Origin of the sequence: Staphylococcus simulans, from assembly GCF_047037175.1 — a bacterium.
GTDB lineage: Bacteria > Bacillota > Bacilli > Staphylococcales > Staphylococcaceae > Staphylococcus > Staphylococcus simulans_C.
In genome coordinates this window covers 1,957,478-2,015,148 of sequence record NZ_CP178241.1, presented here as the reverse complement: position 1 = coordinate 2,015,148, position 57,671 = coordinate 1,957,478, and the positions used below count along the sequence as shown (strand labels likewise).

Annotated in this window: 56 protein-coding genes and 1 pseudogene (2 of these 57 running past the window's edge); 35 read left to right on the top strand and 22 right to left on the bottom strand. The window is 37.1% G+C overall.

Going from position 1 to position 57,671, the window contains the following annotated elements; genetic code table 11:
* Nucleotides 1–205: the 3' portion of a DUF2231 domain-containing protein gene (locus tag ACFCT9_RS09755; RefSeq protein WP_412518951.1), read on the top strand. 212 nt of this gene lie to the left of the window's left edge; the window shows 205 of its 417 coding nt (coding positions 213–417); the start codon falls outside the window, past its left edge; the stop codon is at nucleotides 203–205.
* 13 nt (nucleotides 206–218) lie between these two features.
* Nucleotides 219–1,166 (top strand): cation diffusion facilitator family transporter, encoded by a 948-nt coding sequence (locus ACFCT9_RS09750; RefSeq protein ID WP_412518950.1) that lies wholly within the window; start codon nucleotides 219–221, stop codon nucleotides 1,164–1,166.
* 62 nt (nucleotides 1,167–1,228) lie between these two features.
* Here the strand turns inward: ACFCT9_RS09750 and ACFCT9_RS09745 are convergent, their stop codons facing one another.
* From ACFCT9_RS09745 to ACFCT9_RS09730, 4 genes are all read right to left on the bottom strand, one after another.
* Nucleotides 1,229–1,753 carry a VOC family protein gene (locus tag ACFCT9_RS09745; RefSeq protein ID WP_412518949.1) on the bottom strand — a complete coding sequence of 175 codons (525 nt, stop codon included), beginning with the start codon at nucleotides 1,751–1,753 and terminating at the stop codon, nucleotides 1,229–1,231.
* A gap of 179 nt (nucleotides 1,754–1,932) precedes the next feature.
* A complete protein-coding gene (locus tag ACFCT9_RS09740; RefSeq protein ID WP_412518947.1) occupies nucleotides 1,933–2,556 on the bottom strand; it encodes a LysE family translocator in 624 nt (207 codons plus the stop codon).
* Between the two features lie 158 nt (nucleotides 2,557–2,714).
* Nucleotides 2,715–3,074, bottom strand: a complete 360-nt coding sequence (locus ACFCT9_RS09735; RefSeq protein ID WP_412518945.1) for a cupin domain-containing protein — start codon at nucleotides 3,072–3,074, stop codon at nucleotides 2,715–2,717.
* Nucleotides 3,075–3,085: 11 nt separating this feature from the next.
* Complete coding sequence (locus ACFCT9_RS09730; RefSeq protein ID WP_412518943.1) at nucleotides 3,086–4,042, bottom strand: NAD(P)-dependent oxidoreductase; 957 nt, start codon at nucleotides 4,040–4,042, stop codon at nucleotides 3,086–3,088.
* A gap of 263 nt (nucleotides 4,043–4,305) precedes the next feature.
* Here ACFCT9_RS09730 and ACFCT9_RS09725 point away from each other — a divergent pair, with 263 nt between their 5' ends.
* A complete protein-coding gene (locus ACFCT9_RS09725) occupies nucleotides 4,306–4,887 on the top strand; it encodes a histidine phosphatase family protein (protein ID WP_412518942.1) in 582 nt (193 codons plus the stop codon).
* A gap of 95 nt (nucleotides 4,888–4,982) precedes the next feature.
* Here the strand turns inward: ACFCT9_RS09725 and ACFCT9_RS09720 are convergent, their stop codons facing one another.
* Nucleotides 4,983–5,222 carry a DUF896 domain-containing protein gene (locus ACFCT9_RS09720; protein ID WP_412518940.1) on the bottom strand — a complete coding sequence of 80 codons (240 nt, stop codon included), beginning with the start codon at nucleotides 5,220–5,222 and terminating at the stop codon, nucleotides 4,983–4,985.
* A 4-nt stretch (nucleotides 5,223–5,226) separates the two neighbouring features.
* A complete protein-coding gene (locus tag ACFCT9_RS09715) occupies nucleotides 5,227–6,180 on the bottom strand; it encodes an LLM class oxidoreductase (RefSeq protein ID WP_412518938.1) in 954 nt (317 codons plus the stop codon).
* Nucleotides 6,181–6,523: 343 nt separating this feature from the next.
* Between ACFCT9_RS09715 and ACFCT9_RS09710 the strand changes: the two genes are divergently transcribed.
* Nucleotides 6,524–7,204, top strand: a complete 681-nt coding sequence (locus ACFCT9_RS09710; RefSeq protein ID WP_412518936.1) for a type 1 glutamine amidotransferase domain-containing protein — start codon at nucleotides 6,524–6,526, stop codon at nucleotides 7,202–7,204.
* 120 nt (nucleotides 7,205–7,324) lie between these two features.
* Here the strand turns inward: ACFCT9_RS09710 and ACFCT9_RS09705 are convergent, their stop codons facing one another.
* A complete protein-coding gene (locus ACFCT9_RS09705; protein WP_412518934.1) occupies nucleotides 7,325–8,062 on the bottom strand; it encodes an NAD-dependent protein deacylase in 738 nt (245 codons plus the stop codon).
* Nucleotides 8,063–8,287: 225 nt separating this feature from the next.
* Between ACFCT9_RS09705 and ACFCT9_RS09700 the strand changes: the two genes are divergently transcribed.
* Nucleotides 8,288–10,243: a hypothetical protein gene (locus tag ACFCT9_RS09700; RefSeq protein WP_412518932.1), complete on the top strand. Its 1,956-nt coding sequence runs from the start codon at nucleotides 8,288–8,290 to the stop codon at nucleotides 10,241–10,243.
* Between the two features lie 69 nt (nucleotides 10,244–10,312).
* Here the strand turns inward: ACFCT9_RS09700 and ACFCT9_RS09695 are convergent, their stop codons facing one another.
* Nucleotides 10,313–12,460 (bottom strand): amidase domain-containing protein, encoded by a 2,148-nt coding sequence (locus ACFCT9_RS09695; protein WP_412518930.1) that lies wholly within the window; start codon nucleotides 12,458–12,460, stop codon nucleotides 10,313–10,315.
* Nucleotides 12,461–12,679: 219 nt separating this feature from the next.
* On the opposite strand from ACFCT9_RS09695, the gene ACFCT9_RS09690 reads away from it, so the two are divergent.
* Both ACFCT9_RS09690 and ACFCT9_RS09685 read left to right on the top strand, forming a co-directional pair.
* Entirely contained in the window at nucleotides 12,680–15,496 is a 2,817-nt protein-coding gene (locus tag ACFCT9_RS09690; protein ID WP_412518928.1) for a YhgE/Pip domain-containing protein, read from the top strand.
* Between the two features lie 180 nt (nucleotides 15,497–15,676).
* Entirely contained in the window at nucleotides 15,677–16,198 is a 522-nt protein-coding gene (locus ACFCT9_RS09685; protein WP_412518926.1) for a DUF805 domain-containing protein, read from the top strand.
* Nucleotides 16,199–16,340: 142 nt separating this feature from the next.
* Here the strand turns inward: ACFCT9_RS09685 and adhP are convergent, their stop codons facing one another.
* From adhP to ACFCT9_RS09670, 3 genes are all read right to left on the bottom strand, one after another.
* On the bottom strand, nucleotides 16,341–17,351 hold the full coding sequence (gene adhP, locus ACFCT9_RS09680; RefSeq protein WP_412518924.1) for an alcohol dehydrogenase AdhP: 1,011 nt from the start codon (nucleotides 17,349–17,351) through the stop codon (nucleotides 16,341–16,343).
* Between the two features lie 243 nt (nucleotides 17,352–17,594).
* A complete protein-coding gene (locus ACFCT9_RS09675) occupies nucleotides 17,595–18,329 on the bottom strand; it encodes a glucose 1-dehydrogenase (RefSeq protein WP_412518923.1) in 735 nt (244 codons plus the stop codon).
* A 95-nt stretch (nucleotides 18,330–18,424) separates the two neighbouring features.
* Complete coding sequence (locus ACFCT9_RS09670) at nucleotides 18,425–18,928, bottom strand: YagU family protein (RefSeq protein WP_412518922.1); 504 nt, start codon at nucleotides 18,926–18,928, stop codon at nucleotides 18,425–18,427.
* 178 nt (nucleotides 18,929–19,106) lie between these two features.
* Here ACFCT9_RS09670 and ACFCT9_RS09665 point away from each other — a divergent pair, with 178 nt between their 5' ends.
* The 4 genes from ACFCT9_RS09665 to ACFCT9_RS09650 all read left to right on the top strand — a co-directional run bounded on the left by ACFCT9_RS09665 (nucleotide 19,107) and on the right by ACFCT9_RS09650 (nucleotide 26,001).
* Complete coding sequence (locus ACFCT9_RS09665) at nucleotides 19,107–20,972, top strand: BglG family transcription antiterminator (RefSeq protein ID WP_412518921.1); 1,866 nt, start codon at nucleotides 19,107–19,109, stop codon at nucleotides 20,970–20,972.
* A 78-nt stretch (nucleotides 20,973–21,050) separates the two neighbouring features.
* Nucleotides 21,051–23,015: a fructose-specific PTS transporter subunit EIIC gene (locus ACFCT9_RS09660; protein ID WP_412518920.1), complete on the top strand. Its 1,965-nt coding sequence runs from the start codon at nucleotides 21,051–21,053 to the stop codon at nucleotides 23,013–23,015.
* 13 nt (nucleotides 23,016–23,028) lie between these two features.
* On the top strand, nucleotides 23,029–23,964 hold the full coding sequence (gene manA / locus ACFCT9_RS09655; RefSeq protein WP_412518918.1) for a mannose-6-phosphate isomerase, class I: 936 nt from the start codon (nucleotides 23,029–23,031) through the stop codon (nucleotides 23,962–23,964).
* Between the two features lie 765 nt (nucleotides 23,965–24,729).
* The gene (locus ACFCT9_RS09650) at nucleotides 24,730–26,001 is read left to right on the top strand and encodes an amidohydrolase family protein (RefSeq protein ID WP_412518916.1); all 1,272 of its coding nucleotides are present in this window, start codon (nucleotides 24,730–24,732) and stop codon (nucleotides 25,999–26,001) included.
* A gap of 96 nt (nucleotides 26,002–26,097) precedes the next feature.
* On the opposite strand, the gene pbp4 is transcribed toward ACFCT9_RS09650, so the two are convergent.
* Both pbp4 and ACFCT9_RS09640 read right to left on the bottom strand, forming a co-directional pair.
* Nucleotides 26,098–27,339, bottom strand: coding sequence for a penicillin-binding protein PBP4 (gene pbp4 / locus ACFCT9_RS09645; protein WP_412518914.1), 1,242 nt, complete (start codon nucleotides 27,337–27,339; stop codon nucleotides 26,098–26,100).
* A 160-nt stretch (nucleotides 27,340–27,499) separates the two neighbouring features.
* Nucleotides 27,500–27,961 (bottom strand): (4Fe-4S)-binding protein, encoded by a 462-nt coding sequence (locus ACFCT9_RS09640; RefSeq protein ID WP_412518913.1) that lies wholly within the window; start codon nucleotides 27,959–27,961, stop codon nucleotides 27,500–27,502.
* Between the two features lie 186 nt (nucleotides 27,962–28,147).
* On the opposite strand from ACFCT9_RS09640, the gene ACFCT9_RS09635 reads away from it, so the two are divergent.
* From ACFCT9_RS09635 to ACFCT9_RS09625, 3 genes are all read left to right on the top strand, one after another.
* Complete coding sequence (locus ACFCT9_RS09635) at nucleotides 28,148–28,426, top strand: GNAT family N-acetyltransferase (protein WP_412518911.1); 279 nt, start codon at nucleotides 28,148–28,150, stop codon at nucleotides 28,424–28,426.
* A gap of 208 nt (nucleotides 28,427–28,634) precedes the next feature.
* The gene (locus ACFCT9_RS09630; RefSeq protein ID WP_412518909.1) at nucleotides 28,635–29,384 is read left to right on the top strand and encodes a sugar phosphate isomerase/epimerase family protein; all 750 of its coding nucleotides are present in this window, start codon (nucleotides 28,635–28,637) and stop codon (nucleotides 29,382–29,384) included.
* A gap of 229 nt (nucleotides 29,385–29,613) precedes the next feature.
* Nucleotides 29,614–30,744 carry an acetylornithine transaminase gene (locus ACFCT9_RS09625; protein WP_412518907.1) on the top strand — a complete coding sequence of 377 codons (1,131 nt, stop codon included), beginning with the start codon at nucleotides 29,614–29,616 and terminating at the stop codon, nucleotides 30,742–30,744.
* 53 nt (nucleotides 30,745–30,797) lie between these two features.
* On the opposite strand, the gene ACFCT9_RS09620 is transcribed toward ACFCT9_RS09625, so the two are convergent.
* On the bottom strand, nucleotides 30,798–31,406 hold the full coding sequence (locus ACFCT9_RS09620) for a class I SAM-dependent methyltransferase (RefSeq protein WP_412518905.1): 609 nt from the start codon (nucleotides 31,404–31,406) through the stop codon (nucleotides 30,798–30,800).
* Nucleotides 31,407–31,643: 237 nt separating this feature from the next.
* Here ACFCT9_RS09620 and rbsR point away from each other — a divergent pair, with 237 nt between their 5' ends.
* The 7 genes from rbsR (at nucleotide 31,644) to ACFCT9_RS09585 (ending at nucleotide 38,392) form a co-directional block, all read left to right on the top strand.
* A complete protein-coding gene (gene rbsR / locus ACFCT9_RS09615; protein WP_412518903.1) occupies nucleotides 31,644–32,645 on the top strand; it encodes a ribose utilization transcriptional repressor RbsR in 1,002 nt (333 codons plus the stop codon).
* 166 nt (nucleotides 32,646–32,811) lie between these two features.
* On the top strand, nucleotides 32,812–33,693 hold the full coding sequence (gene rbsU / locus ACFCT9_RS09610; protein WP_412518902.1) for a ribose/proton symporter RbsU: 882 nt from the start codon (nucleotides 32,812–32,814) through the stop codon (nucleotides 33,691–33,693).
* Between the two features lie 17 nt (nucleotides 33,694–33,710).
* The gene (gene rbsD, locus ACFCT9_RS09605; protein WP_412518900.1) at nucleotides 33,711–34,115 is read left to right on the top strand and encodes a D-ribose pyranase; all 405 of its coding nucleotides are present in this window, start codon (nucleotides 33,711–33,713) and stop codon (nucleotides 34,113–34,115) included.
* A gap of 16 nt (nucleotides 34,116–34,131) precedes the next feature.
* Nucleotides 34,132–35,040: a ribokinase gene (gene rbsK, locus ACFCT9_RS09600; protein WP_412518899.1), complete on the top strand. Its 909-nt coding sequence runs from the start codon at nucleotides 34,132–34,134 to the stop codon at nucleotides 35,038–35,040.
* Between the two features lie 238 nt (nucleotides 35,041–35,278).
* Nucleotides 35,279–36,112 (top strand): CPBP family intramembrane glutamic endopeptidase, encoded by an 834-nt coding sequence (locus ACFCT9_RS09595; RefSeq protein ID WP_412518898.1) that lies wholly within the window; start codon nucleotides 35,279–35,281, stop codon nucleotides 36,110–36,112.
* Nucleotides 36,113–36,303: 191 nt separating this feature from the next.
* Nucleotides 36,304–37,029 carry a gamma-glutamyl-gamma-aminobutyrate hydrolase family protein gene (locus tag ACFCT9_RS09590; protein ID WP_412518896.1) on the top strand — a complete coding sequence of 242 codons (726 nt, stop codon included), beginning with the start codon at nucleotides 36,304–36,306 and terminating at the stop codon, nucleotides 37,027–37,029.
* A 4-nt stretch (nucleotides 37,030–37,033) separates the two neighbouring features.
* Nucleotides 37,034–38,392, top strand: a complete 1,359-nt coding sequence (locus ACFCT9_RS09585) for an APC family permease (RefSeq protein ID WP_412518895.1) — start codon at nucleotides 37,034–37,036, stop codon at nucleotides 38,390–38,392.
* Between the two features lie 82 nt (nucleotides 38,393–38,474).
* Here the strand turns inward: ACFCT9_RS09585 and nagB are convergent, their stop codons facing one another.
* Together nagB and ACFCT9_RS09575 are read right to left on the bottom strand one after the other, a co-directional pair.
* Complete coding sequence (gene nagB, locus ACFCT9_RS09580) at nucleotides 38,475–39,212, bottom strand: glucosamine-6-phosphate deaminase (protein ID WP_412518894.1); 738 nt, start codon at nucleotides 39,210–39,212, stop codon at nucleotides 38,475–38,477.
* A 23-nt stretch (nucleotides 39,213–39,235) separates the two neighbouring features.
* Nucleotides 39,236–39,904, bottom strand: a complete 669-nt coding sequence (locus tag ACFCT9_RS09575; protein WP_412518892.1) for an N-acetylmannosamine-6-phosphate 2-epimerase — start codon at nucleotides 39,902–39,904, stop codon at nucleotides 39,236–39,238.
* 173 nt (nucleotides 39,905–40,077) lie between these two features.
* Here ACFCT9_RS09575 and ACFCT9_RS09570 point away from each other — a divergent pair, with 173 nt between their 5' ends.
* The gene (locus ACFCT9_RS09570) at nucleotides 40,078–40,887 is read left to right on the top strand and encodes a MurR/RpiR family transcriptional regulator (RefSeq protein ID WP_412518890.1); all 810 of its coding nucleotides are present in this window, start codon (nucleotides 40,078–40,080) and stop codon (nucleotides 40,885–40,887) included.
* A 96-nt stretch (nucleotides 40,888–40,983) separates the two neighbouring features.
* Here ACFCT9_RS09570 and ACFCT9_RS09565 read toward each other — a convergent pair.
* Nucleotides 40,984–41,851 (bottom strand): annotated as a pseudogene (locus tag ACFCT9_RS09565) (ROK family protein).
* A gap of 248 nt (nucleotides 41,852–42,099) precedes the next feature.
* Between ACFCT9_RS09565 and ACFCT9_RS09560 the strand changes: the two are divergent.
* The gene (locus ACFCT9_RS09560) at nucleotides 42,100–42,981 is read left to right on the top strand and encodes an N-acetylneuraminate lyase (RefSeq protein ID WP_412518888.1); all 882 of its coding nucleotides are present in this window, start codon (nucleotides 42,100–42,102) and stop codon (nucleotides 42,979–42,981) included.
* Nucleotides 42,982–43,012: 31 nt separating this feature from the next.
* Nucleotides 43,013–44,539 carry a sodium:solute symporter gene (locus ACFCT9_RS09555; RefSeq protein WP_412518886.1) on the top strand — a complete coding sequence of 509 codons (1,527 nt, stop codon included), beginning with the start codon at nucleotides 43,013–43,015 and terminating at the stop codon, nucleotides 44,537–44,539.
* Nucleotides 44,540–44,627: 88 nt separating this feature from the next.
* Here ACFCT9_RS09555 and merA read toward each other — a convergent pair whose 3' ends face one another.
* Both merA and hypR read right to left on the bottom strand, forming a co-directional pair.
* The gene (merA, locus tag ACFCT9_RS09550) at nucleotides 44,628–45,953 is read right to left on the bottom strand and encodes a hypothiocyanous acid reductase MerA (RefSeq protein WP_412518885.1); all 1,326 of its coding nucleotides are present in this window, start codon (nucleotides 45,951–45,953) and stop codon (nucleotides 44,628–44,630) included.
* Nucleotides 45,954–45,972: 19 nt separating this feature from the next.
* Nucleotides 45,973–46,392, bottom strand: a complete 420-nt coding sequence (gene hypR, locus ACFCT9_RS09545; RefSeq protein ID WP_412518884.1) for a redox-sensitive transcriptional regulator HypR — start codon at nucleotides 46,390–46,392, stop codon at nucleotides 45,973–45,975.
* A 214-nt stretch (nucleotides 46,393–46,606) separates the two neighbouring features.
* On the opposite strand from hypR, the gene ACFCT9_RS09540 reads away from it, so the two are divergent.
* Nucleotides 46,607–47,467, top strand: a complete 861-nt coding sequence (locus ACFCT9_RS09540) for a helix-turn-helix transcriptional regulator (RefSeq protein WP_412518882.1) — start codon at nucleotides 46,607–46,609, stop codon at nucleotides 47,465–47,467.
* Between the two features lie 183 nt (nucleotides 47,468–47,650).
* Nucleotides 47,651–47,962, top strand: a complete 312-nt coding sequence (locus ACFCT9_RS09535; RefSeq protein WP_412518880.1) for a TM2 domain-containing protein — start codon at nucleotides 47,651–47,653, stop codon at nucleotides 47,960–47,962.
* A 143-nt stretch (nucleotides 47,963–48,105) separates the two neighbouring features.
* Here ACFCT9_RS09535 and ACFCT9_RS09530 read toward each other — a convergent pair whose 3' ends face one another.
* On the bottom strand, nucleotides 48,106–48,339 hold the full coding sequence (locus ACFCT9_RS09530; RefSeq protein ID WP_412518878.1) for a hypothetical protein: 234 nt from the start codon (nucleotides 48,337–48,339) through the stop codon (nucleotides 48,106–48,108).
* 333 nt (nucleotides 48,340–48,672) lie between these two features.
* Between ACFCT9_RS09530 and ACFCT9_RS09525 the strand changes: the two genes are divergently transcribed.
* From ACFCT9_RS09525 to ACFCT9_RS09485, 9 genes are all read left to right on the top strand, one after another.
* Nucleotides 48,673–49,479, top strand: a complete 807-nt coding sequence (locus ACFCT9_RS09525) for a metallophosphoesterase (protein ID WP_412518877.1) — start codon at nucleotides 48,673–48,675, stop codon at nucleotides 49,477–49,479.
* A gap of 16 nt (nucleotides 49,480–49,495) precedes the next feature.
* Nucleotides 49,496–49,837 carry a hypothetical protein gene (locus ACFCT9_RS09520; protein WP_412518875.1) on the top strand — a complete coding sequence of 114 codons (342 nt, stop codon included), beginning with the start codon at nucleotides 49,496–49,498 and terminating at the stop codon, nucleotides 49,835–49,837.
* Nucleotides 49,838–50,201: 364 nt separating this feature from the next.
* Nucleotides 50,202–51,278 carry a M23 family metallopeptidase gene (locus ACFCT9_RS09515; protein ID WP_412518873.1) on the top strand — a complete coding sequence of 359 codons (1,077 nt, stop codon included), beginning with the start codon at nucleotides 50,202–50,204 and terminating at the stop codon, nucleotides 51,276–51,278.
* 209 nt (nucleotides 51,279–51,487) lie between these two features.
* The gene (locus tag ACFCT9_RS09510; protein ID WP_412518872.1) at nucleotides 51,488–52,795 is read left to right on the top strand and encodes a CitMHS family transporter; all 1,308 of its coding nucleotides are present in this window, start codon (nucleotides 51,488–51,490) and stop codon (nucleotides 52,793–52,795) included.
* A 196-nt stretch (nucleotides 52,796–52,991) separates the two neighbouring features.
* On the top strand, nucleotides 52,992–54,122 hold the full coding sequence (locus tag ACFCT9_RS09505) for a zinc-dependent alcohol dehydrogenase family protein (RefSeq protein WP_412518870.1): 1,131 nt from the start codon (nucleotides 52,992–52,994) through the stop codon (nucleotides 54,120–54,122).
* 162 nt (nucleotides 54,123–54,284) lie between these two features.
* Complete coding sequence (locus ACFCT9_RS09500) at nucleotides 54,285–54,944, top strand: zinc ribbon domain-containing protein (protein ID WP_412518868.1); 660 nt, start codon at nucleotides 54,285–54,287, stop codon at nucleotides 54,942–54,944.
* Nucleotides 54,945–55,308: 364 nt separating this feature from the next.
* Nucleotides 55,309–56,208, top strand: a complete 900-nt coding sequence (locus ACFCT9_RS09495; RefSeq protein WP_412518866.1) for a TPM domain-containing protein — start codon at nucleotides 55,309–55,311, stop codon at nucleotides 56,206–56,208.
* Entirely contained in the window at nucleotides 56,198–56,575 is a 378-nt protein-coding gene (locus tag ACFCT9_RS09490; RefSeq protein WP_412518864.1) for a hypothetical protein, read from the top strand. The genes ACFCT9_RS09495 and ACFCT9_RS09490 overlap by 11 nt, the downstream gene beginning before the upstream one ends.
* A 57-nt stretch (nucleotides 56,576–56,632) precedes the next feature.
* Nucleotides 56,633–56,971, top strand: a complete 339-nt coding sequence (locus ACFCT9_RS09485; protein WP_412518863.1) for a hypothetical protein — start codon at nucleotides 56,633–56,635, stop codon at nucleotides 56,969–56,971.
* Between the two features lie 110 nt (nucleotides 56,972–57,081).
* On the opposite strand, the gene ACFCT9_RS09480 is transcribed toward ACFCT9_RS09485, so the two are convergent.
* Both ACFCT9_RS09480 and ACFCT9_RS09475 read right to left on the bottom strand, forming a co-directional pair.
* Complete coding sequence (locus ACFCT9_RS09480) at nucleotides 57,082–57,561, bottom strand: thioesterase family protein (RefSeq protein ID WP_412518861.1); 480 nt, start codon at nucleotides 57,559–57,561, stop codon at nucleotides 57,082–57,084.
* Nucleotides 57,562–57,565: 4 nt separating this feature from the next.
* Nucleotides 57,566–57,671, bottom strand: the final stretch of a protein-coding gene (locus ACFCT9_RS09475) for a 3-hydroxyacyl-CoA dehydrogenase NAD-binding domain-containing protein (protein WP_412518859.1). The gene runs 863 nt beyond the window's last position; 106 of the gene's 969 nt are visible here — the last part of the coding sequence; its start codon lies beyond the right edge, outside the window — the gene reads right to left on this strand; it ends in the stop codon at nucleotides 57,566–57,568.

Here is a 57,671-nt window from a genome sequence, read left to right as displayed (position 1 = left end):
AGAAAGTTTAGTTCACTTACATGAGAATTTCGCAATGTCTGCCCTTATTACTTATGGTTTAGCGACAGTTACACATCTCGCTGGTATGTGGTTTACAAAATATAGAAAATTAAGCGTTATTTTTACAGTAGTGTTGACAGTGATTGGTTTTGTTTTACTCATTGTCGCAGGTCACTTAGGCGCAAGTATCACATACGGTAAATAAGGGAGGATAAATCATGAGACAAACATATTTCCACCATGTCGAACACAGTAAAATTCAATCACAATCTAAAGCCACTTTATGGGCAACGTTAATTATCACTTTATTCTTCACAATCGTAGAGTTTGTTGGTGGGATTATGTCTAACTCACTCGCATTACTCTCTGACTCATTTCATATGTTAAGTGATGTCTTAGCCTTAGGTTTATCAATGCTTGCGATTTATTTCGCAAGCCGTAAACCAACGGCACGCTTCACATATGGTTACTTACGTTTTGAAATCTTAGCCGCATTTTTAAATGGTTTAGCACTTGCGGTGATTTCTATCGGTATCTTCTACGAAGCGATTATGCGTATCGTCTATCCGCAACAAGTTGAAAGCGGTTTGATGTTGGTCATTGCGAGTATCGGTTTAATCGTCAATATTGTCTTAACTATCATTTTGATGCGTTCATTAAAAAATGAACAAAACATTAATGTACAAAGTGCACTATGGCACTTCATCGGCGACTTATTAAATTCAGTCGGTGTTATCTTAGCTGTATTATTAATTCACTTCACAGGCATTCAATTATTCGACCCGATTTTAAGTATGATTATCTCTATCGTTATCTTTAGAGGCGGCTATAAAATCATGAAAAACGCTTGGATGGTATTGATGGAAGCTGTACCTGATGAGTTAGATACAGATAAAATTATCGATTCAATTAAAGCTGTTCCGGGTGTGTTAGATGTACACGAATTCCACTTATGGGCCATCACAACAGACCAATATTCATTAAGTGCGCACATTGTCTTAGACAGCCAAAGCAGTACAGATGCATATCAAAGTATTAATGAGATCGAAACATTACTCAAAGAACGTTATGGTTTATCTCATACAACACTTCAAATTGAACATTTAGCAATCAACCACTTAGATGAACCGTATTTCAATCAAGTGAAAACAGAAGCACATCATTAAAATAAAGCCTATTCCGAACAGACAGGAATAGGCTTTGTTTATGCGATATAAAGCATTGCTGATTAATGCGGTTTAGGAATAAAGACATCAGCTTCACTATTTTCTGGGTAATAATAACCGTTTGGGATGGTTTGAAGCTCTATCAAGCTGCCCCAAGGTGCTTTGAAATAGATAGTTTGGCTTCCGACGGAATCTTCATAGCGTGTATTTTCATGAGGTTCAGAAACCGGTTTGCCTCCAGCTTCCACCATGCGTTCAAGCGCTGTATCGAAGTCGTCAATGTAAAAAGAAAGGTGCGTAAGACCAATATCTTGGAGTGCAGCAGGTGCTTGTTGATGTGCATTGACAAACTCGAACAATTCAATATTCGGACCATTACCGAAAACCATCATACGCTTTTTAATAATTTTCGCCCCTGATTCAAGACCTAAGAAATGTTCAACCTTATTACCGCCACGTGGTTGATCCAATTCTGTCTGGCTATCGTAAGCCACCTTACCGTCTAAAGCGTTTTTGAAAAACTGTGTTGCTGCGTCAATGTCTGGTACAGTTAACCCAATATGATTGATGCCCCTTGTGATTGTCATAATCCTCACTTCTTTCTTTTCTCTTTTTATCATCTTACCTGTAATTTCTAGTTTGTATTCATCATTTTTATGAGATAAGAGTCACTCACGAAAGATGAGTTTGCTTTATGGTTGATAGATATCATCTATGTTAACACAATCACATAAAATTCCTAGTCATGTACAGTGATAGAAGTTTCTTATCGCTCGAATTTCAAAATACTAATAGCTAGTCCGATTAATACTAATCCTACGACATAGTCAAAGACCATTTTGAAAGTCGGTTGATTAAAGAGCTTCTTGATATGTGTAAATAAGAAACTGCATAAGAAAAACCAAATAAATACGAGTGCGATAAAGAGTGTAGATAAGGCAATAATTTTGAGTGACCCTTCACTTTTTGAAACGAATTGAGGCAAGATTGAAATATAAAAGAGAATGGCCTTTGGATTCAAAATTGTACTCATAAAGCCTTGTCTGAATGATTTAAACAAGTTGATGTGTCTGATAGGATAGTCTGATGATGTGGCAATATGATGAGACTTACGTGCGTTTAAAATGGTTTTCACACCTAAATAGGCAATATAAACAGCCCCAAGAAGTTTAATCGTGATAAAAGCATAGTATGAGCTGGTAAGTATAAAGATTAAGCCTAATGCGGCAATCGCAGAGTAAAGCACATGGCCGCTACAGATGCCCAGTGCGGTCATGACGCCATTTTTAACACTGCCTTTCATGGTGTTTGAGGCGACAATGAAGAAATCTGGGCCGGGTATGACAATAATTAATAGTGAAATAAGTATGTAACTGATGATTTGATCCATAATTTAACCTCCTTAAAAATATACTGTCTTTATCTTATCATGTTTGTTTCATTTATTGCTTTTATCAACTAATCAATGAAGAAATCTATTTTATTATGGAACATAAAAAGAATGCTGTGATGTGACGCAACAGCATTCTTTGAATAAGTTTATTGAATTTAATAGTCATAAGGGATAAAGTCTAGTGGCATTGGTGTTGCGAAGCCAAGCATGATAAAGTCTTCGTCTCCTGTATTCATCATGCCGTGTGCATCACCTGGGAATGAAACAATGACATCGCCTGCTTTAATGATGCGTTCTTCGCCGTAATTTGTATAGAATGTACCTTCACCTTGTGTCACAATCCATACATCATCTGCTTGTGCATGTGTGTGACAAGCTAAATATTGACCTGGTTTCATGCACCAAACAGCACCTGCAGAATGTTCAGTTTGATAGAATACTGTTTTTTGTGCAGCTTCATCAGAGAAGCGTGGCAAATCTTTCATATTAAAAAAGCGTTGTTTTGTATCAACCATGACGATCACTCCTATTTATTCACTATATAATCTGGTGTTTCACCTGTGAGCGCTTTGACAACGTTACCTGCCGCAATTTCAGCCATCATATCACGTGCTTCAAATGTCGCATTTCCGATATGCGGTGTAATCACGACATTATCCATAGATTTTAGTGCTTCAGTGATTTCTGGTTCGAATTCGAAGACGTCTAACGCAGCACCTTCGATTAAACCGTCTTGTAGAGCTTTAACCAACTCTGCTTCATAAACAATTGGACCTCTTGATGCGTTCACTAAGTACGCTGTCGGCTTCATTTTCTTAATTTCGTTATAATCAATCATATGGCGCATGTTTTCGTTATAAGAACAGTTGATTGTGACGAAATCAGCTTCTTTCAACAGTTCATCTTGTGAGACATAACGTGCACCAAGTTCTTGTTCGCGTTCTTCATGTCTCGATGGACCAGAATAAATAATGTCCATATCGAAACCTTTAGCGCGACGCGCGACTGCTGAACCAATTTCACCAAGACCGATAATACCAATCGTTTTGCCTGATACTTCGCGCCCGCGGAAGAAGAGTGGAGACCAGCCGTTGAAGCCTTTTGTGCGGCATAATTGATCACCTTCTGGAATACGTCTTGCGACTGCGAGTAAGATTCCCATCGTCAAATCAGCTGTCGCATTCGTTGAAGCTATGGGTGTGTTAGTAACATCGATATCATGTTCGCGTGCTGCTTTGATATCAATGTTGTTGAAGCCTGCACCATAGTTTGCGATGATTTTTAAGTTTGGCGCAGATTCAATTGCTTGCTTACTCACATTAGTAGATAATAAACTGATTAAACCATCCGCATCTTTGATGCGTTCTATTAATTCATCTTCTGTGATTAATTGATCTCCTGTATACATATCCACTTCAAAATGCGCTTTTAGTTGATTGAGTCCTGCCTCTGGAATGGCACCTGCTACAAATACTTTTGTCATAATCAATCGCTCCTTCTAGTTAATTCGTGAAATCTTTCACAATCTTTATATATAGCTTATCATGGAACCTAGATAATAGAAGTGCATAAAGTGATGAAAACAGAACTTGAATTTGTGCGAAATGCACAAAATGTTTTAAAACCGTAATAAAGTACATGACTATGTATCGTATGTATTCGTTATGATGAAAGGGAAGGCCATCATTTTCTAACACAGAAATAGATATACAGATAATGAAATGACTACAATGAGGAGTAAGCAACATGAAAAAGACATTATATCTAATTAGACACGGACAAACTTTGTTTAACCAGAAACATCAAATACAAGGTGCTTCAGATTCCCCTTTAACAGAACTCGGAAAAGAACAAGCCATACAGGCGAAAGCTTATTTAGACAGCTTAAATATTACGGATTATGAATTATTTTGTTCTACACAAGAACGTGCTTCTGATACGCTAGAAATCTTATTTCCAAATGAGCCGTATACGAGATTAAAAGGAATTAAAGAGTGGAATTTCGGTTTGTTTGAAGGTGAGTCAGAGCTATTAACGCCGCCACATCATTATGGCGTGGCTTCCTATGAACGTTTCTTTGAAGATTATGGTGGTGAAACGAGAGAACAAGTGTATCAACGTACCGTTCAAACTTTAACTGAAATCATGCATCAAACACATCATGCCAATGTTATTACGGTCAGTCATGGCGGAATACTCTTCTTATTCATGATGCATGTCTTACCATTAGAAGAGGTTATTAAAATCAAATATACCAATTGTTGTGTATTAAAGTTTGAGTATGAGCATGAAACATTTAAGTTCATAGGTGTTTCACATCCTGCATAATCAAAAGAAAAAGGGTTGGACGCTTTCATTAAGAAGCATCCAACCCTTACACTTTTCTAGGAGTGCTATTCATCTGTCATTTATTTTAAAATGGATTATTCAGATTTTAAATCTAATGTACCCATTTCTTCGCGTAATTCATAAATTTTATCTGGTGTTACGTCTTCACCAAGTGGATCTACAACTTTCAATGTTGAGAATGTACTTACAACTTGCCCACGAATCATTTTAAGATATTCTTGTCTTAGGTCGTGTTGTTCTTGTTTTTCTGCTGTGCTCAACACCATTTCTTTTTCTTTATTTGCGAGTTCATTAATTCTATCTAAAATTTTCATATTATTAGAGTTCCTCCTTGATTTCGTTTGGTGGGAAATGTGGAATCACATAATCGCCCAATTCTTTCATCATATCTTGGTACGTTCTATCACTTGAGACTAAGCCCAAGATAATATGGTTTGTACCGATACGTTCATATGCTTTCAATACATTAATTAAAGTGTTTCTGCCTAATCTATAGCCACCCTTTATGGGTTTGATTTTTTCATTTGGATCTTTAGATAAATCTAATGCTAATGGATGCAAGAATGGTTTAAAGACATCATTATCATGCCACGCTTGCAGTAATGCTTTCTGCATTTGAAACTCTTGTGCATAAAATAACCAACCATCCATATGCTGTTTAATCCAGTCTAAATCTTGTTTGGCATTTCCCGTCGCAAAGATCGGGATATGGTGATGTTTGGGTAAAACTTGCAGACCAGAATCCTCGTATAGTTCAAAGATTGAATTTGAAATGTTTGGAGAATGGTCTTGCCACAGTGCATTTAACGATGAAACGGCATCTCTAAAATGATGATGTAACGTTTTCTCTTCGACTTTGAAAGCTGGAAACTCGAATGAACGATCTCCAGTCGCAAGTCCCATTAAAAATCGCTCATTTGATACCAAGTCAAGAGTCGCAGCTGCTTTCGCAACGTGAATGGGATGACGTAATGTCGCAACAATACTGGCTGTTCCGAGCGCAATTTTATTCGTTTTAGCACTGAGATAAGTTAAAAATACAAACGGATCATAGTTTGTCGTTACTGGACCTAGATGTGGACTATATAATGGGTTATCTCGCACAAATAGGCTGGTAAATCCAAGTTCTTCAGCATACTGCGCTAATTCTGCTTGTTGATCAAAGGACAATGCGATCTTTTCAGAAGTATCAAAAGGTACGCTTAAACCTAAGGTTAAATGACCCTCTTGAAACGTCCGCTTGAAACCATTGTGTTGTTCGATTGTTGTCACGTCTATCCCTCCTAACTTGATTAATCTGACAACATTTTGGCGCTTAACCAAGTTGTCTACAATTATTCTACAACGTAAACGTAACTAACACAAACCTTATGCTCACGCGGTTTATCGATTTAGTCAAAAATGGTCAAGAACGTTGATTTGACGCGGTTTTAAAATAAAAACCAAAAATAAAGTGTACAACTTTTAAGAGGGTTTTAAAGAAAAATGAGAAGGGGATTTAACATTCAAGTACAACTCCTATTCAAAGATAAACATCGAAATTTTAATATTGCTAGTCATGCGCTATGATTAATTTTTTCAAAATCAGTGAATACAAAGAGTGAGGTGAAGCGTAATGAAAAAAATTCTAATAGCAGTCACAAACACATCAAAATATCCAGATTTACCACGTCCAACAGGTGCTTGGCTTGGAGAAGTCGTACACTTTGCGGACGAATTCTATAAAGCAGGTTACGACATTGATTATGTGAGTCCTAAAGGCGGCTTTGTGCCCATTGACCCAGCAAGTCTTCAAGAAGACTTCATGTCTGATGTAGATTGGAAGTATTATACAGATCATCAATTCATGACACAGCTCAATCATTCATTGAAACCTGAAGAAGTTAATCCAGATGACTATGAAGTGATTTATTACGCAGGTGGTCATGGCGTTGTATGGGACTTTGAAAAAGATAAAGGTCTCATCGATTTAGCAGAGAAGATTTATTCAAATAGCGGTTATGTCACAGCTGTATGTCATGGACCAGCTGGTTTATTAAACATTAAAGACAATGGCCAAAACCTAGTTAAAGGTAAGAAGGTCGCAGGTTTCTCTAACAGTGAAGAATCACAAATGGGTGTTGGAGACAACTTGCCATATCTATTAGAAGATGCCTTAATTGAAAAAGGTGCTAGTTATGAAAAAGGTGATGACTGGTCAAACTTTGTCGTTTCAGATGGCAGATTAATCACAGGTCAAAACCCGCAATCAGCACAACAAGTGGCGTTAGATACGCTAAAAGCCTTAGGCAAGTGATGATAAATTAAGAAGAACAAAAACAAAAGCGAATATAGAAAGCTAATACAAAACCCTCTGAGCATGAATTTTATGCCCAGAGGGTTACTTATTGCTTTATATGAGATTCAACTTTATAAGTTAATCTATTTTGTTTAGCTCGTTAATCACATGTTTCATATCATCGTGAATCACTAAATCAGCATCACTGTCATAAGGTGTGACATCTTTATTGATAATCACAAGATTTTCACCTTCAAAATTTGAAATCAATCCAGAAGCAGGTTGTACTACGAGTGATGACCCTAACACAACGAGGGTGTCCGCTTGTTGGATTTTACTGATTGCACTCAAAATCGTTATTTGGTTTAACATTTCACCATACAAGACAATATCTGGTCTGATAGGACTGCCATCTTTCTCACTATGTCTTAAATGATGGTCAATCACATAAGGTTTACTATATTCATCTTTACGGTCATTGATACTATAGAATGTATTTAACGTACCATGTAACTCATCTACATTGTGACTGCCCGCATCTGAATGTAAGCCGTCAATATTTTGTGTGATGACACCTAGTGAACGGTTGTCAGCTTCTAACTGCGCAATCCATTCATGCACATTATTTGGCTTTTTATCCGCAAACAATAAATAATCATGACAAAAGTCCATAAAGCCAACAGGATTATCTTGTAAATAATCATGACTTAATAAATATTCTGGAGACAAGCCTTTTTCCTCTACAGCTTCATACAATCCACCAGCTGAACGGAAATCAGGAATACCACTCGCAACTGAAATCCCTGCACCTGTGAAAAAGACAATTTTGTTCGAATGATCAATAATTTCTTTAAGTTGTTCAATTTTAGCGTTCACTTTGCTCACTCCATTAATTATTCAATACATCACATGTATCTTTTTACTTACATTAATTTTAAGATTACGGGAATATTTAAGCAAGTTTCCTTAGTTTGTAGGCATTCGCAAATATTAATGCAGGTATATATTAAAAATTAGTGTAAAAAAATGAGTTTCCACTTTGAATGATAGGTGTAAACTAATATAATGTAACTTGTATAGTGATGAGGAAAGGTGAAGTGAATGAAAAAAGAAAGATACCCCGATTTAAACCATAAAGATAAATTTAGCCATTCATTAAAGTTTTCAAGCGCGGTTGTACTATTAAGTACGACTTTATTGAGTTATAACTTAACATCTACACCTACGGTTATTGCGGAAGATCAAACAGATGTCAAAGCAACACAAGATACGAAAGCTTCAACAACACTTAAGTCGCGTATGGAAGAAGCGAAAAAAGAAATTGATCGAATTAAGGCAATGAAGGAAAGTGACAAAGCGCAATTTAAAACAGATGTGAATAAGGCTGAGCGTGTCTCAGACATAGATGCTATTTTGAAAGACGTCAAAGAGAAAGAGGCACAGCTCAAAGAAGAAAAAGCAACTTCTGAATTAGCGAAAGACAAGGAAGCACAATCAAGTACGACGACACAAAGCGAAGATAAAGCAACTTCACTCTCAAAAGATGAATCAAACCGTCCAAAAGCGCAACCTGAATTAACAACAACACCAAGTGCTGAAAATTCTGCTGTGACAGATAGATTAGAAAAAGCACATAATGATTTGAACCAAGCTTCACAACGCGCACAAATGCATGATTCAGATTCTTCATCACAAGTGGCAAATGCACAATTAAATCAAGAGAAAGCAAATCAAAATATAGATGCCTTCATCTCAGATTTAGAAGCAATCTCGAATAAAGTTGATAACGGGAAACTAAATGATGGAGAAACGAATACTTCCGGAAGTGGAGATTCAAATGCGAAACAAGAAACACACGCATCAGAAGCTTTGAGTACATTAAGAAATGATATTGATCGTGTGACAGCTGCACGAGATACAACGCAACAAGATTTAGACCAATACGTTCAAAATAAAGAAGCTAATTTACAAACTTTAGAAAACAGATTAAATGAACGTAATCAAATCTCACAAGACAAAGCACAACAATTACAAGATGAAATTGAGAAAACGAAAAGTAGTCTCAACCAACAAGACGCGATCATTACAGAACATCTACAATCAGCAGCAGATAAGCGACAAGCAGTGAAAGAAATCATCGGCAGCACTGTGGATGAACAACGTGCGCAAGAATTGATTGACCGTATTGATACAAAAGGTAAAACAGATAAACAAATTGCGAGCCAAGTATTGAGTCAATTAGATGGTATCAGTTCATTTACAAGTGACAGCTTGCTTGAATCGATGTTTGATAAAGCGAATGATAAAGAAGCTTTAATTCAAACTTTATTGTCTACGAAGTTTGAGAAAAATGAAGCGGCGGATATAGCACGTCAAATTATGGCGAAACGTCCAAATAGTGCTGAAATCGTTCAATTGTTGAAACAACATTATGGTTCAGATGTTTCAGCAGATGAAATCATTGGAAACGTCATTGATCAAGCACACAATAAACGCCAAGCGATTGAAACAATGCTCGCTACAAAATTCAATGACGAGAAAGCACATGCACTTGCGAATGTAATAGCGAAGAAAGAAGATGTGAAAGGTGAATTGTTAGATGCGCTTAAAACAGGACTTGATAAGCCATTAAATGATTTACTTCAAGCGGACCAAGATATCAGTCGTGTCAAATCAGATCTCAATCATATCTTTGATCCATTGAAAGATACGCCAAGTTTATTAGGTAAGTCTCACGGCAGTCTATTAAATAAAGACTTGTTGGGTCATAAACCAAGCTTACTTGGTGGGCCAAGTCTACTTGATAAGCTAGCTAACAAAGGCAGTCTGTTAGATGGTATTCCGGATATCCCAAATCCATCAGAAGGACATGCGTTATCATTAGGTAATCCACATGATGATTTCTTAAGCGGACTCTTTGATGACAATGGCAACTTTGATTTACCAGCAACTGGTGAAGTTGTGAAGAAAACAGCGTTGCCTATAGGTATTGCGCTTATTGTTATTGGTGGCGGCATCACATGGTTTGTGAAACGTCGTAAATCTAAACAATCTTAAAATAAGTGATAAATAAAACGCGCCATTCAAAACCAGTTACATGGTTCTTTGAATGGCGCGTTATTTTTATTATTTATCTTGTCCCTCAATATAACTTAATTCTTGCGCATCATCTGCATCAATCGTTCTATATGAAATGACACCTAAACCTTGCATGTTAGATTCAGAAATCACAATAGAACCATCTTTGTTTACTTTCTCTACGAAAGCAACATGGCCATACATGTCATCGGCACCTTGTTGTCCTGCTTCAAAGACAACTGCAGTATGTGCTTTAGGTGTAGAAGAGACATGGTAACCTTTACCATCTGCACGGTTATTCCAATTACGTGCGTCGCCTAAATCACCGCTGATTGTTTTACCAAATTGCGGCATACGGTTATAGACATACCATGTACATTGGCCATGCGGATAAGGCATATTGCCAGTCGTTTCTGCGAATGGTTTGAAATCACCTTCGTGATCTTCATTGCTTGGTTGATAGTTTTTCATATCTGGCATTTTCTTTTTATCAAAGCGTGTTAAGTCATAATGTTTAATTAAACTGTTCAATTTATCTGCGTAGCGTGAATCTGTCGCATAAGTATGTGCAAGATGTCTTGTCGCATCGCGATACGTTGCAGCTTCACTTTTCCAAGTCGGCTGATAGATTGTCGGATTGCCGTCGATGCCGTTTTTAATTAAATCTGCGTAGTCTTCCAATGATTCTTTTTCACTAGGATAACTGCGGAATCCAGCTGAAATCTGATACATACTGCCGCCATTGTCTTCAAGTGTATTGAAGTTTGCGGAATGTCCTTTATAGGCACCTTTAATCCCAAAGAGATTGTAGTGTGGTGCACGTGCTAAGGAACTATTGCCAGAATCAGATTCTAAAATCGCTTGTGCAATCATGACAGAGGCATAGATATCTTTATCTTGGCCGACATCGTGCGCATCTTTGGCAATACTTTTAATAAAGTCACGTGTGGCTTTATTTTCAGAGACTGCGATATCACTTGATTGACCATTATCTCCTGAGAGATTTGGGAGTAACTCAAAAGTCGCAGTAGATCTGATGTCTGAACGTTTTAAACCATCTTCAAAAGATTGTGCCGGTTTTTGTTTCTTATCTAATTGTGCTTTTGAAGGTAACTGCGGATTAGAAGGATCACCGGCTGTTTCATCTTTAGGTGCTTGTTTGTTGGATGTACCTAAAGATGCTTTGTCTGATTGTGCTTTATTTTGTTTCTTTGTATCGTAGTCTGATTTACTTTGTTTTGCGTCTTCGCTGTATCGATCCAAAATAGACTCTATGACACGGTCATCTGCGTTAGAAGTGTTGTCGCTTGACGATTGGGTTGCATCTGTTTGTGTTGAGTCAGAAGTGGATTGATTATCAGTTGTTGTGTCGTTAGTAGAATCTGCTTCTGCAGATTCACTTTGTGATGTTTGGTTCGTATCGTCAGATTGTGCAGTGTCATTTGAATTTGCTTGTTCACTCTCTTGTTGAACTTTGTTTGTGACCTTATTGCTGGCTTCATCAAGTTGGTTAATAATATCTTGGTTATCCTTTGAAGCTTCAGGTTCTGACGATGGTTGGTTAGAAGATGTATCTTCTGATGATGTTGTTTCATCTGAGCTATCTATATTTGGATTAGTTTGATCATCAGTAGTTGTGTCGTTTGTTTGATGTTGATCAGCTGTTTCTGCTTGATTATTTGATGCTTGTTCATTGTCAGTGTTAGAATCATTTTCATCTTGCGTAGTATCCGCTGTTGGTGTTTCGCTTTGATAACGAGGGAAGAGACGGCTGAAAAAGCTGTCGAAGCGGTTAGATGATTCATACTTCGGTGTAGACTTAAAGAAGTCTAGGGTATGTGCATCATAATCTGACTCTGTATCATTTGATGTTGTTTGATCTGAGGATGATGCAGATGAATCTTTTGATGGTGTACGTGTGTTGGATTCTGAATCAGCATGATCTTTATTATCTGATTTTAGAGATGTATCTGAATCAGATGTTTTTTCTTTTTGCGTTTTATTTTGTTTTGTTGCTTGTTTTTGATTATCTTCTGTATCTTGTTTCGTTTCTGAGGCACTATCTGAAGATGCTGAATCAGATTGTGAAGGTGCTGTCACTTTATCTGTCGTTTCTGCTTGTGCAGGACTTAAAGGGAAAGATGGCACCAACAAGGAAGTTGAAAGCATACAGACTAATAATTTTTGTTTCTTCATGAAAAGACCTCACTTAAAATATATTAGTTTTACAGTGTACAAATAGACGTTTGACTTGGTACACTAATAGCAGTATTATGACTTGTTGTTGATAGTTGTTAACTTTTGGATGGTTACCTAACTAATGAAGCCATTATATCAATTTATTTAAGATAAACAAACAGTAATTTGAAATTAATGCGAAACCAAAATAGATAGAATAATTTTAGAGGTGTGCATATGAAGAACGCGATTAAGCTGTTCCTAATAGATTTAAAGAAAATTATAAGAAATCCATCAGTGATAATAATCCTATGCGGTATAGCCATATTGCCATCCTTTTACGCATGGTTTAACTTAGATGCGACTTGGGATCCTTACGGAAATACAAAAAATATTAAAATCGCAGTGGTCAATGAAGACAACGGAGATAAAGTCCGGGGTAAGAAAATCAATGTGGGTAACACCATTGTTGATAAGCTGAAGAAGGATAACCACTTCGATTGGGAATTTGTCAGTCGGAAAAAAGCAGACCATGATTTGAGAATGGGTAAATACTACGCAGCAATGTACATACCAGATAAGTTCACACATGAAATTACAGGCACACTGAGAAAAGACCCACAACGCGCTAACGTAGAATATAAAGTGAACCAGAAATTAAATGCGATTGCGCCGAAAATGACAGATGCTGGAACGAGTGCGATTGTTCAAAAAGCGAATGAACAATTCAATGAAACAGTGACGAAGGCATTGTTAAGTGAAGCCAATCGTTTAGGTGTGAAACTTGAGAATGAAATACCGACGATTAATAAAATACAAAAAGCAGTGAAGACTGCGAATAATTCTGTACCGAAAATTAATGAGTTAGCGAAAAAAGTATTATATCTTGATCAAAACCAAGATCAATTGGATCAATATGCGGATCAATTCCGAGGACTTAAGCAATATAAAGGTGACATCTTAGATGCACAAGATAAATTAAATGCGGTCAATTCATCAATTCCAGCATTGAATGAAAAAGCCAAACTGATTTTAGCGTTAAATGATTATTTGCCGAATATTAAACACGCATTAGATGTAGCTTCAAATGACGTGCCACAAGCCTTCCCGCGTATTAATCGTGGTGTAGATATGGCAAGTGAAGGTGTATCGGCTGGTAAGCAAGGCTTAAATGAAGCACAAGGCTATGTATCTTCAGTCGAACAACGTCTCGGCAGTTATCAACAAGCGATTGATAATGCACAAAATGATTTAAACCGTCGTGCGCAAGCCACACCGCAAAGTACAAAAAGTACTGCAGGTTACTCAGGTATTCGAGTATCACCGATGAGTACAAGCGGTGAAGATTCAAATAACACCAATTCATTTAATTCTAACGATGCGAATGCGATGGAATCATCTTTAACAAAAGCATTATTATCACTCACACAGCAAACAGAAAAACAATCACAAGCCAGTCAACAAGATTTAGGGGCATTAGAAGAAGTGACGTATGGTATTTTAGCGTCAGACAAACCGCAAGAATATGAAAGTACGCTAGATAACTTGATAGAACGTCTACAAGTGACAAGTAAAACTAATCAGCAACTGATTGATATTTTATCTGACCTTGAAAATCGTGAACATGTTGATTTATCTAAAGAAATTCAAACACTAGAGGCAACGAATAACAGAGTCAATCATGTGATTAAGCTTCAAAATCAATTGAGAGATGCCTTGAAACAAGGTAGTTCAGGTAAAGCAGAAGCTGTGAAAGTCTTAAAAGAAATCCCGAAAGTTGATCATGCTTTAGGGGATTTAAGAAACTATATCCAATCAGATATGAACCAACGCTTAATTAACGTGTCACAAGATATTATGTCTGTGTTGAACAATGGAGAAGCGAAACTTTCTACGGTTCAATCTAAATTGAATACGATTCGCCAAGTGATTGATGCCGGCCAATCTATATTAGGAGATGTAGGCGACCGAATTGAAACGATTCAAGGTACTTTACCGCAATTAGAACAAGCATATTTAAATGCGGTAGAGACCGCACAGCAATACTACCCAGAATTCCAACAAAATGTGGAACGTGCAGCATCATTCGTTAGAAACGACTTGCCTGGACTTGAACAACAGCTGGCGAATGCGACAGCAACAGTGAATGAGAATCTTCCAGCGTTATTCAATCGTTATGATCACGCGGTTCAGCTATTAGATGAAAAACAACCGCAAGCGAAAGAAGCACTGCATAATTTAGCAGAATTCATTAGAAATGATTTGCCTGGCTTAGAAAAAGATCTAGCTAAGGCAGATAAGTTGTTTGATGAAGCGGAAAAAGATGATGCGGTTGATAAAATGGTAGATCTGTTGAAAAATGACTTGAAGAAACAAGCAGATGTCATCTCCAATCCAATTAAAATCAACCAAGAAGATGTCTTCCCAATTAAAGACTATGGTTCAGCAAGTACGCCATTCTATACAGCATTATCGATTTGGGTAGGTTCATTACTGATGGTGAGCTTGTTGACAACAGATAATAAACACAAAGAATTAATGCCGACGATTTCTACAAGAGAAACGTATATCGGTAAAAGTGGATTGTTCTATATTATCGGTATCCTACAATCGTTGATTGTGTCGATAGGTGACTTAGTCATCTTGCATGCGAAAGTCGAACATGTCGGATGGTTTATCGGTTTATGTGTACTCTCGTCCATTGTCTTTGTGACGATTGTCTATACGTTCGTTTCATTACTAGGCAATCCAGGGAAAGCCCTTGCGATTATTATGTTAGTCTTACAAATTGCCGGAGGTGGCGGTACCTTCCCAATTGAAGTGACGCCGAAATTCTTCCAAGCCATTCATCCATACCTTCCATTCGCTTATTCGATTGATTTGTTGAGAGAAGCGGTTGGAGGTTATGTACCTGAAATTCTAACTAAGAAAATCATTATCCTGTCACTGTTTGGTATTGGTTCATTCATTATCGGTTGGACATTTAAACCGATTATCGATCCAATCATGAGAAAAGCAGCGGAAAAAGCAGAGAAAAGTGACGTCATAGAATAATATGAATACGCTATCTAGGGAGCCTGAAGTCAAATCTGATTTCAGGTTCCTTTTTATATCAGTGTAAGTTTAAAGGAATACAACAAATTAAAAAATTAACAAATAATTTACCTAAAATTAATTGAGGTATTTGATAAGTTGTGAGTATAATGACCCTAAGCAAATAAGGGGAGGGTTAAGATGGAGAATCAAACGAATCAAATTATTGAAAGTTACAAACTGTTTTGGACACGCTTTTTAGATGTCAATGGTCGTTCAGATCGTCCTGAATATTGGCATCCATTTTGGATTAACTTTGTGATTTCAACCGTTTTAGGGGCACTTTCAGGTGGACTATTAAGCAGTATCTTTGCGTTTGCGATTATGATTCCGTCGTTTACTGTGATGGTACGACGATTACATGACACAAATCGCTCAATGGTATTTGCGGTTATTTCTTACATTAGCGGCTTTATCGTTTCAGTGGCGTCCATTGCTTTCTTCTTTGGTATCGTCATGGCTGCAAATGCGAGTGAAGGTTGGGTATTAGGCGCAACAGCATTCGCTGGTCTGTTTGGTGTTGTGGTTGCAGGTTTAGTGACACTTTATATTATTTACTTATTAGTATTGCCAGGGGACAAAGCACCAAATAACTATGGTAATGGCGGTAGTCATAAATCAGTGGCACCTAATCCATTAGCACAAGATGTAGAAGTAGAATAATCTCACTGTGCATATGCGTTTAAAGCATTAATTAAATGAAAACATAAGAAGCTCCAAAAGCAATCACTGATTAGATCACTTTCGGAGCTTCTTTATTGGTTGGATCAATCAAACTTAAGAAAATTGTATGTGAAACGTATGATTAATGGCGTAAATCAATAACCATACGACCATTGATTTTTCCTTCTTCCATTTCTTTAAAGATATCTTGAACGTCTTCCATAGGACGTAATTGTGTTTTTGGTACAACCAAACCTTCAGCCCCAAATTGGAAAGCTTCTTTCAAGTCTTCACGTGTACCGACAAGTGAACCTACGACACGGATACCATCTAAGACTAAACGTGGAATAGATAAGTCCATAGATTCTGTTGGCAAACCAACTGCAACTACAGTACCGCCTGCACGTACAGATTCAACCGCTGCGTTGAAGGCTTGTTTAGCAACCGCAGTAACGACTGCCGCATGCGCACCATCTACGTGTTCTTGGATATATTTTGCGACATCTACTTCTTTAGGGTTAAGTGTGATATCGGCATCATATTGTTTCGCAAATTCAAGTTGACTATCATTGATATCGACTGCGATAACTTTCGCATTAAATACTTTTTTGGCATATTGCAAAGCTAAGTTGCCAAGGCCGCCTAAACCAAATAAAACTAACCATTCACCAGCGCGTACGCCAGATTCTTTAATTGCTTTATAAGTTGTCACGCCTGCACATGTAATACTGCTGGCAGCTTCTGATGATAAACCATCTGGTACTTTAACAGAATAATCTGCAGTCACGATACATTCTTGTGCCATACCGCCGTCTACAGTATAACCTGCATTTTTAACTTCACGACATAATGTTTCGCGACCTGTTGTACAGTATTCACAGTGTCCGCATCCTTCAAAGAACCAAGCTACACTTGCGCGGTCTCCTACTTTAAGACTTGTGACACCTTCGCCAACTTCTTTAACAATACCGACGCCTTCATGACCTAAAATAGTACCGGTTACATCACCGAAATCAGCATGGGCAACATGTAAGTCTGTATGACAGACACCACAACATTCCATATCTAATAAGGCTTCACCATATTTCAAGGGACGTAATGTTCTCTCAGTAACTTGGGGTTGATGATCTTTACCTACTACGATTGCTTTCATTAAAAAAACCTCCTAACTTAATCACTCTTATTATATTAAGATTGATGACTCTGAGGTTATTGTAAATATGGCTAATTTAGTAACATTTATACAGATTAAAGATAATTTTCTGCGACATGTCTGCTTAGCAAGTTTGACATGATGTTAGAAGTATCCGTAACGTGCACAAAAGTTAAAGGAATTTGTTAGAAAAAGCTCAACGGAATATAGCGTACATATTCCATTGAGCTTTAAAGATATCTATTATTGTGCAGTCAGTCCGCCGTCTATCACAAATTCAGATCCAGTTGAATAAGAAGCTTCGTCAGAGGCTAAGAAACAAACAAGATTAGAAACTTCTTCCACTTGCGCGACACGTCTCATTGGAATTGTTTTCTCAAATGCTTTCACTGCTTCTTTGACATCTTCTTGTTCTAACATAGGTGTTTGAATAACACCTGGATGAACTGAGTTGACACGAATATTAAATGGTGACAATTCTTTTGCGGCAGCTTTTGTCATACCTCTAACCGCAAATTTGGTGTCAGTATATCCAATTGCGCCACCTACTAATCCATTCATAGATGATATGTTGATAATTGAACCGTTATTTTGTTTTTTCATGACTTCAGATACAGCTTTAATACCTAAAAAGACAGAAACTTGATTAATATTGACGATTTTAAGATAGTCATCTAATGAAATATCTTGAATGGATTTATTGTAAGTAATTCCAGCATTATTCACTAGTACATCAATACGATTCCATTTATTCAATGTTTCTTCGACTACGTGTTGCCAATCCGCTTCTTTTGAAACATCTTGTTGTATAAACAAAGCATTTTCTCCCAAAGCTTCAGCAGTTTGTTGTCCTTTGTCTTGATTCAAGTCTGTAATCACAACTTTAGCGCCTTCCGCAATTGCTTTCTTCGCATGCATTTCACCCATACCTTGGGCACCGCCTGTGATAATTAATACCTTATCTGTGAGTCTTCCCATCTAAGACACCCTTTCATTTATCTGTCTACTTTAAGTGTAGCCCTCATGAAAGGGAGATGCGAAGGATATGATTATTAAAATAAATTATATTATAACTATAATGCTTTATTTTTGTATATCGCATAACGTCTGACCAATTCAATGGTCATCATCCATACAATATGACCGAATAGCTCAGATAAATGTTCGTCAAACGGTTGGTTCCAAGGCGCTGGAACAGTTTGAATAATAGGCATAATTAATAAATGAAATGCTATCCAGATGAAAATACCGAAGAGTGCACCGTAACCTGCATAAACAATTGGATATTTTTTAGCTAAATAAATATAAATGATTGCAATCACAATAGAAAAACTATAATGAACGATAAAGCTGACCCATGGTAACATTTGTTCTGAGAATTGATAGGATTGATGTGTAAAATCTGATGATAATCCAAATTGTTGTAATAGCTGTTGCGGTGGGTTGGTTGCATTTCTTTCTGGTGTACGCGGCGGAAACATAACTTCCCATCCTAATTTGACAATGCCAGACAATAGCCCCGCAATGACTGCAGTGTAGATAAATTGAAATGTAGAACTTGTCTTTTCTTGATGCATAAACATCTCCTCCTTAATAGTCATTTTATTTTAGCACGAATGTATTGTGTAAAACATGAAGGTTTTAAGAAATTTAGATAATGATATGCAGAAAAAGAACATTGTGCTTAATATAAAATTAGGAGTTTTAAATAAAATCATTTAAACTAAAAGTAATATATAAAGGAGGTGGGTAGCTATGATTGAAAGACAAATAAAGTTAGTGCGGCTTTTCGTTAATAATGCTGAACAATATTTAACATCTGATGATATTGCTACTTATCTTAATGCTTCAAATCGTACAGTACGTAATGATATTAAGGTCATTAATACCAGTTTTATGAAGAACTTGATTGTCAGTGTGAAATCACGTGGTTATCAAATGGATTTAAGTCGATATACTATGGATCAAGTAGAAGAAAAATTAAGAACCTATACAGATAGAGATCAAATGATACTAGTTACTTTGGGTTATCAACTATTAATGAATGAGACACAACTTACACTACATCAATTAGAACGTACGTATCATTTAGGGAAGAAGGAGTTGCTCGATTACATAGGCCGAATTCACGCCTGGTGTGAAAAGTTTGATGTGGCAATTCATGTGAGACCGCGTAAAGGTATCGAGGTAGTCGGAAGTCAGACTAACCTGAACAATGCGATACTGCATTTAAACCAACTTTCTACTAATAATCATCGTGTCGAGTCATTGATATTAGATGAGCTGCCAAAAGCGCATATAGACATGATGAGTCAAATTATCAAGCGCAATCTTACTGCCTTTGACATCAAGACTTCAGACATTCAAGTCGAACAATTATTAATTCATTTGATTTTGATTATGAAGAAAAGTAATACAGAAGAAATTAATGGTGGGTTAAATGAGGAAGCATTATTAATCTCTAAGAAAGTGATTGATGAAATCAATATCAAGTTAGGTTATACCTTGAACTCACAAGTTACTAAGCTCTTCTCGTTCTTCATCAGTTATCACTTCAATAAGTTTGATTTAGGTGTACAACAGCTATTTATAGAAAGTTATATTAATAGAATGGTTGAGCGGATGGAGGATAGAGTAGGGATACACTTTACTCAAGATCAAGTATTGAAAGAGAACCTCTATTCTCACTTTGGACGAACGTATCTAAGAATTGTGAAGGAAGTTTATCTAAACAACCCGCTGACTAAAGAGATTAAGATACTCTATCCCTTCATCTTTAATGTGCTTTATGATATTGGAAAACAAATGGAAGACGATTCTGGAGTGGAATTAACCGAAGATGAAATCGCATTTCTGACCATTCATTTCCAATCTTCGATTGATCGAAATGAACAGCATCATGTCAATGTAGTGATTGCTTGCTATTATGGGATTGGTATCTCTCAGCTGTTAGCTACGAAAGTTGCGAAATTGAGTGAGCATATTAAAGTTCAAGATACGATTAGATTAGAAGATATCGACCATTATGATTTTACGGGAATCGATATGTTAATCACAACGCATGATATTACAGTTTCACAACTCCCGAAAGGGGTCGAACTACTACAAGTGTCACCACTTTTAAGTCATGATGATCAGCATCAATTAGAAACATTTATGGCTAAAAAACTTAAACCAGCTATGAAATCAGACGAATATTCAGGTGTAAACTTTATCGTTGAAACAGAGGGAGAACAATCGTTTAATACAGCCCGTTTATTTGAAAAAGCTCAAGACATACTAAGTGAGAATCACGCTGTTTTAGAAGGATATATTGAAAGTGCTTTAGAACGCGAGAGAATGTCTTCTACTTATATCGGCAGCCAAGTTGCGATACCACATGGAAACCCTGAGAAAGTACTGAAATCACATGTGATTGTATTTAAAAGCCCTAAAGGGTTCTATTGGAAAGAGCAGCAAGTTAAATTGGTGTTTTTCTTAGCTACGACTAAACAAGATATTCAACTCACAAAACGTATTATTCAGACGATTGCCCAATTAGATGAAAGAACGATAGACGAACTGATGTACCTTGAAGACCAGCCTTTCAGAAACCAATTAATAAATATGATTAAAGGATAATTGCCACTAGTAACGGCAATTATCTTTTTTTATGTCCTTATGTTAACGCTTACACTTTAATTAAGGAGCGTGATTCAAATGAAAATATTAGCAATTACGTCTTGTCCGAACGGTATTGCCCACACATATATGGCTCAAGAAAAATTAGAGCAAGCAGCTAAAGAGATGGGTGTAGATATCAAAGTTGAGACACAAGGCGGCGTAGGTGCAGAAAATGTATTAACAGCAAAAGAAATTAAAGAAGCAGACGGTATTATTATCGCGGCAGATAGACAAGTAGATTTATCACGTTTTAACGGTAAACGTTTAATTAATGAAAACGTCAGAGAAGGCATCCATCATCCTAAAGAATTGATTCAACGTATCATCGATCAAGATGCACGCATTTATCATCATGAAGGTGCATCAGATGATGACAGTTATGAAGAAGAAGAGAAGAAAAGCGGCGTTCAAATGATCTATCAACACTTGATGAATGGTGTGTCATTTATGGTGCCTTTCATCGTAGTTGGTGGATTACTTATTGCGATTGCATTAACACTTGGCGGTGAACCTTCTGCAAAAGGGTTAGTAATTCCAGATGATTCATTTTGGAAATCAATAGAGAAAATCGGAGCGTTATCATTCAGCTTCATGGTCCCAATATTAGCAGGTTATATCGCCTATAGTATTGCGGATAAACCAGGGCTTGTACCAGGTATGATTGGCGGTGCGATTGCTGCAGATGGTAGTTTCTATGGCAGTGAAGCGAGCGCAGGATTCTTAGGTGGTATCGTAGCAGGTTTTATCGCAGGTTATGTTGCAAAATGGATTAAAAATGTCAAAGTGCCTAAAGCAATGGCACCGATTATGCCAATCATCATTATTCCTATTTTAGCTTCATTAGTGGTTGGATTAATCTTTGTCTTTGTTATTGGTGCACCAATATCAGGCGTATTTACAGCATTAACAGGCTGGTTGAAAGGTATGCAAGGTGCAAACATTGTGCTCCTCGCACTCATTATAGGGGCTATGATTGCCTTCGACATGGGTGGTCCAGTCAATAAAGTAGCGTTCTTATTCGGTTCAGCTTTAATTGCTGAAGGTAACTACGCAGTGATGGGTATGGTCGCTGTTGCAGTATGTACCCCACCGATTGGTTTAGGATTAGCAACATTTATTCAAAAACGTAAATTTAATAACTCAGAGCAAGAAATGGGTAAAGCGTCATTCACTATGGGACTATTCGGTATTACAGAAGGCGCTATTCCATTCGCAGCGCAAGACCCGCTTCGTATCATCCCTGCCAACATGATTGGTGCGATGGTCGCAGCAGTAATTGCAGCTCTAGGCGGTGTAGGAGACAGAGTTGCACATGGTGGACCGATTGTTGCAGTACTAGGCGGTATCGAACATATTCTTTGGTTCTTTATTGCAGTTGTTGTAGGAAGCTTAATCACAACAGCAACGGTCTTATTGTTCAAAAAGAACGCACCAACAGCTGTATTAGAAGGTGAAGGTGTCACAACAGAACTTTCTGATAATCAAGATGAACACACAACAGTACCCCAAACAGAAGCAGCTTCAACACCTGAAGCTACAACAACACATGAAACAAAAGAAGATACTGTATTCCATAAAAGCTTAATTGAATTAACGCAAAGTGATATGAAACGTGATGATGTCATTGATCGTCTTATCACAGAACTGAAAAATCAAAACTTCGTTGAAGACTTTGATCAAGTAAAATCATCTGTCTTAAAACGTGAAGCGGAATCAACAACAGCTATCGGAATGAACGTAGCAATTCCACATGCGAAATCAGATGCAGTGAAACAACCCGTTGTGGCAGTACTGCAAAACCAAAATGGTGTTGAATGGGAAAGCTTAGACGGTTCATTACCTAAAATTGTGTTCTTAATCGTTGTACCTAATAACAGTAATGATACACATTTGAAACTATTACAACGCTTATCTAAAACACTTATGGACGATACAACACGCGAAAAATTAATTCATGCAGAAGATATAGAAACAATTTACGACATACTAAAAGCAATATAAAGGATGATAACGTATGGTATTATTTCTAAAACCCGTATTTCAAGAACGTATTTGGGGCGGCACAGCATTAAAACAATTTAATTATGACATTCCAAACGATTTAACAGGTGAGTGTTGGGCGATTTCAGCTTTGCCACATGGTTCAAACGTGATTGAAAATGACAAACATCAAGGTAAAACGTTAGAACAAGTATGGAAAGAAGATAAAGCACTCTTTGGAAATGATCAACGCACTGACTTTCCGCTTTTAACTAAAATTTTAGACGCAAATGATAAATTATCCGTTCAAGTTCATCCAGATGACGCTTATGCAAAAGCACATGAAGGTGGTTACGGTAAGACAGAATGTTGGTATATTTTAGATGCCGAAGAAGATGCAGAAATTATTTATGGGGTTAATGTAGACAATCAAGAAGACTTAGAACGCATGATTGATAATCAAGAATTTGATGCATTATTCCGTAAAGTTAAAGTAAAACCGGGAGATTTCTTCTATGTGCCAGCAGGCACAGTACATGCGATTGGCGCAGGCATACTAATTTTAGAAACACAACAATCATCTGATACAACGTATCGTATCTATGATTATGACCGTAAAGATAAAAATGGTAATACACGTGAACTGCATCTTGAACAAAGTAAAGCAGTGATTGATGTGAAACAAACCAATCCGAATTCAAAACCCGTTCATGAAACACGTGATGGTCAAGCATTTACACAATTTGTATCTAATGATTTCTTTACTGTAGAGAAGTGGGATATAGATGGTAAATTAGATTTCAAGAAACCTTATGAGTATTGTTTGGTTTCTGTGATTGAAGGAAGCGGAGAAGTGAGTATAGATGGACAAATAAACAAGATAGACAAAGGTACACACTTTATCATTACTTCAGAAGATTTAGATATCACATTCAAAGGTGACATGAGTATTATAGTGAGTCATCCATAAATAGGTGCACGAATTCAAGAAGAGTTGAGGCAGTTTTAACTGTTTCAGCTCTTTTTTTACTCTATAAGTAAAAAGAGTTATTATATGAAAAGTTTATAAAGTAATTTGAAAATAAAGGTGGTATAATATCGAAGAGTAAAGAACCTTACATGAAATAAAGAGAAGTATGTGGAGCCACCTCGAGCCTTAAATGGAGTTATCGGGGAGGTGATAGTATGGATATTACACTAATAGAAATTCATTTGAATTTTGAAAGTATATGTTCCGTTGTCATAGTTGCCTATGCAGTGAAGACAGCTATCAATAAGATGGCAAAAAAATAACTTCTGTACTTAATTGAGACGAGTACAGAAGTTAAAAAACCATTTAGGTTCGTTAGAGTTTCACAAGAGCTATTGTGAGCCTTTACTTGGAGCTTAGTAAGTGACAGCTTACTAGGCTCTTTTTATTACAATATAATAATATCAATATTGTACAAGATAAGTCAAATGATAGTATGTATCGCATGTGAAAGGCATTGAGCCTATTTCTCCTGAAATTAATAATACTCATTGGATATGTATCAAATAGGCATAATAAAACCTCCTCGAGCCTTAAATGTAAGTCAATGAAAATATAAAATTGTGTTTATATATATATCTGGGTGGTCAAACGGAATGCGTTAAGTTTCTTTATTGGAGCCTAAGTTGATAAAATTGAGGCGTAACATTTTTGGAATACTGAATCATTTTTTGTTTGTGAAGATAGAGAGATGGAGGAATGAAAATGAGCAAAAAATTTATTAACGCATCAATCTATAAACATGATGATGCTTCTGAAATCTTAGTAGAGAACGGCAAGTTTGTGGCGTTTGGGAATGACTTAGGTGATGCAGATGAAGTGATTGATTTACAAGGTCGCTTAGTCTTACCGCCTTATGTGGATTCACACTTGCATTTAGACTACTACTTTACAGGACAAGATCCTAAAATCAAAAATGAATCAGGTACGTTATTTGAAGCGATTGATTTATGGAATGATTATAAAAAAGGGACAACGAAGGAAGAAATGAAAGCACGTATGCGTAAAGCGGTGAATGATGTCGCAAGTTACGGCACACAATATATCCGTGCACAAACAGACTGCACAGATCCTAATTTAACAGGTATTAAAGCGGCTATCGAAGTGAGAGATGAATTAAAAGATAACATCACCATTCAAGTCGTTGCTTTCCCGCAAAACGGTATGTATTCATTTGAGGAAGACGGTAAAACAGGCCGTGATTTAGTAGAAGAAGCGCTTAAACTAGGTGCTGATTGTGTCGGAGGTATTCCGCATAACGAATGGAGCCCTGAAGATGGCGCAGAATCAGTGAAAGAAATCGTACGTCTCGCAATCAAATATGATAAATTGATTGATGTACATTGTGACGAAACTGATGATGCAGAAGCACGTTATCTTGAACAATTGAATGCAGAAGCAATGAAACAAGGCTATGGCCCTTATACAACAGCTTCTCATACTTGTTCATTTGGTTCAGCAGATGATGCCTATGCATTTCGTATGATGGGCTTATTCCGTCAATCTGGTTTGAACTTTGTATCATGTCCGACAGAGAACTTATTCTTACAAGGACGTCAAGATACGTATCCTAAACGCCGTGGTTTAACACGTGTGAAAGAATTCGTAGATAATGATATTAACGTCGCATTTGGTCAAGATTCTATTGTAGACCTTTGGTATCCGGCAGGTTCAGGCAACTTGATGAATATCTTAGATAATGGTCTGCATGCGACACAATTAATGAGTGAACAAGACTTCCCACGTAACTTTGATTTAATCACATACAATGGTGCGCAGCTGATGCGTATTGAAGCGGAGTATGGTTTAGATGAGGGTAAACCAGCAAACTTCATCGTTGTGGATGCGCCGACAGTCTTCGAAGCGCAAAGACGTCGTTCAGACTGCCTGGCATCTGTACGTCACGGTGAATACTTGTTCAAGAAAGCATTGCCTCAGTATGAAACAGAACTTGATGTCACACGTCAAACAAAATAGCTATCAGATTCAATTAAGAGATTTGAATCATAGTAGAATATAAAATGAGCGGGACTTTTTTGAGAAGTTCCGCTCATTTTGATGTGTATGCATGTATTAAGATTTAATGCGTTTAACCACAATATAAATAATCGCAGTCAGCAGTATGGCACCGCCAATCATTACGAGTGCACCTAATAATAACGTTCCCCAGTGTGTGACGGGTTCAACTGAAACAGAAGGTGCTTGATAACCTTTAAGGAAATTTCTTGGATAGTCAACTTTTAACTGTTTATCATCAACGACCTTTAAGTGATATTTTGATTTATCTTTTTGTACTAAATCATATAAGTCATGTTTGACATCATAGGTCTTACCCTCAATTTCATGTTCCCCTTTAGAAATCACTTTACGATATTCATAGTTGTTGAAAGCCTCTTCTGTTAAGGCATTCGCAAGCTTCTGACGTGCATGTTTCGCACTGTCATTCTGATAGGGCTGTACATTCATGACGACTGTATTGATGCGTAAATCTTTCTGTTTAGCAGTTAAGACTAAGTTATAGCCATTTTCGCTGGTTCCTGTTTTTAAACCATCTGCTTCAACTGCTTTTAAGGCATCAGGACCATGAGGTAAAGATAGATTTGTATTTTTTAAAGTTTTCCCATACTGTTTGTCTGTTTCAAGTTTAGAATAATTGAGTACCTCAGGATGTTGTTTCAAGAGTGCTTGAGAGAGTATAGCCATATCTTGTGCAGTACTTGATGATGTTGTTTCATTTTTATAAGCTTTAGGGATAAATTGGTGAATCAATTGGTTATTTGCGCCACTTGGATTTGTGAAATGTGTGTGCTGCATCCCTAAGCTTTGCGCTGTGTGGTTCATACGATCTGTAAACTTAGAAACATCACCATCGACATGATCAGCAAGTACTAATGTCGAAGCGTTGCTCGACTCTAACATAGCTTGTTTCAATAACTGATCTACAGTATAGGTTTGTTTATTTTTTAACGGAAATGTCGTTAAGTTTGGTAATTGAGACATTTGTTGATACGTGGGTGTGATTTTAACTTTATCAGAAAGGTGTACTTTACCTTGTTTGATATCTTCTAATATTAAGTAAACAGTCATCAACTTTGCGGTAGAAGCAGGGTCGATGGTGCGTGTGCCATGGTAGTCATACAATATCTGTCCTTGTTGGGTAATTACATAGGCACTTTTAGGGTCAAACTGTTTTTGAATCGTTTGATGATGGGCTTTCGCAATGTCAATTGGCGTTTGTTCAGCGTGAACAGTTGGTGCAATCAGTACAGTCCATAGGAACATCACTGACAACATGATGCTTATAACTTTTTTCACTATCAATGGTCATCCTTTTGTAAAATAATATACTCTAACGTTACTATAAGAGAATACTGTATTCAACAAAATTTAAATAAGAATTATTAATAAAAGTGATATTAAGAAAAAATACACTTCTCACTCTTGGATAACTGAGTGAAGAAGTGTAGAAGAAGGGCTAGTCTAAAGTATAGAATGGATTTTCAGAAATATCAGTGCCGCCTTTTAAAATGGCACGGTTCAATTCAATGACTTCACCATTATGGTTCAATTCAATGACTTCACCATTATGGTTCAATTCAATGACTTCACCATTATGGTTCAATTCAATGACTTCACCATTATGGTTTAATGTAAATGCCCCTTTAATGATAATTTGATTGTCTTTGCCGATTGAAATTTCAGTATGGTCATGATGTTCGTTTGGTTGGCCATCTTTACGTTGATATTCCAATGCGCCGCTTGGGCAACGCTCAACGACTTCTGCGATTTGGTCCGCGGATGCATTTTGTGGGTCAATCCATGGACGTTTCTTCGTATCAAATACTTGTGGTAAACCTTTCACACATTCAGCTGCATGAATACAACGTGCAGGGTCAAAAGAGACATCAATCGTTTCACTTGTATACGTCTTTCTCATGTTATCACTCCTTAAAATATGCCAAATACTTATTTTCAATATAGCACATAAATAAATTGTCTCCAATTAATATTACTCGTCATACCATTGAGAACTATTATCAATGTTGTGCGATAAGCTTTTATTCTTGCTTTTAAGATGTGCACAAGGTAATATCAAATTAATAAAAAGAGGGAAGTGATCTCAATGACAGAAGTAAAGCACGGACACAATAAATTTTATGTAGGCGAAGACGAAAATAACTACCAAGCACAGATGACATATGTCCCAACAGGACCAGACTTATTTATTATTGACCATACAGAAGTATCAGAAGCATTACGTGGGCAACGCGTAGGTTATGCGATGGTTGAAGCAGCAGTAGATTACGCAAGAGAAAATAATATGAAAATCGTTCCATTATGTCCATTTGCGAAAAGTGTCTTTGAAAAAACACCAGAGTATGCGGACGTATTAAAGAACTAAGACAAATAATACATTGACTTATGATAACCAGCAGACTTCTTATAAGAGGTCTGTTTTTTTATGCAGCATTTGTATAATTGCCATTGATACATTGAAACAGAAATCGCTTAAGGCGTATATCCATTAATGACATTTTTAGTAAGTCAGATTATTATATAAGTAAGAAGGGTAAACTGATTTACTTAATTTGTGCAAAGGACTGGTATGAATGAACAACAACTTAGTATTTAACACCTTGGTATTGCAAAAAAAGATTAACAGTGGTTTGAAACAAATTGAACTTTTTGATGACATTTTGGCTTTAGGTTTCAGTAACATTGAACTTCGAAGAGAATATTTCTTGGACATCGATAAAGAAATTCCAGAAATGAGAGAATTAGCGGAAAGTAAAAACATTACACTCTTTTATAGTGTGCCTGATTATGTATTTTTAGATAACGGTGAACTAAACGCTAAAATATTTGAGTATTTTGAAGAAGCTAAGCGTCTAAATGTGGTTAACGTAAAAATGTCGATAGGAAATTATCAACGCGTGAGTCAATTAAGTCAACTGAACTTCATTAATGAACAACCCTTTAACTTTACGGTTGAAAATGATCAAACGCAACAATCAGGAACAATTAATAAACTTCATCAATTTTTACAAGATGCCAAACAAGCGAAATTAAATATAGGTTATACATTTGATGTGGGTAATTTCCGATATGTTCAGGAAAGTGAAGTTGAAGCGGCTAACCAACTAGGAACATATGTGACTTATATTCACTTGAAAAACTTAGCCGAAGAGAACGGCGAATTCATCGTGACGTCGTTAGATAAAGGGATCATCGATTGGAGACTAATCGTCGAAAAACTACCAACAGAGTTACCAATAGCGCTTGAATATCCTGCGCGCGACATGGATGAAGTATTGAGCGATAAAAAGTCGATTGAAGTGTTAGAAAACGACAGAAAATAAAGTGACGATAGAAGCTGAAAAGTTTGTTTTTAACTTCATGAATGACTTTCTAAATAAAAATCAAAGATATGCAATCTGAAGCAATAAAAGCTGAGACACAGTACCTTTTTACACATGTCTCAGCTTTTTTATGCATTAATTGATTGACGGACGTATCAGTCAAGGGTATATTATTAATAATTATACATTTATATACATAAAGATGAATTTACAGTCAGAAGGTGACATCATGAGTAAACTATTTCAGAACTATAAACGTGCACAAATTGAGTTCGTTCAAGCAGAAGGTAATTATTTAGTAGATCAACAAGGTCAACGTTATTTAGATTTTTCATCAGGTATTGGTGTGACTAACTTAGGGTTTCATCCTGAGGTAGTACACGCCCTTCAACAACAAGCCGCACATATTTGGCATACGCCAAATTTATATCACAATCAACTTCAAGAAGAGGTAGCTGAAAAGCTGATTGGAGATAAAGACTATGTTGCGCTCTTCTGTAACAGTGGGACAGAAGCGAATGAAGCCGCAATAAAACTAGCACGTAAAGCGACAGGCAAACAATCTATCATTACGTTCAAACAATCTTTCCATGGCAGAACGTATGGTGCTATGTCTGCGACTGGTCAAGATAAAATTAAACAGGGTTTTGGTGAAGGTGTTCCGCATTTTCACTATGCACAATTTAATGAGATAGAAAGCGTGAAAGCATTGATTACAGAAGATACAGCGGCGGTGATGTTAGAACTGATACAAGGTGAATCGGGAATTATCCCTGCACAACCTGAATTTGTGCATAATTTAGCTGCCTTATGTAAAGCACATGATATCTTGTTGATTGTAGATGAAGTCCAAACAGGGATGGGACGTACAGGCAAACTCTTCTCTTTCGAACATTATGGAATTGAACCAGATATCTTCACACTGGCTAAAGGATTAGGCAACGGCGTACCTGTCGGTGCGATGTTAGGGAAGTCTGAATTAAGTCCTGCCTTTGATTATGGCAGTCATGGTTCGACATTCGGCGGAAATAAGCTGGCTATGGCCGCAAGTTCAGCAACACTAGATGTGATGTTAGCACCTGGCTTTTTAGCGCACACCTTACAGAAGGGTAATGATTTAAAAGCACAGTTAACGAAACAATTAAAAGGGCATGAGCATGTGATAGAAGTCCGTGGTTTAGGCAACATGATAGGCATTGAAACCACATTAAATATCAACGATGTGGTAGAAGCTGCCAGAGCACAAGGCTTAATTGTCTTAACAGCCGGCACCAATGTGATTCGTTTATTACCGCCATTAGCACTCTCTCAAACAGAAATCGAACAAGGGGTTCGTATCTTAGTGGAGGTCTTATCCTAAATTAAAAGACTGAGACAACGTATGTTGGAATACATGTCTCAGTCTTTTATTTATTATAGCTTTTCAATATGACCTTGAATGACACTCGCATGACCTGTATGTGCAGTGCCTTCTTTACGCTCGATTTCACGTTTTTCTAAACTGTGAATTTTAACAGGAAGGTCTTCTAAGTAGGATTTGATTTCATCTACCTCATAAAGCATTGCTTTACTTGGTGGACCGCCTGTTTTATGTTCGAGTTGTTCTGTTGAATAAAGTTCAAAGTAACCATGGCCACCAGATTTTAAAGGGTTAATCAAATTATAAAACATACCGCGTTTCCCTTCTGGCGGTACGTGACCAAAGATATTTACGCTGTAATCATATGCGTTATCTTCAGTTAAATTAGACGCAGTGATATCACCATAGTTCGCATCGACAGTCACACCCGCTTCTTTCGCAAGTTTTAATTCCTTTTCGATGCCTACTTTAGATAAGTCATATGTTGTGACGTCATAGCCTAAAGTCGCAAGATAAACCGCATTACGGCCTTCACCTTCCGCTAACATCAACACTTTCTTTGGTGATGTCACAGTTTCAAAAAAGACACTTTTCACATAAGCATTGGCTTCTTTACCATAAATATAAGTGTCAGAATCAAATTTATCATCCCAATGATTCATGATGATGCCTCCTCTCTCTTTTCATACTAGTCTAAGAAGAGAGAGACACTTAAGCAATTAAAACGAATTTAGAGATATTGAGACATCAACGAAAACCTATTCTATACATCAGACTGTATGATATGCGATCTATGTTTCATGAACTCTACAAACGAAATGAGAGATGATATGATGAAAGAGATAATAAGTGGCATATTTGCGTAAGTGAGTCTGTCAATGTAAGGGGATTAAGCACGCATGAAGAAAGTTTCAATTAAAGATGTCGCAAAAGAAGCAGGTGTATCCTTAACCACAGTTTCGCACATTTTAAATCATAAACAAGAGCGCTTTTCACAAGCGACGATTGATAAGGTGTTAACGGCAAAAGAAAAACTAGGCTATATTCCAAATAAAAATGCACAACAATTAAGAGGGCATACAATTAAACTGGTTGGTGTTTTAGTACCGAGTTTAACGAACCCGTTCTTCTCGGCCATTATGCAGAGTATGGAACAACATAAGCCGGATTTTGTGGATTTATTCTTCTTAAGCACTTCAGGTGATCATTTAGAACACAACATTAAACATTTAGTTGAAAGAGGTATGGATGGTTTAATTATTGCACGTTTCATAGATCAGCCAGAAAGTATCAACAATTATTTAGAAAGACACAATGTACCGTATGTGGTGTTAGACCAAAGTGAAGATAACGGCTATACCGATATTATTAGAACAGATGAACAAACAGGCGGTGCTTTAGCTGCGGAACATTTAATTCGTTTAAATCATCGTCATATCGCAATTGTCCAACCTTATACGTTGATGTCGAATATGCAGGCACGTATACAAGGTTTTGAGGACTATTGTCATTCAAAAGGCATTCAAACACCGTTGAAAATTGAAACAGAGCTTTCACCTTCAGGCGGCAAACAAATTGTTGATCAAATTATTGAGAATCAGGTGACTGCGGTGTTTGCGATTAATGATGAAATGGCGATTGGGATTATGCGTGGGCTAAGAGAACGCGGTAAAGCTGTGCCTGAAGAAATTTCAATCGTAGGCTATGATGATATCAGCTTCTCACAATATATGACCCCCGCATTAACAACCGTCGCACAACCTATTGCGTTAATCGGTGAAACGGCATTACGGTTAATTGTGAAGAAAATTACGGGTACTGATCAAGGTGTCGAACATATTGAATTACCGAATGAACTCGTTGTCAGAGAAACGACACAACCCTTAAATAACCATGTATAAATCAAAGACGAGGCGCTTTTTTCAACGAAAGCAGCCTCGTTTTTTCTTTTGTCTAAAATCTTAAATCTTTATGAAAACGTATACAAATAAAATGAAACGTGCTAGTATGTGAATAAAGTAAAACGTTTTACTAAATCCATTTAGAGAAAAAATAGAGGTGTTATTCATGAATCTAGTCGCTTTACTTATCGGTTTAGGTCCATTGCTGGGTTGGGGTTTATTCCCAACGATTGCGTCGAAGTTCGGAGGTAAACCTGTGCATCAAATTATTGGTACAACGGTTGGGACCTTAATATTTGCGCTTGTCTTTGCGGGACTGACAGCGCAACACTTCCCGACAGGCATGAACTTAATGTTCGCGTTACTTTCTGGAGCAGGCTGGTGTTTTGGCCAAATTTTAACATTCAAAGCTTTTGAACTGATTGGTTCTTCAAGAGCCATGCCGGTTACTACCGCATTCCAATTACTAGGTGCTTCATTATGGGGTGTGTTCGCGTTAGGCAACTGGCCAGGTCTTGGCAATAAAATTATCGGCTTTGTGGCACTTATCGTGATTTTAATCGGTGCACGTATGACTGTATGGAGTGAACATCCTGCTGAACAAAACAGCGGCAACTTAAAGAAAGCAGTGGTGATCTTACTGATTGGTGAAATTGGTTATTGGCTTTATTCAGCTGCACCACAAGCGACAGATATTGGAGGTAAAGCGGCATTCTTATCTCAAGCTATGGGCATGGTGCTTGTCGCAGTTATCTATGGTTTAACGCTGATGAAGAAAGAAAATCCATTTAAAAACAAGATTACTTGGCTTCAAATTATTTCAGGTTTCTTCTTCGCCTTTGCGGCGTTAACGTACTTAATTTCAGCACAGCCGGATATGAACGGACTTGCGACAGGCTTTATCTTATCTCAAACATCAGTCGTGCTTGCGACGTTAACAGGAATCTACTTCTTGAATCAGCGTAAGACGAAGAAAGAGATGTTAATTACCATTGTTGGTTTAGTGCTTATTTTAGCTGCCGCAACAGTGACGGTCTTTATTAAATAACTTTGGAGGGAAGAGAAATGAAGAAAACCCCTGTATTAAATAGTCATGTATCACAAGCTATTGCGACCATCGGCCACTTTGATTTATTAACAATCAATGATGCGGGTATGCCGATTCCAAATGATACGCGTAGAATTGATTTAGCAGTCACGAAAGCATTGCCGCGCTTTATTGATGTATTAGAAACAGTTTTAACTGAAATGAAGATTCAAAAAATCTATTTGGCAGAAGAAATCAAAACACATAATCCATCACAGTTGAAACAAATTAAAGCATTATTAGAAGATGATGTGGAAATTGCGTTTATTCCACATACAGAAATGAAAGCCTACTTAAGTCACCCATTAAACAAAGGTAATATCCGTACAGGTGAAATCACACCGTTCTCAAATATTATTTTAGAATCAAATGTGACATTTTAAGCGAGGAGCGATATGTATGACGAACAAAGTAGTAATTTTAGGTTCAACGAATGTAGATCAGTTCTTAACGGTTGAACGTTATGCGAAACCTGGTGAAACCTTGCATGTCAAAGAAGGCCAAAAGAAATACGGCGGCGGTAAAGGGGCAAACCAAGCGATTGCGACGGCACGTATGAATGCGGATACGACATTTATTTCGAAAGTCGGAAAAGATGGTTTAGCAGACTTTATGTTTGAAGGTTTCAAAGAAGCAGGGATGAATACTGATTTTATTACAGAGTCAGAAACAGCAGATACAGGTCAAGCCTTTATCACAGTAGATCAAGACGGCAGCAATACCATTTACGTATACGGCGGCGCGAATATGGACATTACACCTGAAGATGTGAATCAAGCGGAAGCGGTGATTAAAGAAGCGGATTATGTTGTGGCGCAATTAGAAGTTCCAGTTCCTGCGATTATCCGTGCCTTTGAAATTGCGCGCAAATATGGGATTACGACGATTTTAAATCCAGCACCGGCGAGTGAATTGCCTGAAGAACTGTTGGGATTGATTGATGTGATTATTCCGAATGAGTTTGAAGCGGAAATCTTATCCGGTATTCCTGTCACAGATGAAAAGTCAATGGCGCAAAACGCAGATTACTTCTTAAGCTTAGGCATCAAAGTCGTATTGATTACAATTGGTGCAAAAGGCACATATTACGCAGTGAAAGGCAACTCTGGTTTAGTTAAAGCCTATAAAGTAGATGTCGTAGACACAACAGCCGCAGGTGATACGTTTATCGGCGCATTTGTCAGTGCGTTTGACGTGAAACAAATGAATTTAGAAACTGCTATTGATTTTGCGAACAAAGCCGCATCTTATACTGTTCAAAAAGCAGGTGCACAAATTTCTATCCCATTCGCAAAAGATATTCAATAACAATGTATTAAGCCTATCCTTATAAACACAGGGTAGGCTTTTATTATGCATGATTGGGTCAAGACTTGAGCGGGTCAAAGAGACTAAAAGCCACTGAATGAAATGCTCGGCAACAATTAAAGTCCAATCTTCATCAATCAATGTTTGATGAAGTTAAAAAATAATAATTGCGGTAGATTTCTGGTTGTGAGAAAATAAATTATATAAACTATACTAATTATATAACGGAGAACAACTTATGGAAAATCAATTTACACAATATTATAAGGGAAGTTGGCTTAAGTTCTCACTTGTATCTGTTTTGATGATGTTGGGTGGTGCGTTGTTTGCGGGTCCATTTTACTTAATGGCCAGAAATCATCCCTTTCAAGAAGTTATGTTGCTGCCAGTTCCATTTTTATTTTCAATCTTAATTCTCTTTTGGTATGTACATAACAGAGAACACTTGCCACTTAGTTCAGTAGGCATTTATCGCCAGTATGCGTTTAGAAAGTTAGGCATAGGTGGTTTATTTGGCTTTATCGTCTTCTCTGTAGTGATTTTAATTTTAGTATTGTTTGGCAATATCTCTATTGTAGGTAATACATTGAATCAAACGGTGTTATTAGGGATTGGTTTAGCTTTTGTCGGATTTTGTATCCAAGCTTCTGCAGAAGAATTATTGATGCGCGGCTATCTTCAAACGCGTCTTACCAAAAAGTATGGCGATCGTTTTGCGATTGTCTGTTCTGCCGTTGTCTTTACATTACTACATGGGATGAACCCTAATATCTCTATTGTCGGTGTGACAAATATTTTCTTAGTGGGTATTGTCTTTTCTTTAATTTATCGCATCGACGGTACAATTTGGACAGTTGCTGGGTTCCATATTATTTGGAACTTTGTACAAGGTTGCATATACGGGATTAATGTTAGCGGTAATGAGCTGAATTTCAGCTTGTTTAAAACGCAATATCATACAGATAATTTGTTGACGGGTGGCGCAATGGGAATTGAAGGCAGTATTATTTTAACGGTACTGTTGATCGTACTGATTATTAATTTGGCGAAGCGGTTGAAAGTTAGATTTTAATCTCTATACAAATTCATTATGTACTTTTATCCTCTTTCATGGGTTATTGTCTACATGGGAGAGGATTTTTCATAGTTATTTTTCGTCGGCGCTTTAATTCATGCAATAATATCTGAAGATTGCGAAAATAAATTGACAATGCCGATGGTCTAACTATAATTAAAGTTATTCAACAACAGGAGGTAGACATCATGATGAAAACGATAGGTATTTCCGCAAATATATTAACGGACCAAGACGGTATGTTCCCAGGGTATAAGCGCTGTTATGTCAATCAAGATTATATCCGCTCAATTGTAAAACAAGGCGCAGTACCCATGGTCATTCCAATGACAGATAACGATGATATTATAGAAGCACAAATCAGACAGGTTGATGCATTGCTTTTAAGTGGAGGACAGGATGTCAGCCCGCAATTGTATCAAGAAGATCCGCAAGAAAAATTAGGTGAAACTTTATTAGCACGAGATATGTTTGATTTTAAATTAATTGAGAAGGCGAAAGAACGCTTTATTCCGATTCTTGGGATTTGTCGCGGTGCACAAGTCTTAAATGTGTTTCATGGCGGTTCTTTATTCCAAGATACGTCTTATCGCCAAATCCAATCATTAAGACACTGGCAACCGACGAATCCAACTGAAAAGACACATGAAATCAGAGTCTTTCCGAATACGCGCTTAAGCGAATTGTTCCCAGAAGGTCGCTTCTGTGTGAACTCTTTCCATCATCAAGTAATTAATCAATTGGCAGAAGGGTTTGTGGTGATGGCACAATCCAATGACGGCGTTATTGAAGCTTTTGAAGCTGAAGCCTACCCGTACATGGTAGGTATTCAATGGCACCCTGAAATGTTATGGCATGAAAGCAGTATGGATGCATTATTTAAAGATTTTGTAGATCAAATTGAAAGAAGATGACAACATGAAAAAGCTAGGATTTTGGTCTATCGTCCTTTTAGCAATTAACTCTATTATCGGTTCAGGTATTTTCTTGTCACCTGGAGCGGTCATTCAAAAAGCAGGTAAGTATACCTTGCTTGTTTATGGTGCAGCTGCGCTCTTTGCGGCAGTCTTAGCCATTACATTCGCCGCAGCTGCGAAATACGTCAATAAAAGTGGGGCATCTTATGCCTATGCGACAGCAGCTTTTGGTCAAAATGTAGGATTCTATGTAGGGATTACACGCTTCATCGCCGCAAGTATTGCTTGGGGTGTCGTTGCGACAGCAGTAGTAAAAACAGCACTCGCCATATTTGGCGGTGACAATCAAAGTTTTATGTCGGTAACGATTGGTTTGTTGATTTTAATGGTGGCTTTATTGCTTGTGAATGTGAAAGGGAATAAAGTATTCGCATTCTTTAACAACTTATCAACCATCGGTAAATTAGCTGCTTTGGTTACTACCATCATAGTAGGATTTATCATAGTGATGGTAAATGGTCATTCACATTTTAATGATATTAATCAATTAGTCGATGTATCTAAACTGAATACTTCAACATTCGTAATGGCAGTCATTGCGGCCTTTTATGCCTTCGTAGGCTTTGAAAGTGTCGCAAGTGGTGCCGAAGATATGAAAGCACCAGAAAAGAACTTGCCGCGCGCTATTCCATTAGCAATTATAATTATCGCAGTTATCTATATGAGTATCATTGCGGTCATTATGATGATTAATCCGACTGCGGTCTTAACAAGCAAACATGTGGTATCTTTAGTGACTGTCTTTGAATCACCTATTATTTCGAATATTATTTTATACGGTGCTTTGATTTCTATGATTGGTATCAGTATTGCAGGTTCATTCTCAACACCAAGAATTTTAGAAGCCATTGCGAATGAAAACCAAGTGCCTGCGTGGTTTAAACAAAGAACGAAATATGACTTCCCATTTAATGCATTCATCACAACATTCTTAGTGGCTTTAATCATTCCAATGGCCTTTCAATATAATATGGTCAGTATCATTGTATTAAGTTCAATTTCACGCTTTATCCAATTCATTGTAGTCCCTATCGGTGTGATAATCTTCTACTACAACCGTTCTCGTGGTGAAGTCTTATCGAATGTTTATAAAAATAAATTCACAGATGTGATATTACCTGTAATCGCATTAATTTTAACCGTAGTATTGCTTGTGAAATTTGATTGGAAAGGTCAATTTTCTATCGTAACACCGCATCATATTGAACCGAATTATTTCGCGATTGTTGCGATGTTGATTGGGTATGTATTGTTGCCTGTGGTGTTATTTATCTTGAATCAAAAGCGTAAACAAATATAAAGAAAAAATGGTTCTAACTAGAAAAAGCCTTTGAAGACACAGGGTGTTGTCCTCAAAGGCTTTTTCTATTGATTGAATTTGTTTAGTTGTTATTTAATGCTTGATAAATAACGTCATCTACAATGATTTCCACATTATCGTGGTTGTGAAGGATAGACGCAGGTAAGTCTTCGGTTGTTTCACCGTTGACGAGTCTTTGAATCGCATCAATTTTCTTGTCGCCAAACGCAAGTAAGATAATACGTTTTGCGCGCATGATAGAAGAGAGTCCCATAGAGAGTGCTTGTTTCGGAACGTCTTCTGAGTGTTTAAAATGGACGCTGTTCGCATGCATAGTAGAAGGTGTAAGATCTACGACTCTTGTTTGACTGTCGAAAGGTGTACCGGGTTCATTGAAACCGATATGACCATTTTCACCAATACCGAGTATTTGGATATCTGGTTGACCGACAGATTTAAGTGCTGCTTCATAATGTTTTGCTTCTTGATCTAAATCTTCAGCGATACCGCTTGGAATATAGATGTTCTCTTCATTCCATCGTTCATTTTGGTTGAAGAAACGTTGATGCATGTAGGCATAATAGCTATGCAGGTCTTTTGGACCGGCACCAACGTATTCATCTAAGTTGAACGTTCTGACACCACTGACATCGACGTGGTTCGCATTGAGTAAATCAGAGAGCTGTGTATATAAATCTGTCATTGTTGAGCCTGTAGCGAGTCCTAAGACAGCGTCAGGGCGGTCTTTAATTTGTTTCAAGAATTCGATTGCGACATATTGGCTGGCAAGTTGTTTGTTTCTTAAGTTGTAGAGTTTCATTTCTAATCCTCCAAGTAGTATGGCTATTCTTTTACGGCGTTAATAAAACGTTCTGTAATTTGTTTAGGGCGTGTAATTGCGCCGCCGACAACTGTACAGTGTACACCTAAATCACTGACTGCTTTATACATGTCTGGTGTAATGACATTCCCTTCAGCAATGACTTTCGCATTGACGTTGTCTAAGACGTCTCTTAAGAATGCGAAGTTGTTTTCATATAAGATATGACCTTGTGTGTAGTCTGTATAACCGCGTAAAGTCGTACCTACATAATCAAAGCCAAGTTCATCAGCATGTTTTGCTTCTTCAAGCGTTGAGACATCTGCCATAATTTCAACATGAGGTGCTTTTTCACGAATATAAGCGACTAATTCTTCTAATGTTTCTTTTGGACGATCTTGTTTTGTCGCATCTAATGCGATGACTTCACATTGACTTTCAATGAGTTCATCGACTTCTTTAGAAGTCGCAGTAATATAAACTTTTGAACCTGGATAGTCTCTTTTCACGATTCCGATAACAGGTAACGGAACTTCTTCTTTAATCGCGATAATATCTTCTTTACTATTTGCGCGTATACCGACTGCGCCGCCTTGATAGGCAGCGAGTGCCATTTTCGACATAATAAATGATGAATGTAACGGCTCATCAGGCAAAGCCTGACAAGAAACAATTAAACCTTGTGGTAACATAAGCACACACTCCAAAATATTGTTAATTTGTAAATATAGTTATTCTTAGGGTTGTCGGTTAAGTTACTCATATCATAACACTATGAAATTTTTATTCAATTATTTACTATCATTTGAAAAATATTTTCATTTATACTAAAGTAAATGTAATACCTTCAAGGGAGTGAAGCTGCATGAAGTTTGAAAATCGTGTTCAACGTAGTCGCCATTTACTCACTAAAATGGATAAGAAGATTATTGAATTTATCCGCACCAATGAACTAGATGATCGTTTCTCAACAATCAATTCGTTAGCCCATGCGATTGGTACCTCACCCGCCACTATTACGAGATTCAGTAATAAATTGGAATATCATAATTTCCAAGATATGAAATTCAATTTACAGCATGAAAAGTCAGAGAAAGTGGTGGAGAATGCGCCATTAGTCCAATTGATTCACCGCTATCACCAAAACATCATTCAACAAACCGGAGAGTTTATCTCAGAAGAGAAAATCAAACGATTTGCGCATTATTTAAAGACTAGCCGACAAGTGAGTTATGCGGGACTTGGCAGTTCAGGTTTAACTGCGAGTGAATTTTATTACCGTACAATGCGTATGGGCATTCGCGGTAATGTCTCAACGGATGCGCATCAAATGAAAATTTCAGCTTCATTGTTATCATCGCAAGATATGTTTGTTTGTATCTCTAATAGTGGTGAAACACAGGAACTGGCAGATGCGGCTAAAATTGCGCATGAACAAGGAGCCTATGTGGCAGTTGTCACAAATTATAAAGGCAGTCTGATTACGAAACATGCAGACTTGGTTTTAATCACTTCTGCGAAGTCAAATGTTAATGATGCACGCTTCATCAATACTCAAACTGCGACGACGTTCCTAATGGACATTATTTGTTACTTATTATTGAACAATGATTATATGAATCAACTTTATCAACGTACACGCCGTACAATATTAGATAAGGATGAAGATAAGTAAGGCTAACGGTTGTCTGCAGTCAGACATACGGAACACTAAATAAACAGCGTACTATCAAGGGCTTGACGCCCTCTGTGAGATAGTACGCGGTTTTCTTTAACCCTCAGTAATTGCGCCGAATAATGCGGCGTGATTTTCAGTTTTAGTTGTTTGAATGGGTGCGTGACCATAGTCTGACGGCAAGAATTGATTGATTTTAGGTTCGATATATTGGATAAGATAGTCACCTTAGAGATGAAATGCCACCACCGATTAGAATCAAACCGGGATCAAAAATGATTTGGATTTGAGCAATACCTTCAGCAACATATGTGGCCCATTCTTCTATGATAGCTTGGGCGTCTTGGTCACCGGTTTGCGCAAGTTCGAATAACTTCGGTACGTCTGTATCGTATTCAAAATGACGTTCTTGCATTAAAGCTTTTAATGCGGATGTTGAAGCGCGTTGTTCAAAGGTCTTTTGGTCGTTTTCACGATACAACAAATAGCCGATTTCATTGGCACGATGACGTGCACCATTATAGACACCAAGGGTTTTATTATAGAATGCACCGCCGATACCGGTACCTAAAGTTAAGCAGAAAATATTATCTGCTTCGTAATCATTGAGTGCTAATTCCCCAAGTAGTGCCGCATCCACATCATTATGTACCGTCATTGTTGAAGCAAGGTCTTTTAATGAACGACGGAAGTTTGTACCGTCATAGTTCTGAATCGTAGGTCCTGTATAAATAATTTCTCCTAATTCTGAATCGACGACACCTGCGCTGGAAATGCCGATATGCGGTTTATCCAGATTATGTTTTGCGATGAGACCCTGTGCTAACTGATAGACTTCATCGATAATCAATGTTGTGACATTATCAGGTGTTGAGATTTTCTTATAATCTGTAATTTCTTGGTTTTCATTGATGAGGGCTGCCTTGATGTTTGTTCCTCCGATATCTATTGCAATCTGATTCATAGTTGATTCCTCCTCTGTTTCCACTTCATTATATCTAGAGCATACTTCAACTAGGAAGTGTAAATCTAATTTTGAAAATTATTTTCATTATTTTGTCTAAATTTTGTTACAATCTTTCAAAATCGGTTGTACAGGGCTATGATAGCGTTTACAATAAAAAGTGTAAATATAGTATAAAAAACAGGGACATTGTTGGATGTTTAGGATAGCCATAGCGCTATTAATACTTAACTTTGGAGGATTAGAATATGGAAGAAAATTTAAAAGGCTTATACGCTGCGTTACTCGTTCCATTTGATGAACAAGGACAAGTGAAAGAAGAAGGCCTCAAACAAATTGCGAGAAATGCGATTGAAAAAGAAAAGTTAGATGGTTTATATGTCAATGGCAGTTCTGGTGAAAACTTCTTAATCAACACAGAACAGAAAAAACAAATCTTCAGACTTGCGAAAGAAGCAGTAGGCGATGATGTGAAATTAATCGCGCAAGTCGGCTCATTAGATTTAAATGAAGCTATTGAATTAGGTAAATATGCGACTGAACTTGGTTATGATGCAATTTCAGCGGTGACACCTTTCTACTATCCATTCTCTTTCGAAGAGATTAAACAATATTACTTCGACTTAATCGAAGCAACTCAAAATAATATGATTATTTATGCGATTCCTGATTTAACAGGTGTCAACATCAGTATCGAACAATTCGGTGAGCTGTTCAATCATGAAAAAGTTGTGGGTGTAAAATACACAGCACCTAACTTCTATTTATTAGAACGTATCAGAAAAGCTTATCCAGACAAATTGATCTTATCAGGCTTTGATGAAATGTTAGTTCAAGCTGCGATTTCAGGCGTGGATGGAGCCATCGGTTCTACTTATAATGTGAACGGTGTACGTGCACGTCAAATCTTCGATTTAGCTAAAGAAGGCAAAATTGATGAAGCTTACCAAATTCAACATGATACAAACGACATTATTGAAGGCGTTTTAAGCATGGGCTTATACCCAACCCTTAAAGAGATCTTAAAATCACGCGGTATCGACGGCGGTGTGCCGAAACGTCCATTTGCGCCATTCAACGAAGCAAATAGAGAAGCGTTAAATAATCTTATTAATAAATACAACTTGTAATACCGACATAAAACATTAAGGGGTGTTGTTTATGCAACAAGTGGGTTTTGGCACATGGAACTGGGTAGCGGTTATCACGTATCTAGTGGCTATGTTATTAATTGGAGCGTACTTTACTAAGCGCGCAGGTCAAAGCACAGATAGTTTCTTTACAGCCAGTGGACGCCTTCCTTCGTGGGCCATCGGTTTCTCAATTTATGCAACGACGTTAAGTGCGATTACATTTATGTCTACACCAGAAAAAGCCTTTTTAACTGACTGGTCATATATCGCAGGGAATATCGCGATTGTCGCAATTATCCCGGCATTAATCGCATTCTACGTACCGTTCTTCAAGAAACTGCGTGTTACATCTGCATACGAATATCTTGAAGCACGTTTTGGACCAAGTGTCCGTGTTCTCGGTTCATTACTTTTCGTAGTGTTCCACTTAGGACGTATCGCAATCGTGATTTACTTACCAACACTTGCGATTACAGCCGTAACGGATATGAATCCATATTTAGTCGCAAGTTTAGTAGGGATTTTATGTATTCTTTATACTTTCCTCGGCGGTTTCGAAGGGGTGGTATGGAGTGGCTTTATCCAAGGTGTAATTCTTTTAGGCGGTGCCATCATGATTATCGTGATTGGTGCGATGCACATTGACGGTGGTTTCGGCACAATCCTTCATGATGCATTAGCTGAGAAAAAGTTATTGAGTGTAGATAACTGGAAGTTGAATACAACAGCGGCAGCCTTGCCGATCATCTTCTTAGGAAACATCTTTAACAACTTACATCAATATACAGCCAGCCAAGATGTCGTACAACGTTACCAAGCATCAGACTCTATTGATGAAACGAAGAAATCATTATGGATTAACGGTTTATTAGCGTTAATTTCAGCGCCAATCTTCTATGGTATGGGTACAATGATGTATTCATTCTATGAACATGAAGCTGCGTTACCACAAGACTTCAATACATCTTCAGTGGTACCATTCTTTATCTTGACGCAAATGCCTCCGTTTGTAGGTGGATTGTTAATCGCAGCCATCTTTGCGGCAGCACAATCAACGATTTCTTCAAGTTTGAACTCGATTTCTGCTTGTATTTCTGAAGATATTAAAGCACGTTTCTTCAGTAAAGGCACAGATAAAAGTAATGTTAACTTTGCACGTTGGACAATTATCATCGCAGGTTTCTTAAGCTATGGTATTGCGATTTACTTAATCGCCGCAGACTCTAACAACTTATGGGATTTATTCTTATTAGTGACTGGATTATTCGGTGTACCTTTAGCAGGTATCTTTGCGGTAGGTATTTTCACAAAACGTGCGAATACATTCGGTGTATTAGTCGGATTATTCACAGGGGTTATTGTCGCTTACTTATTAAAAGGTGTTGGCGGCGCGAACTCACCATTCTATGTATCGATTATTTCATTCTTTATCGCATTCTTATTCGGATACATTGTAAGTCTGTTCGTACCTGCGAAATATACAAAAGACATTACTGGTTTAACAATTTATGATAAAGATAAACCGTCTACGTATATTTCTAAAACAAGACAATAAATCGAATGAATCAGAGATAAACAAAACAACCTTATATAGAAATAAAAAAGTGATGCGTACACGAGGTATGCATCACTTTTTTTGTGGATTAAACTTGGAAAATATTATTAAACGCTTCTGCCATTGTAGGGTGCGTATAGATGTTGTCAGCTAAGACTTGTGCTGGAACTTGTTGGTCGATTGCCAGTTTAACGATGTTGATGATTTCTTCTGAATTACGGCAGTAAAGTGTCGCACCGAGTACTAAACCTGATTTCGCATCAATGACTGCTTTCAACATGCCGCGTGGATCATTATTGACTTTATGACGTGGAATATTATTTACCGCAAGTTTTGTTTCATGAACGTCATAACCTGCAGTTTGGGCTTCGTCTTTCGTCATACCGACACGTGAGAAAGGTGGGTTAATAAACATTGAATATGGCACTGCACCACGATTTTCAGTGGTACGTTGGCATTCACCGAAGATGTTGTCTTTAATAATTCTGAAGTCGTCTAGTGAGATGTAAGTGAATTGTAAGCCGCCAGTAACATCACCGGCCGCATAAATATTTGGCACAGCTGTTTGCAGGTGTTCATTAACCATCACTTCACCACGGCCGCCGACTTCAATATCTGTGTGGTCTAAACCAAGGTCTTCAGTATTTGGACGACGTCCTGTCGCAAGCAATACCGCATCTGCCTCAAACTCGCCTTGTGATGTATGCACAATCGTACTGCGCTCTTGATCTTCAAAGCGTTGTGTTTCAACGTTATAGACGATGTTTACACCATCTTCAATCAAATCTTCTTCAATCATTTGCACAATTTCTGGATCTTCTTTAGGCAACAAAGCATCATGATGGACAAACATTGTTACTTTGACACCGAAACGTGCGAAGAGTGACGCAAATTCTAACGCAATATAACCTGCGCCGACAATCACTAAGTGATTAGGCTTGAATGGTAAATCCATAATACCTGCAGAATCATAAAGGTGTTGTGATACTTCAATGCCTTCAATGTTTGGGATGACAGATGTCGCACCCGTATTAATTAAAATATCATCTGCCGTTAACACATCCAGCTCTTGACCTGCATCATCTAATAAGATGATTTCTTTATTTGATTTAAAGTGTGCAGTCGCATCGATGACATCAATGCCTGGTGTATCTGCCAACATATGATAATTTTTGTTGTTTAATGCGCTTACGACTTCACGTTTACGATTGAATGCACTCGCAAAGTCGCTGCCCTCTAAACTGTCATGGATTAATGTTTTAGACGGAATACAACCGACATTGATACATGTACCGCCATACATTTTCTTGTCTTTCTCAATCATTGCGACTTTCTTTCCTTCACTTGCCGCATATTTCGCTAAAGTCTTACCTGCTTTACCGAATCCAATGATTACTAAATCATAATGTGTCATGCAATCTTCCTCCATATTCTTAAATTGTTGTTAATGTTTCACGTAAAACTTCTTCAATTGTGAAACCACGATAATACTGCATCAACAGTTCATGTTCTTTAGCATGGTGTTTAGCCATAGTATTCCCGATTTTTCTAGAAATCTCACAGTGACTGGCAGAATCTCCAGTAAACAAACGACCTTGTGTTCGTTCCGCTGTAAATAATTGAAACAAATCCGCTAAATCAGCTTGCGCTGTCTGTTTATTTGCTTGATAACCGCCATATTTGCCACGAACCGTATCAATATAGCCATGTTCTACCAACTTGCCTGTGACACGACGCAATTGTACGGGGTTGATACAAACGAACTCGGACAAGGCTTTGCTGGAAAAACGTTCATCTGCATGTTTTGTTAAAAATGCCAACACATGCACCGCAATATTAAATTCTAAGTTCACTATGCTCACCTTCTTAATGTAACTATTATAATTACATTTAACTGTATTTTGACAGAAAAATAAACAAATTTGCTCAAAGACGCTAACTTTCTAACAAAAATAGATTATATTTAGAACAATACTAAGAATGATTTGAAAAATAGGGTAAAAGATGTTTTGGAGGACAATAAATGTCCACGCGCAACTGTATATTGAAGTGTAGGAGATGGTAGAAATGGATAAATCAACAAGAGTCTTGAATATCTTCACACGTTTGTTGAATGGGGAGACAGTTAGTAAATCAGATCTCTCTGATTTTGGGAGCGTGAGTACGAAGTCAATTCAAAGGGATATTAGAACGATTAATGACTTTTTCTATGATAGTGAATATTGGAATAATGGAGACACTGAAATTGTACATAAAAAGAGTGGTTATGAGTTAATCACACATTCTAACAATTTAAGTAGTTTAGCTTTATTAGGATTAATGGTCAAAATTAAAAGTTTGACACCTATCTTACATATAGAAGTCTTTAACTTATTTAAAAGAGAAATACAGGGCATGCGCATGGAAGATAGAAAAGTATTGAGTGAAATGTTAGGTCACTTTCAAAGTCGTGATGAGACTTTTCCAGGCGAAACATTAATGAAAATTGAGAAAGCGATCAGTCAAAAGTATTTAGTATGGATGAAAATTAAGGGGCGTAATATTGAAGTTAAGCCATTATCCACGATGTATATGCATTATGATTATTGGTTTACTTATGAATATGACAAAACAGTTTATACTGAGCGTGTACGTCTGATTGAAAACTTTAAAGTATCCAATCATACCTTTGATGAAGTCAAAAGCAAAGAACTCGTGACAGTTGAAATTGATGCGTCAAAATTGGCGCTATTTCGTCATCAATATACAATCGTTGAAAAATCAAAAGAAACTGCCGATGGGAAATTCATCGTCAAGATTGCGTGTACAGAATTAGATGCTTACTATATTGCTTATCAAATGGCACCTTTAGCGCGTATTCTAGAACCGCAAAAGTATATTGATAGTTTCATTGAACGTATTAATCAAATTAAAAGTTGCTATGAGTAGCTAAATGATAGTAAAAGTTTCAAACAAGAAAGTTTTAAAAAAACTAAGGTTTAAAAATGCATTTTTTTGTAAAAACAAAAGATTTTAGATTTATGGACAGTAGATGACCACCTAGATGTGTATAGTAAGACATATTATGTTTTTGTTAGGATTGATTGAAGTATACAGAAAGGTGGAAAATCGATGAATTTACAGGAAAAAAGTTTTATTGAATCACAAGTCGCAAATAAAGCGAAACAACCTATGATTGCGTATGTATTATGGTTCTTTTTAGGAGGACTTGGCGGGCACCGTTTTTACTTCGGTAAAACAGGTTCAGCATTTGGGATGATGGCGTTAACGTTATTAACAGTATGGTTCACGCTTGGGATTCCAACGATTATTTGGGCAATTGTAGATGCGTTCTTAATTCCAGGTTGGGCTGAGGAAGATAGAACAAGAGTAAGAAGAGAAGCAGAAAACGAAATACAATTGATGCAAGGTAGTAATGCATAGTTTTAATTTTTATGTAAAAAACTACATACAAGAAGTATAAGAAAAGCTGTCAGTAAAGATACTGGCAGCTTTTGTGTGTTATGTATCAATTTTATATAAAGGAAGCGGATCAACCTCTGGTCGATCCTTAACTTCCCATCATGCTATGTTCGTAAGACATGATGTACAGTTGCAACGAAGACATCTTTTGAATAAAAATGCCTTTTATTGCCTCTGGGAGAGAAAGGCTTGATAACACCATCCTTTATCCACTCTTCGAGCAGACCTTGAGGATAGCCAGCCTCCACCAATTCATCTTCGTCAGTAATCAGTTGATCCCAAGCGAAATTAATATCCTCAAGATCTACCATACTCTCAGAAGCTTCAAATTGTTCCACTATATCACCCTTTCTATATCAATGTAAGTATGAAATGAATGATAGGGCTTAGCGGAAGAGGCCTGTATGCATAATCTCTCCATTGTATTGATACCCGTTATGATTTAATTTAATTGGAAAGCAATCACTTTTATTTAAATTTTATTATAAGGTTTTATTGCTTTTACTTGGAATCCTGTTTTGGGATAAAGGGAAGCTATTAATTCAATGTAATGCTTTAGACTAAATGTCTGAAAGGCAAGTACGAAGGAGGATGAGCATGTCATGCTTGTGCTCCTTTTTTAATGGTCTAAAATAGTATATAAACGTTTAAAAAGAGGAAGGATTAAACAAATGAAAATAGGAGTCATTTCAGATTTACATATTGATCGCCCTTCTGATTATACAAAAGCGCAATATACTGAACATTTAGCGCAGCTTGTGAAACAAACACAATTGGATATATTGGTGATTGCAGGGGATATTTCAAATGACCATCAACAGTCTTATCTCTTTATACAACAATTGGAAGTATTAACAGGGATTGATATCAGATTCATTCCTGGCAATCATGATTATTGGTCAAAAGACGGAACGTCTACACAAGTCATACATGATTTCTTCATGAGTAAGTCTGAACAATTGATGGGCAATCCTTACATTATTAACGATGAGTGGGCGATTGTCGGCAACAGCGGTTGGTATGACTATAGTTATGCAGATGCTAAATATAGTTTAGCTGATTTAGAACGCAGACGCTTTAAAGGGGCTACGTGGCAAGATAAAGTACATGTAGATTGGGGTATGTCGGATAGAGAAGTGTCACGTAAAGCAGCAGAACTTGCGGAAGCGGATATGAAGAAAGTACAAGGCAGAAAAATTATTCTGATTACACATGTCGTCACTGAACCTAGTTTTAAAGTACCGACACCACATCGTATTTTCGATTACTTTAACGCATTTATTGGAACGTCTGACTTTCAATCGTTATATCAAAGCTATCCTATACGTTACAGTCTGATGGGACATGTTCATTTCAGAGGAAGTGTCACAAAGGATCATGTCCATTATAGTTGTGTTTCATTAGGTTACTTTAGAGAATGGCGAACGAAAGATATTGATAAAGAAATACGTCATGCATTGAAGATCATAGAAATATAAAAAGGGGATTATCATCATGAGTGAACTGTTGGGTTTAATATGGAATTTGATTTCAATTGTATTTATGGGAGGATTCTTCATCATAGTGGTGGGTACAATGATTAAAACATCAATGGCATTGATGAATCTATATATGGGATATATCATCCATCATTTGTTAAAAGGTGGAAATAGTGATAATGCTAAATGGTTTGCTTTAATAGTTTCTATTGTTTTAGCGTTTCTTACGATGGTTATTCTCATTTTTGTGTTGGGGAAAGTCATTGGGAATGGTGTACTAGTCTTGTTCTTTTTAGCAGGATTGTATTTTCTATTTAGACGTTATCAACAAAGTAAAGACCATCATAAGAGTATGTAAATCATCTATAGTTGAAAGTGAATTTGAGATATAAAAAGTTAAATAAAATAAGGGTTTAAAAGGGTTTAACGCATAAACAACACTATTAAAATATCCGGGAATCAAGCACATTAAACATTTCAAAATATTAATAAGACGCATTATATTGAATGAAAGAAGGGTGCTTTAACCCTGTCTTCACAGTACTTACAAGGTAGTAATATTTCGGTAACTATATTACATGCAAAATACATTTGTTTACAAAACAATTATACGCCTTTATTTAGTATATCTCCCGTGTTACCTTTAGTTTTGTAATTTTGATTGCGAGAAAAAAGCAAAACGTATTAACGAATCATAAAAATTTTTAAGGACGGGAGTTTACATGATGAATAAATTAGTAACAGCTACTATTGTAGGTTTGGGAGTTTCTTCAGTAGGATTTATCAGCCACCACGCAGATGCGGCTGAAAATAATCAAGTTGCACCAGAGCAAACACAACAAACACAACAAGCGCAACAAACAGCGGATCAGACTAAAGGTTATTCATATGGATCATACTTCACGAAAGATGCACAAGGCAATTACCACCACACATTAGATGGCAATTGGGACCAATCAATGTTTGATAATAAAGAATATCAATTTACTATCGTAGATGAAGCGGGTGCTACACACTATTTCTATTTCCCACAAAGCTTATTAAACCCTAACTATCAAAACGATGATAATAACTATTCAGCAAATGCATCAAATTCAGATGTTCAAGCAAATGGTTATGATGCAAATGAAGCGCCATCAGCACAAGATATCGCAAATAATCCAAACAAAGCTTCAGAAAACAATGCAGCATATAACAACAATACATCAAATACACAATACGAAAACACATATAATCAATCACAAGATAATACAACATATGCACCTGCACAAAACGCTACATCAAATGCAGGTTCAGCACAAAATGTTCAAGCAACACAAGCACCAGCTCCACAAGGCGGCGGTTCATCAGAAGGTTCTAACCAAGCTTCAGCACCTTCTACACAAGCAGATGGATCAACTGCACAAGATGCAGGTTGGTTAACAAAACACCCTAAACTCCAACCATATGGTCAATATCATGGTGGAGGCGCACACTATGGTGTAGACTATGGTATGCCTGAAAACACACCTGTTTACTCATTAACAGATGGTACAGTAACACAAGCTGGCTGGAGTAACTATGGTGGCGGTAACCAAGTTACAATCCAAGAGAAAAACAGCAATAACTATCAATGGTATATGCACATGAACAGCTTAAATGTTAAAGCTGGACAAGATGTCAGCGCTGGTGACCAAATTGGTCAATCAGGCAGCACTGGTAACTCAACTGCACCACACTTACACTTCCAACGCATGCAAGGTGGCGTGGGTAACCAATACGCTGTAAACCCAGATAGCTACATCAACAGCAAAGCATAATCGCTAACCAAGCGTTCGATATCATTAATCATATTTTATAACCTTTTCACGTTATCTCTGAAACAAACTTCAGAGATAACGTTTTTTATTTTCATCTAAAATAGCTGACTTTAATGGTAAGAATATTCTAATAACTTAAAGGTTGTGGTAAACTATATATAATTGTAAGCGATTGCTGACAGTTAAATCACAAACAAAGGGGACACATCATGAATTTAGCATTATTAGGTTTTGTAATGATCATTGTCTTCATGGCTTTGATTATGAGTCGGAAAATGTCAGCGCTGGTAGCGCTCATTGTGGTACCAGTAGTATTTGGATTAATCGGGGGATTTTATTCTAGTTTAGGAAACGATATTATAGCAGGAATTACAAAGGTTGCACCGACAGGTATTATGTTGGTTTTCGCCATTCTATACTTTTGCGTGATGATTGATGCCGGATTGTTCAATCCGATTGTCAGTGTGATTATGAAAGGGGTTAAGGGTGATCCTGTAAGAATTACAATCGGTACTGTTGCTTTAGCATCGATTGTGGCGTTAGATGGAGACGGAACAACCACTTTCATTATTACAGTTACAGCCATGTTGCCGTTATATAAGAAAATGGGTATGAATCCTTATATATTAGCAACCCTTGCATTGTTAGCTATCGGTATTATGAATATGACACCATGGGGTGGACCGACAGCACGTGCAATCTCAGCACTACACTTAACAACAGAAGAAGTATTCACTCCAATCATTCCAGTCATGATTGCGGGTATTCTTTTCACCTTTGCCGCAGCTTATATATTAGGAAAGCGCGAACGCAAACGTATCGGTATAAAGAATCATTTATCACTTACTTTGGAAGAAATGCATATTTCAAATGATAAAGATGAGGATGAACTCGCATTATTGAGACCCAAATTAACAATTATCAATGCTGCTTTAACTATTTTGTTATTAGTCGCATTAATTAAAGGATTTTTACCGATTCCTGTATTGTTCATGCTTGGATTTGCGTTAGCTTTAATCATTAACTATCCACAACTCAAAGTACAATCGCAATTAATTAAACGTCATGCAGGCAATGTACTCGCAGTAGTCAGCTTAGTCTTTGCGTCTGGTGTATTTACCGGTGTGATGAGCGGTACGAAGATGGTAGACCACATGGCAAGTGCTTTAGTACATATTGTGCCAGATGCGATGGGGAATCATTTCGCATTAATCACTGCAGTACTCAGTATGCCGTTTACTTACTTCATGGCAAATGATCCATTCTATTATGGTATCTTGCCGATTCTTGCTGAATCTGCACAACAATTTGGTGTTTCTAAAGCCATGATGGCCAGAGCATCGATTTTAGGACAACCAGTACACGTCCTAAGTCCTTTATATGCCGCAGGTTACTTGCTTGTAGGTATGTTAGGCATTGATTATGGAACAAACCAAAAAGTAGTCTTAAAATGGGCGATTGGCTCATCATTATGTATGATTATTGTGGCAGGTATTATAGGAGTCATCGCGTTTTAAAGTATTATGTTCAGTTAAATATACAATGTTATTTTATACAGATTATAGAGGCTTCTGTTGAAACTAAGGTAAAGTTTTAACGGAAGCTTCTGTATTTTTTATAGGACACTTTATATTCATTGTGAGTCTTGAGATGAAATTGAGTATAAAAATTGTACTAAGGGGTAGAGAGAAATAGAAAGAGGGGATGTTAGATATGAAAACAAGAGCAGCAGTATTATATGAAATGGGAAGCAATCAGCCATATAGTCAATCTCAACCATTAAAAGTTGAGGAACTGGAGTTAGAGGAACCTCGTGCACATGAAGTACTGATTAAAATTCATGCTGCGGGTCTATGTCACTCAGATTTATCCGTGATTAATGGCAGTCGTCCTAGACCTATGCCAATGGCATTGGGGCATGAAGCGGCGGGAGAAGTAATACAAACCGGAAGTGATGTACTTGATTTCGAAAAAGGTGACCATGTTGTTTGTGTTTTTATACCAAGCTGCGGACACTGTATTCCCTGTCGTGAAGGAAGACCAGCGCTATGTGAGAATGGAGCAAAATCGAATGAAGAAGGTAAAATGTTAGAGGGTGGAATTAGATTATCTAACAAACAAGGCAAAGTTCATCATCATTTAGGTGTTTCAGGATTTGCGGAATATGCAGTAGTCTCTGAAAACTCAATCGTTAAAATAAATAAAGAAATTCCATTTGAACGTGCAGCAGTCTTTGGATGTGCGGTGATTACAGGCATAGGCGCTGTAATGAACACAGCCCAAATTAGACCTGGCAGTAACGTCGCAATCGTTGGTCTTGGTGGCATTGGTTTAAATGCGATTATAGGAGCTAAACTTGCAGGTGCAAATGAGATAATTGCTTTAGATATTAACGAGAACAAGTTTGATATTGCAAAGGAATTAGGTGCGACTACAGTATTTAATTCAAATGATGAAGAAATAGTAGAGAAAGTAAAAGAGTACGTAGATGGAGGTGTAGAATATGCATTTGAAACAGCAGGTGCAACACCAGCAATGAAAACTGCATATGCGATTACTAAACGTGGTGGTACTACTGTGACAACGGGGTTACCAGATCCAAGTCAAGAATTCGCCTTTCCACAAGTGACACTAGCAGCTGAAGAACGAACTATTAAAGGATCTTATGTCGGCAGTTGTGTACCGGATAGAGATATACCTCGTTTTACAAGCCTTTATCAGAAAGGATTGCTGAATATAAATCCGTTAATCAGTAAAACCTTGCCGTTAGATAAAATTAATGAAGGGTTTGATGAACTCGCAAATGGAGATGCAGGCCGTATTATTATCAAAATGGATGAGTAAGGCTTGTGTTTTACGTGAAACTTTAATGCACTTCAGCAAAAAACTGAAGTGCTATTTCTTATTCTTTAACAACTTTACAGTTTCTTAAAACGTTTTATGTAGAAAGTTATTGAAAAATTAAATATAATTGAGTTGTAAAAAAGATTTATCGGAGGAAGGAATATGGGAAAATACTGTACAACATGTAAAAATGCGTTACAGTCTAGTGAAGCTTTTTGTACTCATTGTGGTACACCTAGTCAATTTTCTCGTTCAGAGGTATTACATCAACAAGAAGATAGAAGTAAAATTAAAACTTTTATTTGGTGTAGTGTACTCGTATTTGTATTCTTAGCTCTGATCGTTGGACTATTCTATGGTGTGTTTGCGTTTTGGATGAATCAAGTGGGGAAAGCACAGCCTAGAGACTCACATTTGCCACCTACCCATAAAGTAGAGATTGATGTAAACTCACCTATGTTCAGTCAAGGTTACATGCATACACCTAATACAGAGGGGTATGAAGGTTTTGAAATAGGGGAAACCAAAAGTGCGATAGAGAAAGAATATGGTCGTGCAGAAGGTGCGAAAACAATTGATGGCAAGAAAGCTGAATTATACGGCAATATCGGTGTCAGTTATAATTCGGACAATCAAGTCAATCATGTGTTTGTAGTACCGGGAGAAATGACAAAAGATGACTTCACGGACTTTCATAATGCGCCAGATGAGATTTCAAACGGTGTTTGGTATTATGACACGAATAAAGCCAACGGCTTTTCAATCAAAGTGTATACGTCTAAAAATGAAATAGAAGCCATTGAAAACATCATGCAAAGATAGATGTGAAACAGTGAAAGTAGGAAACCTTGCCTAAGGTTAAAGCGCCTGAACAGAGAGTTCATGGCGCTTTTTTAATATATCAGGTCAGACTGAAGTTTGTCTGAAGTTAGAGATGCGGACGTCTTAGAAGTTTTGGTGTTATGCACTTTCGGATGTATTTATGATTAGAATGTTTTAGTAAGACAACAGTGTATATGTTGCATCGCAAATTCAAGGCTTTAAGCAGAGTGTTGAATACGACATTGTGTTGTTTTACACTGAATAATATAGATTTTAATTAGAACGTTGCATTAAAACAATGAACTTGTGATACATAAAATTAATTTGAATGCGTTACTTTAATCAATTGGACAGGAGCGTACAGATGAAAAGACTTCTTAGATTTGTTATATCGTTTTTACTACTGAGTGTTATTTTTAGCCTGCCAACCTATGCATCAACGAAACCTTTGCCTGAATTAGATAGAAGCCACCTCTATATACAAGACCATGCCCATTTATTAAGTGATGGTGAAATACAAGAATTAAATCAACTTGGACAGCGTCTTGAAAGAGAAACAGGTATTGAAATGCTTATGGTCACGATGGATGAAGTAGATGAGCCTAGAAGGGACTATGCGTTACGTCTTTTACGTGAATATGGTGTAGGTAAGAAAGAAGTTAATAATGGAATTGTGATTTTTTTGAATCTGGATAAAGCAAATCATGGTTCTGACCGGGGTGTTGACATACAAATTGGTTATGGATTAGAGGGCTTTTTTAATGATGCCAAAGTAGGAAATATCATCGATAATAACGGGTTGTCAGAATTTGAAAAAGGAAAGTATGACAAAGGGTTAATGAAGCTGTATAAAGCGATGTATGGTTATAGTTTTTCGTCAGGTCAATCTTATACGAAAGATGAAGTATGGCCAATGAGTTGGATAAGTACGGTCATCAATGATCTTAAAACATTTCCTTATAAAGGATGGAACGGTATTTCAAGTTACATCTTACCTGGTTTCCTGTTCATCGCATCTATAGGGTTCTTGATTGTGGGTATTATGTTTATGAAACGTTGTTTGACTGAAAATATTGAACAGGTCATACGTGAAGAATTAATAGACAAAGAAAGGGAGAAATACCGGCCCAAAACCACAATACGTTCCGGTAACGCAAAATTTGGTTCAAGTGATGGAACAAGTAGTGGCTTTGGTTCTAGCAGCTCTTCTGATAGCTTCGGCGGCGGTAGCGGTGGCGGAGGAGGTGCTGGTCGTGACTTCTAAGAAGCTTATTTTAATGATTGTGTCATTGCTTTTAGTATTGTTTATCGCAGTTCAACCTATAGATGCTGCAGAACACTTTGGTGGAAGTGAAAATAAAGAAACCAGTCATTACAACCAGGATGAAGGTATTACTTTAGGAACACATGCTATTTTAGTTATTACTTCTCTAGCCATATTAGCGTGTGCCTCGGTGTTGTTTTTATCTGAAGATAAAGTCACAGAAATGAGAAAGCGCAGATATATAAAACAACATGGCATGCCTAAGATTGAGATTGAAGATGTGCTTCAGAAATATCCAAATATCAGAAAAAAAGTTGAAAAGAAAATGAAAGAAGAACAAGAGGCACAAAAGAAGAATGAATCATAAGACCAGTATGTTAATGTTATGATTAGATAAACTAATTTAGAATGGAGCGTTGAATTTATGGACAATGAAGAATTAGAATCTAAACTCTTATTGATTAAACAATCTATTGACGCTTTACAAGAAGAATTAGCTCCAGATTTAAAAACTAAGGATTTAGTTTTGCTGCGCTATTGGTATCAAAGTGATGAAATCAAAGCACTGGATCAATATTTCATGCGTTTAACATTAAACAATCATGTTGTGACTAAAGAAGGATTTACAAATAAGTTATGTGAAATAAGAGAGGTGCCAGAGATACCTGACAGACAAGTTAATGATATTTTAGAAGGCTATAGGAACAGTGATTTATATGTTGATTTAATCAATAGCATTTTAAATACTAAAAATGAGTCTTAATTACTAAAAGGTCCACTTACGTTTTATCGCAAGTGGACCTTTTCTATCTATATGAAACCCGTTTAGGGTGTTATGCAAATTGTGATATTAATCGTTTCGTAGTGCTTCGTTTATTTCTTACGTTTAATACCGATTTGACGACCAAGTTCTTTGGGTTGGTCTAATCCTTCTTTATCTATTAGTTCAGCATCTTGTTCAATATTTTGTGCGATGTCTTCAGGGAAAGGTGCAGGGCGACCTGAGTCTGTATCAATGCCCATCAACATGACTTCGTATGTTGCGCACACATCTTGTGCTTGGTCATACAATGTCATGAATGCATGAAGGCGTTTTGCATCGTGATCAACGAGTTGAACCGTGACTGTTAATGCTTCATCTTTATTAACTTCTTTTTGATACGTTTCATGATTTTCTAATGTGAAGACTGTGTAATGGCGTCTTTCAATTTCTGATTCGCTTAAACCTAAATATGCGAGATAGTCATCTGTCGCATTACTGAAGACGCGGTTGTATTCAGCGTCATTCATATGGTTATTATGATCGAGCCATTCGTCTTTTACTGTCGTTTGGTACGTAAATAATTGTGTCAAAGTCTTATACCCCCTGTGTTTGAGGTTGACGTTTCTTCATACCAGGTGTTTCACTTGGCCAGTATTCTTCCGCAAGTTTTTTAACTTTTACTAAGAATTCATTACGTTTT

What these genes read in the sequence shown, in the direction of transcription:
- ACFCT9_RS09750 (WP_412518950.1), top strand. Translation starts at nt 219, where the DNA reads ATGAGACAAACATATTTCCACCATGTCGAACACAGTAAAATTCAATCA.
- ACFCT9_RS09745 (WP_412518949.1), bottom strand. Translation starts at nt 1,753, where the DNA reads ATGACAATCACAAGGGGCATCAATCATATTGGGTTAACTGTACCAGAC.
- ACFCT9_RS09740 (WP_412518947.1), bottom strand. Translation starts at nt 2,556, where the DNA reads ATGGATCAAATCATCAGTTACATACTTATTTCACTATTAATTATTGTC.
- ACFCT9_RS09735 (WP_412518945.1), bottom strand. Translation starts at nt 3,074, where the DNA reads ATGGTTGATACAAAACAACGCTTTTTTAATATGAAAGATTTGCCACGC.
- ACFCT9_RS09730 (WP_412518943.1), bottom strand. Translation starts at nt 4,042, where the DNA reads ATGACAAAAGTATTTGTAGCAGGTGCCATTCCAGAGGCAGGACTCAAT.
- ACFCT9_RS09725 (WP_412518942.1), top strand. Translation starts at nt 4,306, where the DNA reads ATGAAAAAGACATTATATCTAATTAGACACGGACAAACTTTGTTTAAC.
- ACFCT9_RS09720 (WP_412518940.1), bottom strand. Translation starts at nt 5,222, where the DNA reads ATGAAAATTTTAGATAGAATTAATGAACTCGCAAATAAAGAAAAAGAA.
- ACFCT9_RS09710 (WP_412518936.1), top strand. Translation starts at nt 6,524, where the DNA reads ATGAAAAAAATTCTAATAGCAGTCACAAACACATCAAAATATCCAGAT.
- ACFCT9_RS09700 (WP_412518932.1), top strand. Translation starts at nt 8,288, where the DNA reads ATGAAAAAAGAAAGATACCCCGATTTAAACCATAAAGATAAATTTAGC.
- ACFCT9_RS09695 (WP_412518930.1), bottom strand. Translation starts at nt 12,460, where the DNA reads ATGAAGAAACAAAAATTATTAGTCTGTATGCTTTCAACTTCCTTGTTG.
- ACFCT9_RS09690 (WP_412518928.1), top strand. Translation starts at nt 12,680, where the DNA reads ATGAAGAACGCGATTAAGCTGTTCCTAATAGATTTAAAGAAAATTATA.
- ACFCT9_RS09685 (WP_412518926.1), top strand. Translation starts at nt 15,677, where the DNA reads ATGGAGAATCAAACGAATCAAATTATTGAAAGTTACAAACTGTTTTGG.
- adhP (WP_412518924.1), bottom strand. Translation starts at nt 17,351, where the DNA reads ATGAAAGCAATCGTAGTAGGTAAAGATCATCAACCCCAAGTTACTGAG.
- ACFCT9_RS09675 (WP_412518923.1), bottom strand. Translation starts at nt 18,329, where the DNA reads ATGGGAAGACTCACAGATAAGGTATTAATTATCACAGGCGGTGCCCAA.
- ACFCT9_RS09670 (WP_412518922.1), bottom strand. Translation starts at nt 18,928, where the DNA reads ATGCATCAAGAAAAGACAAGTTCTACATTTCAATTTATCTACACTGCA.
- ACFCT9_RS09665 (WP_412518921.1), top strand. Translation starts at nt 19,107, where the DNA reads ATGATTGAAAGACAAATAAAGTTAGTGCGGCTTTTCGTTAATAATGCT.
- ACFCT9_RS09660 (WP_412518920.1), top strand. Translation starts at nt 21,051, where the DNA reads ATGAAAATATTAGCAATTACGTCTTGTCCGAACGGTATTGCCCACACA.
- manA (WP_412518918.1), top strand. Translation starts at nt 23,029, where the DNA reads ATGGTATTATTTCTAAAACCCGTATTTCAAGAACGTATTTGGGGCGGC.
- ACFCT9_RS09650 (WP_412518916.1), top strand. Translation starts at nt 24,730, where the DNA reads ATGAGCAAAAAATTTATTAACGCATCAATCTATAAACATGATGATGCT.
- ACFCT9_RS09640 (WP_412518913.1), bottom strand. Translation starts at nt 27,961, where the DNA reads ATGAGAAAGACGTATACAAGTGAAACGATTGATGTCTCTTTTGACCCT.
- ACFCT9_RS09635 (WP_412518911.1), top strand. Translation starts at nt 28,148, where the DNA reads ATGACAGAAGTAAAGCACGGACACAATAAATTTTATGTAGGCGAAGAC.
- ACFCT9_RS09630 (WP_412518909.1), top strand. Translation starts at nt 28,635, where the DNA reads ATGAACAACAACTTAGTATTTAACACCTTGGTATTGCAAAAAAAGATT.
- ACFCT9_RS09625 (WP_412518907.1), top strand. Translation starts at nt 29,614, where the DNA reads ATGAGTAAACTATTTCAGAACTATAAACGTGCACAAATTGAGTTCGTT.
- ACFCT9_RS09620 (WP_412518905.1), bottom strand. Translation starts at nt 31,406, where the DNA reads ATGAATCATTGGGATGATAAATTTGATTCTGACACTTATATTTATGGT.
- rbsR (WP_412518903.1), top strand. Translation starts at nt 31,644, where the DNA reads ATGAAGAAAGTTTCAATTAAAGATGTCGCAAAAGAAGCAGGTGTATCC.
- rbsU (WP_412518902.1), top strand. Translation starts at nt 32,812, where the DNA reads ATGAATCTAGTCGCTTTACTTATCGGTTTAGGTCCATTGCTGGGTTGG.
- rbsD (WP_412518900.1), top strand. Translation starts at nt 33,711, where the DNA reads ATGAAGAAAACCCCTGTATTAAATAGTCATGTATCACAAGCTATTGCG.
- rbsK (WP_412518899.1), top strand. Translation starts at nt 34,132, where the DNA reads ATGACGAACAAAGTAGTAATTTTAGGTTCAACGAATGTAGATCAGTTC.
- ACFCT9_RS09595 (WP_412518898.1), top strand. Translation starts at nt 35,279, where the DNA reads ATGGAAAATCAATTTACACAATATTATAAGGGAAGTTGGCTTAAGTTC.
- ACFCT9_RS09590 (WP_412518896.1), top strand. Translation starts at nt 36,304, where the DNA reads ATGATGAAAACGATAGGTATTTCCGCAAATATATTAACGGACCAAGAC.
- ACFCT9_RS09585 (WP_412518895.1), top strand. Translation starts at nt 37,034, where the DNA reads ATGAAAAAGCTAGGATTTTGGTCTATCGTCCTTTTAGCAATTAACTCT.
- nagB (WP_412518894.1), bottom strand. Translation starts at nt 39,212, where the DNA reads ATGAAACTCTACAACTTAAGAAACAAACAACTTGCCAGCCAATATGTC.
- ACFCT9_RS09575 (WP_412518892.1), bottom strand. Translation starts at nt 39,904, where the DNA reads ATGTTACCACAAGGTTTAATTGTTTCTTGTCAGGCTTTGCCTGATGAG.
- ACFCT9_RS09570 (WP_412518890.1), top strand. Translation starts at nt 40,078, where the DNA reads ATGAAGTTTGAAAATCGTGTTCAACGTAGTCGCCATTTACTCACTAAA.
- ACFCT9_RS09560 (WP_412518888.1), top strand. Translation starts at nt 42,100, where the DNA reads ATGGAAGAAAATTTAAAAGGCTTATACGCTGCGTTACTCGTTCCATTT.
- ACFCT9_RS09555 (WP_412518886.1), top strand. Translation starts at nt 43,013, where the DNA reads ATGCAACAAGTGGGTTTTGGCACATGGAACTGGGTAGCGGTTATCACG.
- merA (WP_412518885.1), bottom strand. Translation starts at nt 45,953, where the DNA reads ATGACACATTATGATTTAGTAATCATTGGATTCGGTAAAGCAGGTAAG.
- ACFCT9_RS09540 (WP_412518882.1), top strand. Translation starts at nt 46,607, where the DNA reads ATGGATAAATCAACAAGAGTCTTGAATATCTTCACACGTTTGTTGAAT.
- ACFCT9_RS09535 (WP_412518880.1), top strand. Translation starts at nt 47,651, where the DNA reads ATGAATTTACAGGAAAAAAGTTTTATTGAATCACAAGTCGCAAATAAA.
- ACFCT9_RS09525 (WP_412518877.1), top strand. Translation starts at nt 48,673, where the DNA reads ATGAAAATAGGAGTCATTTCAGATTTACATATTGATCGCCCTTCTGAT.
- ACFCT9_RS09520 (WP_412518875.1), top strand. Translation starts at nt 49,496, where the DNA reads ATGAGTGAACTGTTGGGTTTAATATGGAATTTGATTTCAATTGTATTT.
- ACFCT9_RS09515 (WP_412518873.1), top strand. Translation starts at nt 50,202, where the DNA reads ATGATGAATAAATTAGTAACAGCTACTATTGTAGGTTTGGGAGTTTCT.
- ACFCT9_RS09510 (WP_412518872.1), top strand. Translation starts at nt 51,488, where the DNA reads ATGAATTTAGCATTATTAGGTTTTGTAATGATCATTGTCTTCATGGCT.
- ACFCT9_RS09505 (WP_412518870.1), top strand. Translation starts at nt 52,992, where the DNA reads ATGAAAACAAGAGCAGCAGTATTATATGAAATGGGAAGCAATCAGCCA.
- ACFCT9_RS09500 (WP_412518868.1), top strand. Translation starts at nt 54,285, where the DNA reads ATGGGAAAATACTGTACAACATGTAAAAATGCGTTACAGTCTAGTGAA.
- ACFCT9_RS09495 (WP_412518866.1), top strand. Translation starts at nt 55,309, where the DNA reads ATGAAAAGACTTCTTAGATTTGTTATATCGTTTTTACTACTGAGTGTT.
- ACFCT9_RS09485 (WP_412518863.1), top strand. Translation starts at nt 56,633, where the DNA reads ATGGACAATGAAGAATTAGAATCTAAACTCTTATTGATTAAACAATCT.